Source organism: Sphingomonas hankookensis (assembly GCF_001619955.1).
Lineage (GTDB): Bacteria > Pseudomonadota > Alphaproteobacteria > Sphingomonadales > Sphingomonadaceae > Sphingomonas > Sphingomonas hankookensis_A.
This window is the reverse complement of the sequence record NZ_LQQO01000021.1, coordinates 1-53,353: the sequence shown is the minus strand read 5'-3', so window position 1 is coordinate 53,353 and position 53,353 is coordinate 1. Positions and strand designations below refer to the sequence as shown.

The following is a 53,353-nucleotide window of genomic DNA, read 5'->3' as shown; positions in this document are numbered from 1 at the left end:
TTTGACGGCGGTGATGATGTCGATGCTGGAGTAAACCGTTCCGAAGTCGCTCGACAACCAGCGCACAAACGCGAAGGTTGTCCCAGGACGGAAGCCGACGATGCGTGTGCGACGGTTGATGATCCGATCCGTCGCCATGCGGCCGAAGCGGATCCATTGCTCGTAGCGCTTCTCGATCCAGGTCAGTTCCACCTCGGTCAACGCGCTGCGTGGTTGCGGTCTGGATGCAGACCGTTGCAATGCCGGACTGCTCATGATTGCCGTCCCGACCCCGAGCGCAAAGCGGCGGTCCCAAGGCCTGGAAGCGTCGGCGCTGCGCCAGCGTTTTCCACAGGTGGCCGGGCCGTTAGCAAGAATCCGAAGGATTCTGTTCTATTAGCAAAGTTAGAGAGCAGTCGATTTGTCGCGGATTTCTGCGGGTTTCTGGCACTATCGGGTTTCCGATAGGCCGAGGATCGGGTTTCTGATGGGCCGAGTCTGGCGGTTTTCGATAGGCCGAGCGTCATGGCAACTTCTCCACAGGCAAGCCAACGCGCCGGGCCGCAGCGACGAACGAGTCGACGGGAATGGGTTTGAAAATCAGCCGCTCGCGGCCGAAGCTGTGCTCGAGGCTCAAATGGTAGCCCGGAAGCGACTGCTGCCGGACGATCTTGCGCAGCTCGAACGCGAATTGCTTGAGCGGCGAGAGCACGCCTGATTTGAGATGCAGGTGTGGAACGTCGAAGCTCCAGCCACCGCGCTGATGGCCGCCATGCTTGCGCACAATCCGGTAAAGCCAGCGCTCGACGCCGCCAGTCAGGCTGAAATAGGCCCGGTCGATGGTCAGGATCAGCCCTCTGTCCAGCACGCCTTCATAGAACCAGTCAGGCAGGATCATCTCGATGCCGGTCGCCCGGCCACGATCGTCCAGTGTTTCCCGCCATTCGTTGATCCAGGAGAAACGGTGACGGCGACGTTGGTGCTGTTGCCGGATTGAGGTCGCAACGGTGGTGGATTGCAGTCGGTCAAGTGCCGCGCGCAGCCGCTCATAATGGTCTTTGCCAGTCCCGCGCCCGATGAAATTCAGGATTTCGTGCGGTCGAGCTGCAACAAGGCGTGACGTGGGTCTTCCTGCATCGCGGGCCTCGACGAGTTGGCTAGCCGCCCAGATCAGGATGTCGGCGTCCCAGATGGTCGCCATGCCATGCTCCGGCACGGCCTCGACCGAAATCCACGTCGCGCCCATCGTGAAATCGATTGGTGTGCAGCGGCGCGATTTGGCGAGGCTGAAAAAGGGCCACGCCATGAGATCCTGTGCGTCCCGCGCGGCGATATCGCCGCCGATCGGCCGGAACAGCTCCAGTTGCGTGGCGGGCGCAAAGGGCCGCATCAGCGCCGCACCGGTCGAGCGGAGAGACAGATGCCTTTTCCGGGGTCCGACGTCGAATTCCGGCGTCCATTCTGTGCCCAGGCGTCGAGGTCTGCGATGGCATAGACGATCCGGCGCCCCAGCTTATGAAAGGCGGGCCCTGTCCCATAGCACCGATGCTTCTCCAGCGTGCGAGCGGAAAGCCCAAGGTGAACGGCAGCGTCTGGTGTTCGAACGTAGCGCGGAACGACGGGTACAAATTCTCCATCCATGACTGTCCTCCTGTGAAGTGCCGGACACACGGGGATTGACCGGCGAGCAGGAGGCGAGAGATCGGATTTTCAGGGGATTGGGTGAACGGACATACCGCGACGGTCTGGATTGTCCCGATCAGTTGCCGTTCAGCAGGCGGCGGTAGCCGCCGTCGCGGACTGCGAGCGCGTGGCGGTGCCAGCGTGCAATCCGCTTGCGCTCGCTTGAGCTATCCCATTCAGCTGCGGAGTAGTGGCGCGCGTCGTTGGCAATCAGGTCAACTGCGAGTTCGCGTGCGCTGACACCTTCAGGCAAGGCATCGAGCAACCTCAACCATTGCACCAAACGCCAGCGTTCGGATGGCCCAGGGTCGAGAGAAACTGGTCGCGGACGCAGCCGACCAAAGTGAATATGCTCATGGAAAGCTGACATGGCAGCCCGGCGCAGTTCCCAGAACGTGTCCGCAGGCAGCATATAGGTGAGCGGGTCAGTGTCGGATGCTCCTGTTGGGACGGTCAAGCGATAGCGTCGTCCGCTAGACGTCAGCACCAGATGTGATGCTTGATCAGCAATATGGCTGGCGATGACCGTCGCACCTTTGCCAGCGGAAAGCATATTGAAGCTGCCGGTCGTGGCTGGATCCGGTTGCAGCCGGATGATTGTAGCGGATGCGAAAGGGTCCCAGATGGCGGGGCTTTGCGTGGCGGTATGTTCAGGGTCGGCCGCGAAAGACCAACCCCCAGTGCTTGGCCAGACGTTTGCGCGCTATGGGCGCTGCGTCGATGGCACGAGCATATTGGGCACGATAATCGGGATTGCGGCGCAGGAATTCCTGCGCGAAGTCCGCACGGTCGTGTGCTTCAAAGGCTTTGGCGTAACTCTCCGAACGCCAGTCGGGCTTCTCTTCCATCACAGCTCTCCTGTGAGGTTTTTTGGAGTCGGACGATCATGTTACCGGCAAGCTCCGAGAAGTGCCGGAGTCAGTGGCACGCTATCAGCGCGAAATGCACAATCGATTGCGCCACAATCGTGGAAAGTCGGGAGTTTAGTTTGTGCGAGGATCCAGCAAATGACGGTATCCGCTCTGTGTCATCCATTTGGCACGAGCGAGGTGGCCGTCGTAAACCAGCTTGGCCCGCTCGGGCTCCTTTTTGGGATCGATGGCGAAGATGATCGCTACCGCCTCTTCCCAGTGCGCACCCTCTTTTTCGGCGTCCAGCAGACGCAAATAGGTCACGAGGTGGCGCTCGTCATAAGCGCTTAGCCGGTCCATCTGCGGTGGTTGATCTTCGAAGTCAGGAGCCGACATGGGTCCCTCCTAAGTGTGGAGCCATAATAGTCGCGTTAACGCCGCAACACGAGTGGTGAAGCAGGCCACATTTCCCCCTAAATCCGTAGGGCATTATGCGCTTTCCCGCATAAGCTGAGACGGATTGTGGTTGCGCAACCACTTGCGAAGAACAAGCTTCTGCTTTCTGTCGTTGAAAAATTGTAAAGTTGGAACGTCGAATCTGCGAACGGGCGCTATTGTGCGGTCACTGTTCGCGAGTCTTGTCGAAGAATCGGGCCGGATCGACGACAAGTTCCTCTGCCAGTCGTTCAACCGTGTCGAGCGTGGGCGAATTTGCTGCGCGTTCAAGCAGGCCGACATAGTTGCGGTTGAGCCCAGCACGATGCGCCAATTCCTCCTGCGAAAGCCCACTGGCGTGACGCATTCGCCTTAAATTCGTCGCAAAAATCTCCCGAAGCTTCATGCTCCGTGGGTCGGCGGAACCCTAATATACTGCCACCCAATATACTAGGGATTCGTCATCGCCCGGTGTTGCCCGGGCGATGACTTGGCCGGGTCAGCTTTCGCTGCGTCGTGCGGGGCGGTTCCAGACCAGATCGTAGCTGCCGTCTTCAGCTTCGAAGAGCTGGGCGAAGATGGGGGCTACGAAGCTCGGATCATCGAGCTTGATCGAGAGGTAGTGCCGGTCATCCTGGGTGCGCTTTTCCCATGCCGCGCCGATTTCGACGTCGCCGACAAATACGCGGTGGCTGGGAGCATTCGAGCTGGCGCCTTCTTCTGCTGCGATACGGACCGACTTGGCCTGCAGTGCGAGAGTGGCGATCTGGCCACGGAATTCTCCCGAGACCTTCTTGAAATTGCCGATCTTTGCCATGGGTATTTCCTTTCCGTTGGTCGGACCGCTCCAGTGCGGCCTCGATGCGCGGATGAAGGTCAGCCAGTGGCAGGCGCCGCAGCGTCAGCCCGCAGCGTCAGCGAAGGACGGGGTGATCGGTCTTTCTTGTCTCGCGAGGAACGGCGGAACGCCGGGGGAAGAAAGTCCGAAACACACCGTTGCGGCAAGCCTGCCAAGCGTAGCATCTTGCTGACATAGGCGCGGATCGAAGGAGGCCGTCCTAGAGCTGTCCGTCTGGAAATGAAGCCCGGTGCGCAGTTCGCGAGGTCAATCGTCGGGAGGGCCGGTCCAGAGGAAGCTCGAACCTGGTCAGTCGATGACGCTGCAGGAGGCAATCGCCCTGACCACGCCGTCCTGCTATTCGTTTCCGACGAATGCAGCGCTATCGGGGATAGCTTCCATCTGATCGGTCGGTAGCTGAGGCCATGTCGAACAGATCGCTGCCACTCATTACGTTTCGCCAGGCGGAGATGGATGTGGCGACAGCCGCGATCGTTCCGAGAATCGCCAATGCGGGATCGCTGCTCGTCGCTAGTGAAGCCAGGCCGTGGGCAGCTTGATAGCCGGCGAAGGCGGCCGGCACCGCAAAGAGCAGCGCAATTCCAAGCCGAACCGAGGGTGATCGGATATAGGCGATCAGAAATCGGCCGATAAGCAGGGTAGCGATTCCAGCGAAAAAGCCAGTCAGAATTGCCGCAGGATAACCGTGCGCGCCGCGAAGCAGGGCAAAGCTCGTACCGATGGCGACGTAGACTGGCAGCGCCAGGCTGGCGAGCCGGAACAGGAGCGAGAGCATGTAAAGGCCGGCGATGCTCCCGAGGATGAGAAGAATGGTCATAGGCGTCCCTTGTCTGGACGCGCTCGCCACCACCACCTCAGCGCAATCTGCGCGGCAAGATTAGCACAATGAATCTCGGTTCGAAACGTCCGAGTGTCCCTGAAGTCAGCGGGCGAAAGGGTCATATTCGCGCACGACCTGATCGGGGTCGCCGTCAAATTCGTCGGCAGGGATGACAAAATAGCCCTGACCGGTCTTGATCAGGACGATAACCGTCATCAGCGTCCGGGAAAGGTTCAAGCCAAGTGATTGTGCGGTTGCAAGTGGCATGATGCGGCTCCTGTCGAGGAGCGGGACCACCCCGCTCGACAGTCGCCCCAAGGGCCGGGGGCTGGCCGCAATCACCGCGGCTCGGCTGCGGCCGCACGCGCTAGCGTAGCGGACCCTTCACGGGTTGATTGAAGGAGGACAGGCTTCGAGCCCAGGGATCAGCGGCTAATGCGAGTGGTTGGTCATGCCCGGGTGCAGGCAATTCGCGTAACCGGCGCCCCAACAAGATTGGCCTGTCCCGACCACCGGTCGTGTGATTATCGATGTTATTGATTGGGCTGGCTGGGACGTGAGCACGCCTGAATTGTCCCAAGCTGGAATTGCACTGGTGACAATGTGGTGACAATCCCGGGGGAATTGACTGTTGTCACCAAGCCCTCGCGAGCTTCGCGAGGTTCAAACAATTGGTTTTCTGGGAGAAAACTGGAGCGGGCGAAGGGATTCGAACCCTCGACCCCAACCTTGGCAAGGTTGTGCTCTACCCCTGAGCTACGCCCGCTCTGGCGTTCCGAACCGGCGGACCGGCTGGGGTGAGGCGGGCTATTAGACGGGGGTTTCGGGTCGCGCAACCCCTAAATGAACTCTTTTCTGTTTTGCCTGTGATGCCCACATAGGGGCGGCTGTCACAGGATAAGGAATCGACGCTTGGCCACGCTAGGACTGACCGCCCCGGAAAAGGATGCCGTGGAAGCGTTCCGCCGCGACGTCGTCGAACCATCGATGACCAGCCTCGTCATCATCGATTTCTGGGCGGAATGGTGCGGGCCGTGCAAGGCGCTGACCCCGATCCTCGAAAAGGTGGCGGAGGCCTATGCCGACAAGGGCGTGGTGCTGGCCAAGATCGACACCGACAAGAATCAGTTCATCGCCTCGCAATTCCAGATCCGGTCGATCCCGACCGTCTATGCGATGTTCCAGGGGCAGCTGGTCGCCGACCTGACCTCTGCCCGCACCGAAAGCCAGCTCAAGCAGATGCTCGACCAGCTGCTGCGCCAGCTGCCGGTGCAGCCGGGTGCAGCGGCCGGGCCGGATATCGAACCGCTGATCGCGATGGGCGATGCGGCGCTGGGCGAGGGCGACGGGGCGCGCGCGCTGTCGATCTTCGACCAGATTGCCGAAATGGTGCCGGAGAACGCCGCCGTCGCCGCTGGCCGGGTCCGGGCGCTGATGGCGCTGGGCGAGCATGACGCGGCGCAGGCGGCGCTGGACGCGCTGTCCGACGATGCCGCGAAGCAGCCGGGCATCGAACAGGTCCGCGCCGCGCTGGCGCTCGCCCGCGATGCGCAGCCGGTCGACGATCTCGCCGCGCTGAAGGCCGAGGTGGAGGCGAACCCGGACGATCACGATGCGCGCTTCCGGCTGGCCGGCGGGCAGATGGCGGCGGGCGACCGCAACGGTGCCGCCGAATCGCTGCTGAAGATCGTCGCCGCCGACCGGGCGTGGAACGACGATGCCGCGCGGCAGCAGCTGCTCAAGCTGTTCGAGGCGGTCGGGCTGGAGGACCCGTGGGTGTCGCAGCAGCGGCGCAAGCTCTCGGCGATCCTGTTCGGATGAGCGGCCGCGTCTCCGTCTTCCCGCTGGCGGGGGCGCTGCTGTTTCCGAACATGCATTTGCCGCTGCACATCTTCGAGCCGCGCTACCGGGCAATGGTGTCGGACGCGCTGGCGCGCGACCGGCGCATCGGCATGATCCAGCCGCGCCCGGTCGGCGGCGACACGGACAGGCCGCCGCTGTTCGATATCGGCTGCATCGGGCAGATCGTCGATGTCGAGGCGCATGCCGATGGCCGTTACGACATCGTGCTGCGCGGGCTGTCGCGTTTCCGCGTGGTGCGCGAACTCGACGTGACCACCGCGTTTCGACAGGTGGAGGCGGAGGTGCTGCCGGTGATCGGCGATACCACGCTGGGGCTGGCCGAGCGTGCGTCGCTGGAAATCGAATCGCGGCGCTTCGCCGACCGGCTGGGCTATGCGGTCGACTGGGAATCGGTCGGGCGGCTGGACGACGAAAGCCTGGTCAACGGCATCGCGCAGATCGCACCGTTCGACGTGGCGGCGAAACAGGCGTTGCTCGAAGTCGACGAACTGTCGGCGCGGGCGGAACTGATCGTGCAACTCATGCAATTCTTCGGTCGGCATGGCGATGACGAAGAGGCGACGCTGCAATGACGCAAACGCAGGAAAAGGCGATCGACCCGTGGCTGTTGTCGATCCTGGTCTGTCCGGTGACGCGCACGCCGCTGACGCATGATGCGCAGGCGGGCGAACTGGTCTCCGATGCCGCCGGCCTCGCCTTTCCGATTCGCGACGGCGTGCCGGTGCTGCTGGTCGAAGCGGCACGGCCGCTGTGAGCCGCGACCTGACGGGCAAGTGGAGCGGTATCTTCAACTATCCGCACACCAACCCGCCGACGGCGTTCGAGGCCGATATCGCCGATCTGGGCGGGTCGATCGTCGGCACGATCCATGAACCCGACCTGCATTCGGTGCCCCCCGGCGCGCTGATCGCTGCGGCGATCGACGGGCACCGCGACGGGGCCAGCGTGCGCTTTAGCAAATTCTACGACGATCGCGGGACGGAGGGCTATGGCGACATGGTCGTCTATGCCGGCGTGCTGAGCGACGATGGCTGCGAGATCAGCGGGCGGTGGGACATACCCGGCGTCTGGTCGGGCAGCTTCCTGATGATCCGCCCCGCGACCGAGCCGGTGGCGGTGGAGGAGACGGCCGAGGCGACCCGCGACGGGTCGGCTTGAGGGCAGGGCATGGCGCTGCTGCATCGCTTGCTGGGGCGCGCGGCGCGGATCGTCTGGCGAGTCACCCGGCCCCGGACGATCGGGGTGCGTGCGGTGCTGCTCGATCCCGCCGGTGCCCGGGTCGCACTGGTGCGGCATACTTATATCGACGGCTGGTATCTGCCCGGCGGCGGCGTGAAGAAGGGGGAGGGCGTCACCCAAGCGCTGCACCGCGAACTGGCGGAGGAGGTGGCGGTCACCGGTGCGACGGTCGAGCGGGTGCTGGGCGTCTATCACAACCGGCGTGAGGGCAAGGACGATCATGTCGTCGTCTATGTCGCGCGGGCGGGGAGCGACGCGCTGCACGGCGCGGATGCGCTGGAAGTCGCCGAAGTCGGGTGGTTCGCGCTCGACGCGCTGCCCGAAAGCACGACGCCGGCGACGCGGCGGCGGATTGGGGAGTTTCGGGACGGTGCGACCGGCAGCGGTGCATGGTAGCGGGGGACCGCTACCCCCGGATCGCGAGGACCAGCGCGGCGAGCAGCGCCAGCACGGTCGGGTAGAAGGTCAACGCGAAGCCGAAGGCGCGGGCGGCGGCTCCCCTACGATACCCGGCCCAGAAGCCTGCGCGCCCGACCGAAAAGCACAAGGCCAGCACCGCGATCGGCACGGCCGACCGATCGGTGGCGAGCGTCAATGCGGCATAGGCGATCGCCGCCAACACCGACTGTTCCAGCGTGTTCTGCGCGATGGCGCGACCATGGGCCACCGCGGGATCGGCATCGCCGCCGTCTATCGACAGGGTTGAAAGGAACCGGATGCGCGCGACGTTGCCGATCGCCGCGACACTCCACAGTCCGACAACGGCGAGGGTGACCGCCAATATTCGCAAGCGGTCCGCCAGGACATGGCCCGGATCGAACCGGAACGCCGCCAGCAGCGCGACGATGCCGACCCCCGCTGCACCCGCCATCCCGCGCGCGACCCCGCGCTGGACGGCGGACAGGGTCACGCGGGGATGCCCTGCAACAGCTTGGGCAGCTTGCCCGTCTCGCCGCGCGCTTCGGCCATGAACGCGGCTTTCAGCGGCGGGATCGAATCGACCGCCGACAGGCCGAAGCGCCGCACCGCACTCGCCGTCTTGCCGGGAATGCCGAACAGGCGGGTCAGCCCGTCGGTCGCCAGCGCCACCGCGAAGGTGTCCAGCCCGCGCCACCGTTGGTAGCGCTCCAGCAGATAGGGATCGCCGAGGTCCAGCCCGGTGCGCTTGCCCTCGACCAGCACCTCGGTCAGCGCCGCCACGTCGCGCAGGCCGAGGTTCAGCCCCTGTCCGGCAATCGGATGGATGCCATGCGCGGCGTCACCGACCAGCACCAGCCGGTCGGCGGTGATCCTGGCGGCATGGTGGAAGCCCAGGGGATAGCTCGACCGTGCCGACAGGTTCGACAGCTGGCCCAGGAACCCGCCCATCTTCTTCGATGCTTCGGCAAGGAAGGCGCGGTCGGACAGCTTCAGCATTGCCGGCCGATCCTTCGCATCGACCGTCCACACGATCGCCGAGCGATGGCCGTGCGCATCATCCTTCAGCGGCAGGATCGCGAACGGGCCGGCGGGGTAGAAGATCTCGTACGCGATATTCTCGTGCGGCACTTCGTGACCCAGCGTCGTGATGATCGCGGCATGGTCGTAGCTCCAGCGCGCGACGCGGATGCCCGCCGCCTCGCGCGTCGGCGAATTGCGGCCTTCGGCGGCGATCAGCAGCGGCGCGGTGAGCGTATCGCCGCCGGCGGTCGTCACCGTCACGCCATGCGCTTCGCGTCGGACGTCGATCGCGCGATCCTTGTACCGCAGGTCGACATGGGGCGACGCGACGGCGGCGTCGTAGATCGCCTGCCGCAACCGCTTGTTTTCGTACATCACGCCGACCGGATCGTCGGCGGCGTCGGGGATGAAATCGAGCTTGCCCGGTGCCAGCCCGTCGGTCGCGCGAATCGCCGCGATCGGGCAGCCTTCGTCGCCCAGCCCCGGCGCGATGCCGATCGCTTCGAACATGCGGTGCGTCGCGCTGGCGATGGCGGAGGCACGCCCGTCGAAGCCCGGCGCCAGCGTCACCGCCGGATCGGCCGGATCGAGGATGATCGAGGTCAGCCCGTGGACGCCCAGCGCCACGCCCAGCGTGCTGCCGACCAGCCCGCCGCCCAGGATGATGACGTCCGCCTGTGCCATGAAACCCGTCCCATCCGTAAAGTCGTTTCGTCCGAGTGGACTTAGGGTCTGGCGCGGCGCACCGCAACGCCGCCTTGACGGCGTGGCCCCGCGCGGCGCACATCGGGGCAGTATCGAACAAGGGTGGAACGAATGGCGACCAACGCGCAGCCGATGTTGTGGCGCGACGCGATGAAGGCGGGTGCGAAGCGCAGCGGGGCGATGATCGGCGCGACGTTGCTGTTCGTCGCCATGATCGTGATCGCCGTCGCGCTTGCCAGCTATTCGCCGGCCGACCCCTCGTTCAGCACGGCGGCGGGCGGGCCGGTCGCGAACAAGCTGGGGTCGGGCGGCGCGATGCTGGCCGACCTGCTGCTCACCCTGTTCGGTGTGGCCGTAGCGATGCTGCTGCCGCTGGGGCTGATCGTCAGCGTCCGGCTGTGGCGCGATGTGCCGGTGGGACCATGGCCGCGCATGGTGCGCGACTGCCTGATCGGCGTGCTCGCCATGGGCACCATGCTGGCGTTCGTGTCGGGCGAGGCGATCCTGTCGCTGCCCGCCGGCTATGGCGGGGTGATCGGATGGAGCATCGCGCAGGCGGTGCAGGGCCTGATCCACCTGATCGGCGTGCCGGTGGCGGAGCTGTGGACGATCCGCGTCGTGGCGCTGGCCACCGGGCTGTTCGGCGTGTGGCGCTGGGCCAAGGGGCTGACGATCGACATTCCCGACGGCACCTTCCGCATGCCGAAGTTCGAACGCCGCGCCCGCGTCGGCGCGGACGAGGGCGACGTGCTGGTCGAGGACGACGACCTACCGTTCGACCCGGCGCCCCGCGCGCCGCTGCTCGCCGATGACGAGGAGGACGACGACGTTCCCGCCCGGCCGCAGCCGCGCCGCGTCGCACAGGCAGACGACCGCGCCCCGCCGGTCATCGCCGAGCGTGCGGCCTCGCCCGCACTCGCCAGCGCGCCGAAGCCCGCCAGCAGCGAGGGCCGCGACAATTTCGCGCTGCCGTCGATCGATCTGCTCGCCCCCCCGCCCGAATCGACCGGCCCCGCGATCGACAAGGCGGCGCTGGAGCGCAATTCGCGCCTGCTCGAAAGCGTGCTCGACGACTTCAACGTGAAGGGGCAGGTGGTGAAGGTCGCGCCCGGCCCGGTCGTCACCATGTACGAACTGGAGCCGGAACCGGGCATCCGCGCCAGCCGCGTGATCCAGCTGGCCGACGATATCGCGCGCAACATGTCGGCGATCTCCGCCCGCGTCGCGACGATTCCCGGCCGCACGGTGATCGGCATCGAACTGCCCAACCAGCGGCGCGAAATGGTGTCGTTGCGCGAACTGATCGCCAGCCAGGCGTTCGCCGACCAGAATGCGCAGCTCCCCATCGTGCTGGGCAAGAATATCGCCGGCGATCCGGTCGTCGCCGATTTGGCCCCCATGCCGCATCTGCTGGTCGCCGGTACTACGGGATCGGGCAAGTCGGTCGGGCTGAACTGCATGATCCTGTCGCTGCTCTACCGGCTGACCCCGGACCAGTGCCGCATGATCATGATCGACCCGAAGATGCTGGAACTCAGCATGTATCGCGGCATCCCGCACCTCCTCGCCGATGTCGTCACCGACCCGCCCAAGGCGGTCCGCGCGCTGAAATGGGCGGTCGAGCAGATGGAGGACCGCTATCGCATGATGGCGTCGATCAACGTCCGCAGCCTCGCCAGCTTCAACGACAAGGTCCGCGCCTCGCTGGCCAAGGGGCAGAAGCTCGGCCGGAAGGTGCAGACCGGCTATGACGCCGACACCGGCACGCCGATCTATGAGGAAGAGACGCTCGACCTGACGCCGCTGCCGCAGATCGTGGTGATCGTCGACGAGTTGGCCGACCTGATGATGACCGCGGGCAAGGAAGTCGAGTTCCTGATCCAGCGCCTGGCACAAAAGGCACGCGCGGCGGGCATCCACCTGATCATGGCGACGCAGCGGCCCTCGGTCGACGTCATCACCGGCGTCATCAAGGCCAATTTGCCGACGCGCATCAGCTTCCACGTCACTTCCAAGATCGATTCGCGCACCATCCTGGGCGAACAGGGCGCCGAACAGCTGCTGGGCCGGGGCGACATGCTCTACATGCCGGGCGGCAAGGCGCTGGCCCGCGTCCACGGGCCGTTCGTCAGCGATGACGAGGTGCAGGCGGTGTCCGACTTCTGGCGCTCGCAGGGCGCGCCCGATTATATCGACGCAGTGGTCAACGAGCCGGAGGGCGATGCCGGCTTCAGCCTCAACGGTGCGCCGACCGGCGACGATTCGCCGGAGGAACAGACCTTCCGCCAGGCATGTCAGCTGGTGGCGGAGAGCCAGAAGGCGTCAACCAGCTGGCTCCAGCGCCAGCTGCGCGTCGGGTACAACTCGGCGGCGCGGCTGATCGAGCGGATGGAGAAGGAAGGGCTGGTCTCGCGGCCGGACCATGTCGGCCGGCGCGAGGTACTGATGGACCCGGACGGGCGGCCGACGGGGTAATTCGGGGCATCCCCTTCTCCCTTCCGTTTGCTTCGAGCGCAGGTTCGAGCCTGTCGAGAACCGTAGTCGAGAAGGCGTTGCCTCAAGCGGGGCGTTCTCGACTACGGTTCTCGACTTCGCTCGAAGCTGCTCGAACCGAACCGGGGTGGGGCGGGGGGCGGAGTGAAACGCCTCTACCCCAAGTCCATCCATTCGTCCTGAGTAGCCGCTGAGCTTGTCGAAGCGGCGTATCGAAGGAGAGCGACAAGTGCTTCGATACGGGTCTTCGACTTCGCTCAGCCCCTACTCAGCACGAACGGAAAGGGGAACGTATCGCGCCTTCATCCTTTGGCAGCCGAACGCCCCAACTGCACGGACACCCCATGACCGACCTCCCCCTCAACGACGGCCGCACCATCCCCGCGCTCGGCTTCGGCACCTACAAGGTCCCCGCAGAAGACTCTTCCCGCCTGTCGCGTGAAGCGATCGATGCCGGCTATCGCTTGATCGACACCGCCGCCTTCTACGGCAACGAAGCCGGCGTCGGCGAAGCGACCGCGAGCAGCGACGTCTTCGTCACCACCAAATTGTGGCGCGACGCCATGGGCTATGACAACGCCCTGAAAGCGTTCGACGCGAGCGCCGCGAAGCTGCCGCGGATCGACCTGTTCCTGATCCACTGGCCGATGCCGTCCGAGAACCGCTATGTCGACACGTGGAAGGCGCTGGTGCGGTTGCGAGAAGAGGGACGCGTGGCGTCGATCGGCGTATCGAACTTTTCGCCCGACCATCTCGACCGGATCGTCGATGCGACCGGCGTGGTACCCGCGCTCAATCAGATCGAACTGCATCCGACCTTCCAGCAACGCGCCGCGCGAGCCGCGCACGAACGGCTGGGCATCGTCACGCAAAGCTGGTCGCCGTTGGGGCAGGGCACGCTGCTGGCCGACCCGACCATCACCGCGATTGCACAGGAGGCGGGCGCGACCCCGGCGCAGGTTATCCTCGCGTGGCATATCCAGGCCGGGCTGGGCGTGATCCCGAAGGCATCGTCGCGGGCGCGGATCGAGGAGAATTTAGCGGCGCAGGCGGTGCGGTTGACGCCGGAGCAGGTGGCGAAGCTGGACGCGATGGATCGCGAAGACGGGCGGTTGGGGCCGAACCCCGACACGCTCTAAGCTCCTCCCCGGCACGGGGAGGGGGACCATCCGCAGGATGGTGGAGGGGGGTGTCCGCATTACGGGACCGTTGCGTTGCGAGGCGCACCCCCCTTCCACCCCTCGCTGACGCGAGCGGTCCCCCTCCCCGCGGGCGGGGAGGATTGCTAGAGGAAGCCATGCTCCCCATCCACGCCGTCCTGCCCCGCATCCTCGAGACGCTGCGCGACCGCACCTCCGCCGTCCTCGTCGCCCCGCCGGGTGCGGGCAAGACCACCGCTGTCGCCCCGGCGCTGCTGACCGAACCATGGGCGACCGGCGGAATCCTGCTCCTCTCCCCCCGCCGCATCGCCGCCCGCGCTGCGGCCGAGCGGATGGCCGCAACCGGCGGCGAACCCGTTGGCCAGACCTTCGGCTACGCCACCCGCATGGACAGCAAGCGGTCGGCGGCGACCCGCGTCACGGTGATGACCGAGGGCATCTTCGTCGCCCGTATCCAGGCCGATCCCGAACTGGCCGGCGTATCGGCAGTGCTGTTCGACGAAGTGCACGAACGCAGCCTCGACAGCGATTTCGGCCTCGCCCTTGCGCTCGACGCGCAGGCGGCGCTGCGGCCCGACCTACGCATCCTCGCCATGTCGGCGACGTTGGACGGCGAACGCTTCGCTGCGCTGATGGATGATGCACCGGTGATCGAGAGCGAGGGGCGTTCCTACGCGCTCGACCTGCGCCATATCGGTCGCAATGCCGAGGCCCGGATCGAGGACTCGGTCGCCGCTGCGATCCGCCGCGCGCTCACCGAAGCGGAAGGCGGCATCCTCGCCTTCCTGCCCGGCGTTGCCGAGATCGAACGCACCGCCGAACGCATCGCCGTGCCTGAGGGCGCGGTGCTGCACCGGCTGCACGGGACGCTGCTGCCGGCCGAACAGCGCGCCGCCATCGCCCCCGATCCGCAAGGCCGGCGCAAGATCGTGCTGGCGACCAGCATTGCCGAAACCTCGCTGACATTGGACGGCATCCGCATCGTCGTCGATTCCGGCCTCGCCCGCCGTCCGCGCTACGACCGGTCGGCGGGCATGACGCGGCTGACCACGGAGCGGGCGAGCCAAGCCGCGGTCACCCAGCGCGCGGGGCGTGCCGCAAGGCAGGGGCCGGGCGTGGCCTATCGCCTGTGGGAGGCTGCCGCCACCGCCGGCCTGCCGCGCTTCGACCCGGCCGAGATATTGGAGGCCGACCTGTCGGCGCTGGTGCTCGAATGCGGCAAATGGGGCGTCACCGATCCGACGACGTTGCGCTGGCTCGACCCCCCGCCGGCGGCGGCGGTCGAGGAGGCGCGCACGCGTCTTGCCACGCTGGACGCGATCGACCGCGATGGCCGCCCGACGCCGCACGGCCTTGCCATCGCCGCGCTGCCGCTCAGCCCGCGCCTCGCCCATATGCTGATCCGAGCGGGGGAGGGTGGCTTTGCGGGCGCGGCGGCGGAGGTCGCGGTGCTGCTGGGGGAGCGGGGGCTCGGCAGCAACGACACCGATCTTGACCAGCGCCGCCGTCGCTGGCGGACCGAGCGCGGGCAGCGGGCCGAAGCGTCGCGCCGTCTGGCCGAGCGCTGGCGCAAGCTGGTGAAGGGCCGCGACGATCCTCCCGCCGATGCCCTGGCGCGCAGCGTCGCGCTAGCCTTTCCCGACCGGATCGCCAGACGGCGCGACGTGTCGGGCGAACGCTGGGCCTCGGTCGGCGGGCGCGGCTTCACGCTGGACGCGGCCGCGCTCGGATCGGCCGAATGGCTGGCGGTCGCGGAGACTCAGGGGCAGGCGGCCGGCGCACGCATCCTGTCGGCGGTGGCGATCGAACAGGCGACCGTCGAGCAACTGTTCGGCGATCGGATCGAGACGCGGCGCAGCGTCACCTTCGACCCCGCGACGCGCGGCGTGGTGGCGCTCCGCGAACGCCGGCTGGGTGCGATCCGGCTGTCGTCGGGTCCCGATGCCGCAGCGTCGCCGGACGAGATCGTCGCGGCACTGACCGAAGGTGCGCGGCGCGACCTTTCACTCTTGCCATGGGAGGGGGCGGATGCTCTTCGCCGCCGTTCGGCCTATGTCGCGGCGATGCTGGGCCAGCCCGATCCGCTCGGCGACGACGCGCTGACGGCTACGATCGACGACTGGCTGCCACCGTTGCTGGCCGGCAAGCGCCGGCTCGACGCGGTGACCGGGCTGCACGACGCGCTGGAGCAACAGGCGGGCTGGGACTGGATGCAACAGGTCCGCCGCCTTGCGCCCGCCCGCTTCGAAAGTCCCGCCGGATCGAGCCACGCGATCGACTATGCCGCCGAAGGGGGGCCGCGCGTCGAACTGCGCGTGCAAGCACTGTTCGGATTGGCGACGCATCCGATGGTCGCGGGCCAGCCGCTGACGCTCAGCCTGACCTCCCCCGCGGGGCGGCCGATCCAGACGACGAAGGATTTGCCGGGCTTCTGGGCGGGATCATGGCGCGACGTGTCGAAGGAAATGCGCGGCCGCTATCCGCGCCATCCCTGGCCCGACGATCCGGCGGCGGCGTCGGCGACGCTGAGGACGAAGAAGGCGGATGCGCGGCGGGGGTGACGTCACCCGCACCACCCCGTTCGGTTCGAGCAGCTTCGAGCCTGTCGAGAAGCAACAGTCGAGAACTGGGTCGTTTGGGGTAACCCCTTCTCGACTTCGATTCTCGACAGGCTCGAACCTGCGCTCGAAGCAGACGGGGAAAGGGTAGGAGCCGCTACCCCTCGCCATGCCCCTTGGCCAGATATTCCTCCGATCGCATCTCCTCCAACCGGCTGATCGTCCGGTCGAATTCGAACCGCCCGTCGCCGGTCGGGTACAGGTCACCCGGTTGTGCGTCCGCCGCCGCCAGCAGCTTCACCCGATATTCGTACAGCGCGTCGATCAGCGTCACGAACCGCGCCGCTTCGTTGCGGTTCTCGGGGCCCAGGACCGGAATGCCGACCAGAATGACGGTGTGAAAGGTCCGCGCCACCTCCAGATAGTCGGGCGCGCCGCGCGCCTCGCCGCACAGCCGCTTGAAGCTGAAGACCGCGACGCCCTTCAGCGCCTTGGGCACATGCAGCGTACGCCCGCCGATATCGAGGTCGCACGACGGGACATGCGCCGCATCCTCGACCGGATAATCGGTCAGGCGGAAGAACGCCGCCGACAGCGCCTCGGTCGCCGCCGGGCCGTTCGGCACCAGCCAGGTATCGACCGCGCCCAGCCGGTCGCGGCGATAATCGGTCGGGCCGTTCAGCGGCAGCACGTCGAGGTTCGATTCGAGCAGATGGATGAACGGCAGGAAGCTGTCGCGCTGCAACCCGTCCTTGTAGAGATCGACCGGCGGCCGGTTCGACGTCGCCACCATCGTCACGCCATGCGTCATCATCTCGGTAAACAGCCGCGAGAGCACCATCGCGTCGGCGGTGTTGTTGATGACCATCTCGTCGAACGCGAGCAGCTTCAGGTCCTTGGCCAGCGCCTCGGCGACCGGCGGCACCGGGTTGCCCGCTTCCTTGGCGCGCTCGGTGGCGAGGCGGGCATGGACCTCGATCATGAAGGCATGGAAATGGACGCGGCGCTTGGGCCCGGTGGCGACGCAGTCGTAGAACAGGTCCATCAGCATCGACTTGCCGCGCCCGACCCCGCCCCACAGGTAGACGCCGCGCGGGGGAGCGACATCTTTGCCGGTCAGGCGCGCGAACAGGCCGCGCTTGGGCGGCGAGTCGAGTTCGGTGGCGAGGCGCGACAGCCGCTCGGCGGCGGCGCGCTGTTCGGGATCGGGGCGGAGTTCGCCGGCGGCGACGAGGTGGTCGTAGCGGGTGAGGACGGTCATGGCAGGATCATTCCCGGTGAATGACCCCTCCGTTTATCCTGAGTAGCCATTGAGCTTGTCGAAAGGGCGTATCGAAGGATCGTCGCCAACGGTAGCGGTCCTTCGATACGCGTCTTCGACAGGCTCAGCCGCTACTCAGGACGAACGGGTGGTGCGTGCAACACCGCCCGAACGAATCAAATGATCCGCTCGACTTCCATCTTCTTGATCTCGGCGATCGCCTTGGCGGGGTTCAGCCCCTTCGGGCACACGTTCGCGCAGTTCATGATCGTGTGGCAACGATACAGGCGGAACGGATCCTCCAGCTCGTCCAGACGCTCGCCGGTCATCTCGTCGCGGCTGTCGGCCAGCCAGCGATAGGCTTGCAGCAGGATCGCGGGCCCCAGGAACTTGTCGCTGTTCCACCAATAGCTCGGGCAGGAGGTCGAGCAGCAGGCGCACAGGATGCACTCGTACAGCCCGTCCAGCTTGTTGCGGTCTTCCGGCGACTGGAGCCGTTCCTTGCCGGCGGGTTCCGGGGTCACGGTCTGCAGCCACGGCTTGATCGATGCGTACTGCGCATAGAAATGCGTGAAGTCCGGCACGAGGTCCTTGATGACGTCCATGTGCGGCAGCGGGGTGATGCGGATATCGCCCTTGATATCCTCGATCGCGGTGGTGCAGGCGAGGCCGTTGCGACCGTCGATGTTCATCGAACACGACCCGCAAATCCCCTCCCGGCACGACCGGCGGAAGGTAAGCGAGGGGTCCTGCTCCGACTTCATCTTGATGAGCGCGTCGAGCACCATCGGACCGCATTCGTCCAGATCGATCTCGAAATCGTCGTAGCGCGGATTCTGTCCCGAATCGGGGTCGTAGCGATAGACCTTGAATTTCTTGATCCGGCCCGAGGTCGCCGACTTGTGGGTCGTGCCCTTCTTGACGACGCTGTTCTTGGGCAAACGGAATTCGGCCATGATACTCGCTCGGTTCGGTCAGGGGGTGGCAATTCCACCCGGTCTGCGGGTCAGATACATGACAGGTGGGGATGCCGCAAACGCGAACAAGGGAAAATTGCCCATAGGGGTAGGCTTCTTACGATCCTCCCCGCTTGCGGGGAGGGGGACCAGCGAAGCTGGTGGAGGGGGCGGGCCGCATACGAAACCGTTGCGTTGCGAGGCGAACCCCCTCCACCACCGCCTTCGGCGGCGGTCCCCCTCCCCATGCAATGGGGAGGAGCCTTGCTCAGACGGCCGGCAATCCTTCCAGCAACTTGTCCAGCGTCGCGGGGTAATCGCGGACCCGTACCCCGGTCGCATTGTAGATCGCGTTCAACACCGCCGCGCCCGCACCGCCGATGCCCAGCTCGCCGATCCCCTTGGCATGAAGCGGATTTGCATGGGGATCGCGTTCGTCGAGGAAGGCGATGTCCATGGGCGGAATGTCGGCATGCGCCGGCACATGATATTCGGCTAGGTCGTGGTTGACGATACGCCCGTCGCGATCGTCATGGACCAGTTCCTCGGTCAGCGCGGTGCCGATACCGAACACGATGCCGCCGATGCACTGCGACCGCGCGGTCTGCTGGTTCAGGATGCGCCCGGCCTCGAACGTCGAATGCCAGCGCGTGACCCGCACCTCGCCGGTGACGGCGTGGACCTTCACCTCGCAGAAATGCGCGCCATAGCTGGCCTGCGTCGTTTCCTTCTCCTGTTTGCCCGGTTCGATCGATCCGGTGGCGGTCAGCCCCTCGCCGACCAGATCGCCGATCGGCACCCGGCGGTTGCCGGCGATCGCGTGACCGTCCTTGAGCGTCAGGTCGTCGGCGTCGACGTCCATCGCCTTGGCCAGCTTTTCGCGCAATGCCTGCGCCGCCAGATAGACCGACGACCCGCTGCTGCCGGCACCCCATGATCCGCCCGATCCGGCACCCGGCGGCGACTTGGTATCGCCCAGATGCACTTCGACCCGCTCGACCGGAAGGCCGAGCATCTCGCCCGCAATCTGGGCGAGGATGGTGTAGGTGCCGGTGCCGATATCGGTCATGTCGGTTTCGACCAGCGCCCGCCCGTCGGGACCGATCGACACCTGCGCTTCGCTGGGTTGCAGCATGTTGGTGCGGGTGGTCGATGCCATGCCCTGCCCGATGAGCCAGTCGCCATCGCGTTTCGCACCGGGCGTCTGGTTGCGCTGATCCCAGCCGAACGCCTCCGCCCCGGCGTCGAGGCAGCGGGTCAGCGAGCGGGTGGAAAAGGGCACGTCCTTCTGCGGATCGCGACTGGGATCGTTGCGGCGACGCAACTCGACCGGATCGATCCCGATCTTCTCCGCCAGCTCGTCCATCGCGTTTTCCAGCGCGAGCAGCCCGACCGCTTCGCCCGGCGCGCGCATCGATCCCGACAGCGTGCGATTCAGCTCGACCAGATCGTGGCGGATGATCCGGTTTTCGCCGCCATAGAGGAACTGGGTCGCCTGTCCGGCCGGCTCGAAATAACCCTCGCCCGGCAGGTTCGAACACAGTGTCTCATGCCCGATCCCGGTCAGCCGCCCCTCGGCATCGGCGGCAAGGCGGAAGCGCTGCTGCGTGTTCGACCGGCGCACGGTGGCGTCGAACACCTGTTGCCGGGTCATCACCGTCTTGACCGGCCGGCCGACCGCCTTCGCTGCGATCGCGGTGGCTACCGTATCGGGCGAAATGCCGAGCTTCGACCCGAAACCGCCGCCGATATAGCGCGCGACGATCCGCACCTTCGATTGCCGTTCGCCCAGCGACTTGGCGAGCTGCTGCTTGTCCGACGACGGCATCTGCAGCGACCCGTAGAGCGTCAGCCCGTCCTCGTCCCACAGCGCGATCGATGCATGCGGCTCCATCGCGGCCGAATTCTGCGACGGGGTGCGCCACACATCGTCCACCGTGAACGCCGCCTCGGCCATCGCCCGGTCGAGATTGCCCTGTTCGTGATAGGGCGGCATCGATCCCGGCGGCGGCTTGATCGCGTCGTCGACATGGTCGTCGAAGGTGAACACTCCCTCGGTCGGTTCATGGCGGATCGACACCAGCTGCGCCGCGTCGCGCGCCACCTCGAAGCTCTCCGCGACGACGATCGCGACCGGCTCGCCGAAATAGGCGACGTCCTTGACGCCCTGCGTCGGCGCCTCGGTCTCGCCGCCCTGCTGCGCGTTGCGGATGAAGGTCTTCAGGTCGACGACGACGTCTATGACGCCCGGCAGCGCCTTGGCGCCTTCCGCATCGATCGACGTGATCGTACCGGCGGCAAAGGGCGCGCGGACGAGGAAGCCGTAAGCGAGGTTCGGAAACTCATATTCCGCGGAATAGGTCGCCTTGCCCGCCACCTTCAGCGGACCGTCGATCCGTTCGATCCCCTTGCCGATGATCCCCTGCACGCCACTGTCGAGCAGGCTGGTGTCGACGGGCTTGTCCATGCGCAATGCGTTCTGGGTCATGCGGTCAGCTCCCGCAGCGTCGCGATCAGCGTGCGCCGGGTCAGAGGAATCTTGAAGTCGTTGCAGCCGTAGCCTTTCGCGTCGCGCAGCAGCACGTCGGCGGCCTCCGCGAACAGTGCGTCCGACGGCGCCTGCCCGACCAGCACCCGCTCGACCGCTTCGTCGCGCCACGGCATCGGCCCCAGGCCGCCGAAGGCGAGTTGGGCCGAAGTGATCTTGCCGTTCCCGACCGCCACGATCCCGGCGACCGACACGAGGGCGAAGGCATAAGACGCCCGGTCACGCACCTTGCGATAGGTCTGCCTGCCCTCGGGAGCCGGCGGCAGTTCGATATGGGTGATCAACTCGCCCTGCCGCAGCACATTCTCGACATCGGGCGTGTCGCCGGGCAGGCGGTAGAAATCGCCGATCGCGATCCTTCGCTTTTCGCCATCGCCGCCCAGCGTCACGATCGTCGCGTCGAGCGCGCGCATCGCGACGCCCATGTCGCTGGGATGGGTCGCGATGCAATGCTCGCTGGTACCCAGCACCGCGAGGATGCGGTTGAAGCCTTCCTTCGCGTCGCAACCCGATCCCGGCACCCGCTTGTTACAGCGCGCCGCCGTCTCGTAGAAATAATAGCAGCGGGTCCGTTGCAGCAGGTTGCCGCCGGTCGATGCCTTGTTGCGCAACTGCCCCGACGCGCCGGCCAGCAGCGCGCGGCTGAGCACTTCATAGCGTTCGCGAATGATCGGATCGGCCGCCAGGTCGGAATTGGGCACCAGCGCGCCGATGCGGATGCCGCCGCCATCCATCTCCTCGATCCGGTCGAGCGGCAACCGGCTGATATCGACCAGCCGTGCGGGCGTCTCGATCTGCAATTTCATCAGGTCGAGCAGGTTGGTCCCGCCCGCGATGAATTTCGTGTCGCTGATCCCGCCTTCGCGGACCGCGGCTTCGGCGCTGTCCGCCTTGGCATAGTTGAACAACTTCATGCCGCCGTCTCCACCTCGGCATCGGCAACCTCGCGGATCGCATCAACGATGTTGGGATAGGCCGAACAACGGCACAGATTGCCGCTCATCCGCTCGCGGATTTCGTCGTCGGTGAAATCGGGATCGTCGAGGTCCGCGCTGACATGGCTCGGCCAACCCTTCTTTACCTCGTCCAGCATGCCGACCGCCGAACAGATCTGCCCCGGCGTGCAGTATCCGCACTGGAACCCGTCATGCTTGACGAACGCGGCCTGCAGCGGATGCAGGTCCTCGGGCGTGCCCAGCCCCTCGATCGTCACGATGTCGTCATCCTGATGCATCACGGCGAGCGTGAGGCAGGCATTGATGCGGCGGCCGTTCACCAGCACGGTGCACGCCCCGCATTGGCCATGATCGCAGCCCTTCTTGCTGCCGGTGAGCGAGAGATGTTCGCGCAGCAGGTCGAGCAAGGAGGTGCGGATGTCCGCCTCCGCCTGATACGGCTGTCCGTTGATGGTGAATTGCATGAGGGCGCGCTCCGTTGGTCGTCAGGGCTAACGTTCGCCAACCAAAGGGTTTCCTGTTGCGAGAGGGTCGCAGATGTTGGGGTTGGTGATGGCGGGAATTCTGGGGGCGACGATGGTGACGGCAGAGGCTCCGCTCGACAGGACGCCGATCGTGATCGCCCATCGCGGCGCCAGCGGATCGCGCCCCGAACATACGCTCGCCGCCTATGAACTGGCGATCGAACAGGGGGCGGACTTCATCGAACCCGACCTCGTGCTGACGAAGGACAATGTGTTCGTCGCCCGGCACGAGAACGAGATTTCGGAAACTACCGACGTCGCCGAGCATCCTGAATTCGCCACTCGCCGCACGACCAAGACTATCGACGGCGTGGCGATGACCGGCTGGTTCACCGAGGATTTCACCCTCGCCGAACTGCGCACGCTGCGCGCGAAGGAACGCCTGCCGCTGCTGCGTCCCGACAACAAGGCTTATGACGGCCGGCAACCGGTGCCGACCCTCGCCGAGGTCATTGCGCTGGCCAAGCGTGCCACCGCCGCGACCGGCCGTACCATCGGCATCTACCCAGAAACCAAGCACCCGACCTATTTCGCCTTGATCGGCCATCCGATGGAGGCGCGGCTGGTCGCCGAACTGCGCGCCGCCGGCTGGGACAGCGCCACGGCGCCGGTGTTCATCCAGTCGTTCGAGGTGAACAACCTCAAGGCGCTGAAGAAACTGACCAAAATCCGCCTGATCCAGCTGATGAACGACACCGGCGGCCCGGCCGATCATCCGGTCGACGATTATGCGACGATGGCGACCCCGGCGGGGTTGAAGGCGGTGGCGACCTATGCCTGGGGCATCGGCCCGAACAAGGTCATGATCGCGGGCGGCAAGCCGCTGGTCCGCGACGCCCATGCGGCGGGCCTGCGCGTCCATCCCTGGACGTACCGCGCCGAGAATATCTTCTTGCCCGAAGCGTATCGCGTGCCGGGCGATCCCGCGACGCACGGCCGGATCGGGCAGGAGATCGCCGATGCGGTCGCGGCGGGCGTCGATGGTTTCTTCACCGATTACCCGCTAATCGGGGCGCAGATACGCGACAAACCCTATTGAGGATTCGGAACCGATGCGACTGGCGTGGATGGTGTTGGCGGTAGCGCCGCTGACCGGTGGGTGCGTCAGCACGGTATGGGACGTCGCGACCGCTCCGGTCCGCGCCGGCGCGCAGGTGATCGACTGGACCACCACCAGCCAGTCGGAAGCCGACCGCAATTACGGCCGCAAGATGCGCAAGAAGGAAGCCCGCGAGGGCCGCGAAATGCGCAAGGAAGAAGCGCGGCGTCGGCGGGAGGAACGACGCCGCAACGACGATTGAGCGGTCACCGAGAATCGGCGCTCGTCCCAAACGTCACCCCAGCGCAGGCTGGGGTCTCTCGCGGATCCTGTCCCGCCCGATAACCGGGAGACCCCAGCCTGCGCTGGGGTGACGTCCGTGGCGGGGTATGACGAACAGCAAATCCTACCGATTCCCCGCCAGCGCCATCGCCACCGCGCGCAGCACGATCAGCCGGGTCTGCACGCCATAATGGCTGCTCACCACCTCGACCGCGCGGCATCCCGGTTCACCCGGCGCATGACAGCCAAGGCCATTAACCAGCCCGTCGCTGGCGCTCCAGATCGCGGTGGCGGGAACCGGCAGCGGCCGGCGCACTTCGTCGGCCAGCGCCAACACGGCGGGGTCGTCGACCGATTCGCCGCTGATCCATTCGTACAGCCGCCACACCCGCGTCGATCGCGCCGGCCCGGCATAGGGGCTGGCGACCGTCACCACCTGTTCGATCAGATCGGGCCGGCGATGCGCGACCAGCCGCGCCATGATCCCCCCCATGCTGACCCCGACCATCGCCACCGGCCGACCGGCCACCTGTGCCAGAGCATCGACCCGGTCGATCAGCGCGCTCGCATCCGTCCCGATACTGCGCTGCCCGAAATTGCGACCCAATCCCCAGCCGGATGGCGCGTGGCCCAAGTCGCGCAGATAGCGCGCCATGATCGTCATCGACCGGTCACTGTTGAACAGGCCGGGCAGCAGCATCACCGGCTCTCCGGAGGCACGCGGCACCCCCGCCAACGCCTGCCGCCACCGGAACGGCACGCCGGCCAGTGCCAGCGCGGCGCGCGGCGTCTCGATCAGGAACTGGCCGAGCGGGGGCGGGGGCAGGGTTTCTACAGCCACGCCGTCACCGTCACCGGAAACGGCGTCCACCGCCCCATCGGCACGCCCGCCGCGCGCAGCATCCGCCCGGTCCACGAATTGCACGTCTCGACCGCACTATAGCGCCCCCGCGCGACGTAGAAGGCATCGGACGGGCCATAGCCATGCACCGGGTCGGTCCGCGCGGCAAAGCTCGCGCGGATCGCGGCCACCAGCCGGCGATATTGGTCGGGCGTCAGCATCACCGGATAAACGCCCGGCTCGCCTACCGGCTCCGGCAGGTGCCCGACATGCATCACGACCGCATCGCTGCCGATCGCGGCGGCGGCGATGGTCGCGGGCCGGACATCGGCCCAGCTCGGCGTGCCGAGATAAAAGGCGCGGTCGCCCCAGCCGATCGACAGCCACCCATGGCCGGTATAGCGCGGATCGGCCAGATCGCCTGCCCGTACCAGATCGTCGAACCCCATGCCCGCGGCATGCTTGGGCAGGACGATGCCGGTATGGATGCCGTTATCCTCGACATAGATGCGGATGCCCTGCGCCGGCGGTGCCTGTCCGCCCGCCGGGATCGCCCCGCCGACCAGCCCGGCGAACAGGTACAGCAGCAGGGTCAGCACGACCGCGCCCACCATACCAGCCATTCGGCGCAGCCATTTCCGTCGCATCGTTTCCCATGCTACTATTTGCGGATGGCAAGCGAAACCCATGTACTCGACCGCCCGCCCGCCGGGGCCAATGCCGACTGGACGATCCCGCAGCGCTGGGACGCCTATAGCGCCGAAGACCATGCGACGTGGGACACGCTCTATGCGCGGCAGATGAAGTTGCTGCCCGGTCGTGCGTCGGACGCGTTCCTGCGCGGGCTCGATGCGCTCAAGCTGTCCGAATCGGGCATCCCCGATTTCGAGGAACTGTCCGACCGGCTGGAGGCGCTGACCGGCTGGCGGGTGGTCGCGGTGCCCGGGCTGGTGCCCGACGACGTCTTCTTCACCCACATGGCCAATCGCCGCTTCGTCGCCGGCAACTTCATCCGCCGCCCCGACCAGCTCGATTACCTGCAGGAACCCGACGTCTTCCACGACGTGTTCGGCCATGTGCCGATGCTCGCCGACCCGGTCTTCGCCGACTATCTGGCCGCCTATGGCCGCGGCGGCCTGCGCGCGCTCGAACTCGGCTCGCTCAAGCAGTTGGCGCGGCTCTACTGGTACACGGTCGAATTCGGGCTGGTGCAGGAGCCGGAGGGCCTGCGCATCTATGGCGCCGGCATCGTGTCGAGCGCGTCGGAGACCCGCTTCTCGCTCGACGATCCCAGCCCCAACCGGATCATGCTCGACCTCGCCCGCGTGATGCGCACCGATTACCGGATCGACGATTTCCAGCAGACCTATTTCGTCATCCCCAGCTTCGACGAACTGCTGCGCCTGACCGTCGAGACCGACTTCGCGCCGGTCTACGAAGCGATCCGCGAGGAGCAGGAGATTGCGGTGGATGAGGTGCTACCGAAGGATGACGTCGTCACCGAAGGCACGCAGCACTACGCCCGGTCGAAGGCCTGAAAGCTCCTCCCCGCTGCGCGGGGAGGATCTCACAAATCCAACGCCCACCCGTCGCGGCCCTTGGGATCGATCGGCGCGGTCGGCACGAACCGCTCGGCCCCGGCGGTCAGCCGCAGCACGCTCCAGTCGCCCCGCCGGTCGACGTCCTCCAGCGAACAGCCGCACGCCGCATAGGCCGCGACCACATCCGCGCGCTGCGTCTCCAGCAACCCGGCCAGCACGATCGTCGCGTGGGCGGCGGCGATCGCCGCCACTTCCGGCGCCATCGACATCAGCGGCCCGGCAAGGATGTTGGCGATCAACAGGTCGTACGGCGCCGCCGCGGTGATATCGTCGGACAGCGCGCCATCGGCCACCACCAGTTCGACCCGATCGACCGCGTTCAGCGTCGCATTCACCGCGGTCACGTCGATCGCGACGGGATCGATATCGGTCGCGATCACCCGCGCCGTCGGCCACAGCTCGCGCGCGGCAAAGGCGAGCAGGCCGGTCCCGGTGCCCAGGTCGATGACGTTCCGGAAATCCCGGTCCGCCATCCGGTCGAGCATCGCCAGGCACCCGCTGGTCGTCTCGTGGTGCCCGGTCCCGAACGCCCGTCCGGCATCGATCAAAAACGCCCGCGCGCCCGCCGGCACCGCATCGGCATAGGCGGCGGTATGGACGAAGAAGCGCCCGACATGCAGCGGCTCCAGCCCCGCCTGGCTCATCGTCACCCAATCCTCGTCGCCCAGCGCCTCGACCTGCGGTGGCGTGCCCGCCGCACTCGGCACCAGCGCGGCGATCGCGGCGATGGCGGCATCGTCCGGCTCGGCCTCGAAATAGGCGTCCAGCCGCCACGTCTCGGTATCGTCCTCGACCGTCTCGGTGGTCATCAGCACCGGCGCGGGATCGATGCCGAAATCCTCGGCTGCATCGATCGTCTCCGCCTCGGCGCGGGTGCAGGGGAGGGTGAGTTTCCAGCTCATCGTGCGGGAGCCGTCAGGGTCGGGGATGCCATGGCCGCGCGGTGTAGGCGCGGGCGCGGGGACATTCAATGCGCGGCCCGATCAAGGCAACATCCCCCGGACTTGATCCGGGGTCCCGCTCCTGTTGGTGCTGTCCGTAGGAGGCGGAACCCCGGACCAGGTCCGGGGGCAGGGGGTGCCGCGCTTACGCGGCGACCTTGCTGATGAACTCGACGGTGCTCGCCTTGAGCGAGCCCAGCTCGCCGTCCAGCAAGAAGAAGCCGTCGCCGACCCGGTCGATTTCCGACGCCACCGTTTCGGTATCCTCGCGGATCGCGGCGATGGTCGACGACATCGAATCGGCGGCCAGCGCGGTTTCGTCGACCGCGGCGGTGATCGCGGTCACGGTCTGCGCCTGCACCTCCATCGCGCTGCGGATGCGGTTGGCGCTTTCCTGCACTTCGGTCACGGTCGAGCGGATCGATGCGTTGGTCTCGACCGTCGAGCGCGTGGCCGCCTGGATCGCGGCGATCTTGGCGGCGATGTCGTCGGTCGCGCGGGCGGTCTGGCTGGCGAGGCTCTTCACCTCCTGCGCCACCACCGCAAAGCCGCGGCCGGCATCACCCGCGCGGGCGGCCTCGATCGTGGCGTTGAGCGCCAGCAGGTTGGTCTGCCCGGCAATGTCGCGGATCAGCCCCAGGATCGATTCGATCGACTTGGCATGGTCCGACAGCGCTTCCGACATGCCGACGGCGGTGCCGGCCTGTTCCGACGCGCGGGTGGCGATCTCGGCGGCGGCCTCGACCTCCATCCGCGCATCCTCGATCGCGCGGATCAGCCCGGCGGAGGTGGCGGCGGCTTCGCGCATCGCGACCGCCGACTGTTCGGCGGCGGCGGCGACTTCGGACGCCTTGCCCAGCATGCCGCGGACATTGGCCGAAGACCGGCTGGCATGGATGCGCAGCGTGTCGCTCTCGCGGCTCGCCCGCTCGACCGTCGCGCCGATATTGTCGCGGAACTCATGCGCCAGCTGGTCGCGCGATTCCTGCAGATCGTATTGGAGATAGGCGTTGAACAGCGACACGAACACTTCGGATTCCAGCGACCGCAGCCGGAACAGCAGCTCGGCGGCATAGCGGAACGCGGCTTCGTCCTCGATCCCGCGACGCAGCACGTCCAGCAGCGTGCGCGCGCCGGCATCGCCCATCGACAGGATCGCGGTCAGCGTGACGTCGGCGGCGAATGCGCTGGCGACGGTCCGCTCGCACGATTCTACCCAGGCCAGGCCGGTCAGGTTGGTGAAGCGGTTGCGCAGATAGGCGACGCCCAGCTCGATCATCCGGTCGTAGTTGCGGTGCATGCTGTTCGCCCCGCCGACCTTTTGCGACTGCTGGAAATGCGCGGCGGCGACTTCTCGGGCATGCGGTTCGATGATGGTCCACAGCTCGCGCGCGGCGGCCACGTCTTCGGCGGAAATGTTGAACAGGTGCAGGCGCTCTTGCAGATCGATCGTCCGGCTCACGCTTTCCGGTGCCGGCAGCTTCCTGGTCCCCACGATTCGCTTCCCCTGTTCGCTGGCGCCCGCAACTGGCACGGCGGACCCCTGTAGCTGCCGGGGGTAACGTGCAGGCGTTAACAGTCGGTTGACCACGGGTCGGGCGTCGTTCGCGCAATGCCGGGGCCGGCCCTTTCGTGCATGCAGACTTGCATCGGCGGGGCGGGTGCGTAGATAGGCCACAATCGCTGGAAATCCGCATCCGCCCGACGTGGCTGCGCGCGCTGCTTTGAGGAATGTCCGACTTGGCCATGGTCCGCCCGAAAAACCGCCCCGTTTCGCCCCATCTCCAGGTCTGGCGCTGGGGGCCGAACATGCTGGTGTCGATCCTGCACCGCGCGACCGGCGTCGCCATGGGCACGGTTGGCCTCGCGCTGTTCGTGTGGTGGCTGGCCGCGCTGTCGGGTGGCGAGGACAGCTATGCCCGCTTCCTGTCGTGGTTCACCGGTCCGTTCGCGCCCATCGGCTATCTGGTCGGCATCGGTCTCAGCTTCGCGCTGTTCCAGCATATCGGCAACGGCGTGCGTCATTTCTTCATGGATATCGGCGCGAATTTCGAACTGAAGGGCAACCGGCAGAGCGCGGTCGCGACGATCGTGTTCGCCGCCTGCGCGACTGCCGCGCTGTGGGCCTGGCTGCTGGTGGGGAAGCACTGATGGGTAACGGAACCAGCATCGGCCGCGTGCGCGGCCTGGGATCGGCCAAGGCCGGCGCGCATCATTTCTGGCATCAGCGGCTGACGGCGGTCTCGAACCTCGTCCTCATGCTGTGGTTCGTGCTCTCGCTCGCGCTGCTGCCCGCCTATGATTACGACACCGTCTATGCGTGGGTGTCGTCGGCATGGGGCGCGGTGCCGCTGATCCTGCTCGCCACCTCGGTCTTCTACCATGCCAAGATGGGCCTGCAGACCGTGATCGAGGATTATCAGCATGACGAAACGCGCGTCGTCGCGCTGATCGCGCTGAACCTCGTCTATGGCGCGGGATGGCTGCTCGCCGCCTTCTCGATCCTCCGCATCGCTTTCACCGGGACGCCCGCATAATGGCCACCGACGCTTACAAGATCATCGACCACACCTATGACGCGATCGTCGTGGGCGCGGGCGGTTCCGGCCTTCGCGCCACCATGGGCATCGCCGAAGCCGGCCTGAAGACCGCCTGCATCACCAAGGTGTTTCCGACGCGGTCGCACACCGTCGCCGCGCAGGGCGGCATCGCCGCCAGCCTCGGCAACAACTCGCCCGACCACTGGTCGTGGCACATGTACGACACGGTCAAGGGCTCCGACTGGCTCGGCGACCAGGACGCGATCGAGTATATGGTCCGCGAGGCGCCCGCTGCGGTCATCGAGCTGGAACATGCCGGCGTGCCGTTCAGCCGCAACGAGGACGGGACGATCTACCAGCGTCCGTTCGGCGGCCATATGCAGAATATGGGCGAAGGCCCCCCGGTGCAGCGCACCTGCGCCGCCGCCGACCGTACCGGCCACGCCATGCTCCACGCGCTGTACCAGCAGTCGCTGAAGTATGACGCCGACTTCTTCATCGAATATTTCGCGCTCGACCTGATCATGGAGGACACGCCCGAGGGCAAGGTCTGCCGCGGCGTGATCGCGCTGTGCATGGAAGACGGGTCGATCCACCGCTTCCGCGCGCATTCGGTGGTGCTGGCGACCGGCGGCTATGGCCGCTGCTATTTCTCGGCGACTTCCGCGCATAGCTGCACCGGCGACGGCGGCGGCATGGTGCTGCGCGCCGGCCTGCCACTGCAGGACATGGAATTCGTCCAGTTCCACCCGACCGGCATCTATGGCGCGGGCGTCCTTATCACCGAGGGCGCGCGTGGCGAGGGCGGCTATCTGACCAACAAGGATGGCGAGCGGTTCATGGAACGCTACGCCCCCTCGGCCAAGGACCTTGCCTCGCGCGACGTCGTCAGCCGGTCGATGGCGATGGAGATGCGCGAAGGGCGCGGCGTCGGCAAGGACGGCGACCATATCTTCCTGCACCTCGACCATATCGATCCCAAGGTGCTGGCCGAACGCCTGCCGGGCATCACCGAAACCGGCAAGATCTTCGCCGGTGTCGACCTGACCCGCCAGCCGCTGCCGGTGACGCCGACGGTCCATTACAATATGGGCGGCATCCCGTGTAACTATCACGGCGAAGTCGTGACCATCAAGGACGGCAACCCCGACGCGGTCGTGCCCGGCCTGTTCGCGGTCGGCGAAGCGGCCTGCGTGTCGGTGCACGGCGCCAACCGCCTCGGCTCCAACTCGCTGATCGATCTGGTCGTGTTCGGCCGTGCGACGGGTCTGCGGCTCAAGGAAACCCTGAAGCCCAACACCCCGCACAAGCCGCTGCCGGAAGGATCGGCCGACCTGGCGCTCGCTCGCCTCGACAAGTTCCGCAACGCGAGCGGCAGCAAGCCGACCGCGCAGATCCGCCTCGACATGCAGAAGACGATGCAGAAGCACTGCGCCGTGTTCCGCGACGACGCGCTGCTGAACGAAGGCGTGACGATGATGGAGGATATCTATCGCTCGTTCGCCGACGTGCACGTCACCGACAAGTCGCTGATCTGGAACACCGATCTGGTCGAGACGCTCGAGCTTGACAATCTGCTGGCGCAGGCGATGGTGACGATCAAGTCGGCGCAGAACCGCAAGGAAAGCCGCGGCGCGCACGTGAACGAGGATTTCCCCGACCGCGACGACGCCAACTGGATGAAGCACACCATCGCGACCTTCGACGGCTGGGGCGGCACGCTCGGCACCACCGCGATCGATTATCGCCCGGTGCACGACTATACGCTGACCGACGAGATCGAATATATCAAGCCGAAGAAGCGGGTGTACTGAGCCTGTTTTCAAACGGTTGAGGGAAGGGCGATCGGTGCGGACCGGTCGCCCTTTTTGATTCACGCGAAGGCGCGAAGAAGAGTTGGAGTTTCGCGAAGGCACAAAGGACGCAGAAGATAGGGGTTCGCGCGGAGGCGCGGAGATGCGGAGGGTTCCGCAAGCGGAGCGGTCGCGACCCGACGCCAACCTGCCCACCCCCGTCACCCCGGGCTTGACCCGGGGTCCCGCTTCTTCTTCTGTTCGACGGGGTTAAGCAGCGGGACCCCGGATCAAGTCCGGGGTGACGATGGGGAGAGGTAACGCTCCTCGCGCCAGCGAGCCTCTCTCCATCTCTCCCCACGAACCCGAATGCCGCAACGACACGGCCCGCCCGCCAGACACGAAACCCCTCCGCGTCTCCGCGCCTCCGCGCCTCCGCGCGAGCCTCTGAACTTTCTTCTCCCGCCAACGACCCATCCCCGGAACATAACCCCGCTCCCCCCGGTTCCGCCGCCGACCACGCCAGAGGGAACGCCCGTCATGTCCGACACCAACGTCAACGATTATCCGCTGCTCGCCCGCCCGCACATCCATCTGACCGGCCCGGTCGACCATGCGATGTACGCCAATTTCCGCGAGCAACTGTTGAACGCCCCCGCAGAAGGCCCGCTCGTCGTCTCCATCTCGACGCTCGGCGGCGATCCCGAAGTCGCCCGCGCGATGGGCGACGATATCCGCCTGCTCCGCGACTATACCGGCCGCGAGGCGCTGTTCCTCGGCAAGGTCGCGGTCTATTCCGCCGGATCGACCTTCATGTCGGCCTTCCAGGTCAACAAGCGTTTCCTGACCAAGGGCACCCGGTTGATGCTGCACGAGCGGCAGATGACCAGCACCATCGAACTGTCCGGCCCGCTGAAGATGCTGGTCGCGACGCTGAAGGCCAAGCTGCACGAGATCGAAACCTCGGTCGAGATCGAGGAAGAGGGCTTCCGCGCGATCGTCGCCGGGTCGCAGGTCCCGTTCGAGGAACTGGTCGAGAAGGCCCCGGCCAACTGGTATATCGGTGCCGAGGAAGCGAAGGAACGCGGCCTGGTGCTGGATGTGATCTGACATCTTTCCGTACCCCCGCGCAGGCGGGGGTCCAGAGCCAGGCAACGCAACGGTAGCGTTCGACGCCCTGGACCCCCGCCTGCGCGGGGGTACGACAAGGGGCAGCACCACGCCACTGGCCACGCGCCCGAAATTCCCCCATCATCGGAACATCATGGCCGACAACGACACCATCCTGACCGCCGCCCGTGACTGGGCAGGCGCGCCGCTTGCCTTGGCCACCGTCACCTCGACCTGGGGCTCCGCGCCCCGCCCGCGCGGCAGCCACATGTTGGTCCATCAGGACGGCCGTTTCGAAGGATCGGTATCGGGCGGCTGCGTCGAAAGCGACATCCTCGCCACCGCCGCCGACGTCATCGCCGGCGCGCCCTTCGCCATCAAACGCTATGGCGTGGCCGACGCCGCCGCGTGGGAAGTCGGCCTGCCCTGCGGCGGCGAGATCGAGGTCATGGTCCAGCGCGTCGACCCGGAGGGCTTCGACCCCGTGCTGTTCGACGCGATCGACGCGGCGGGCGCGGAAGGACGCGCCATCACCCTGTCGACCGATCGCACCACCGGTCGCACCAGCATCGGCGAGACGGAGGGCGCGTTCCTCAACCGCTACGACCCGCCGCGCCGCCTGCTGATCGTCGGCGCGGTACAGATCGCGCAGGCGCTGTCGGGCATGGCGCGCGAACTGGGCATCGCCACCACCGTCATCGACCCGCGCGCCCGCTTCCTGACCGAAGAGCGCTTCCCCGGCGTCACCCTCGACGATCGCTGGCCGGACGAGGCATTGCAGGCGTTGAAGCCCGATGCCGCCACTGCCGTCGTGACCCTCAGCCACGATACGAAGATCGACGACCCCGCGCTGATCGAGGCGCTGAAATCCCCCGCCGCCTATATCGGCGCGCTGGGATCGCGGCGCAGCCACGCCGCGCGGCTCGAACGCATCTCCGCTGCCGGGGCGCAGGGGCTTGAGCGGATCGACGGTCCGGTCGGGCTCGACATCGGGGCGATCGGCCCGTCCGAAATCGCGCTGTCGATCGCGGCGGCCATGGTAAGGAGCTTCCATGCGCGCTGAAGATACCGTCCTGATCCTGCTGGCGGCCGGGCGCTCGCAGCGCTTCGGCGATGCCGACAAGCTGGCGCAGGAATTCCTGCACAAGCCGGTCGCCTATCATGTCGTGACCGCGCTGGAGGCGATCCCGTTCCTCGACCGCGTCGCGGTGATCGACGGGACGAAGCTCGACTTCGCGTCGCGCGGCTATGACGTTATCGTCAACGATGACCCCGCGGCGGGCATGTCGCGCTCCGTCCAGCTCGGCCTGCGCGCGGCGCGGGCCAAGGGCGCGAAGGGCGTGGTGATCGCGCTCGCCGACATGCCGCGCATCACCGCCGCCCATGTCTATCGCCTGCTCGACACCGCCCGCGACGATGCGGACGCGGTAGTCGCGTCGAGCGACGGGACGAGGCCGTGCCCGCCGGCCGTGTTCGGCGCGGGCCGCTTCGACTTCCTCGAATCGCTCGAAGGCGATGCCGGCGCCCGCGACCTCGTCCGCGCCGGTCGCCATGTCGTAACGACGCCGGCCGAACTGATCGACATCGACACCCCCGAAGACCTCGACCGCCTGCGCGCCATCGCCGAGGCCCCGGATCAGCACGACGCGATCACCCTGCCGCAGCCTGAGCCGTGGTGGCATCCGCGCCCGGAATGATTTTCCTACAGCGGGTGCTTTAGGTAGGCTCGCGGGAATGGGTTCACACGGAGGCGGGGAGAAGAAGGAAGGATTTGATCGCGCAGAGGCGCGGAGGGCGCAGAGAGGTGGCGCTCGCCGCGACCGCGGCTCTCTATGGGGGGAGCCGAAAGAGAAGGGCTTTGCCAGACAGACTGACGCCGCCCGCTCCACAACCCCTCTTCACCCTCTGCGCCTCTGCGCGAAAAACAGCCCTTTTTTCTACTCCGCGCCGCCGCGCCTTCGCGTGAAAACGATCTTTCTCACCGTCAGCCCCCAAACGTCGCCCCAGCGAAGGCTGGGGCCTCAAGCGGCTCCTGCCGCCCCCGGTAACGGAAAAATGCCAGCCGCCGCCGGCATGACGCCCAGTTCAAACGGGAGGAATCGCTACCACCACAACAACGCGACGAGTGTGAACTTAGTGAACTTTGGCCTCACGCCATCGCCGCCGCCGCACCCTTCAAATCCTCGACGAACCGTGCAAACTCTTCTTCTGCCTGGATTTTATCGGGCAGCCGCAGCAAATAGCTCGGATGGACCGTGATCCAGCCGATCCCGCCATCGGCCAAGGTCAGCACCCGCCCGCGCTCGCGCGAGATCGTCACCGTCTTGCCGGTCAGCGACCGCGCCGCCGTCGCGCCCAGCGCCACCGTCATGCGCGGGCGGAGAATGCCGCGCTCCTGTTCGATCCACCAGCGACAGGCATCGATCTCGCCCACGCCGGGCTTGGCATGGATGCGCCGCTTGCCCCGCGGCTCGAACTTGAAATGCTTGACCGCGTTGGTGACATAGACTCGCGACCGATCGATCCCGGCTTGGGCCATCGCCCGGTCGAACATCTGTCCCGCCGGGCCTACGAAGGGGCGCCCCGCCAGATCCTCCTGGTCGCCCGGCTGCTCGCCGACGACCATCATATCGGCATCCACCGGCCCCTCGCCGAATACCGTCTGCGTCGCCGGCTTCCATAGCGGGCAGCGCTGGCAGCCCATCGCCTCGTCACGCAGCGCCGCCCACGCCGCCTCGCTATTGCCACCGGGAGCCGCTCGTGCCGTCTCGATCATCGCCGCCTCGCGTGCCTGTGCCCCCGCGATCAGCGCCGGGACCAGCGCGGTTTCGGGCATGTTCTTCCAATATTTGCGCGGCATCTCCTTCAGCATCGCGCCCTTTTTCAGCCGGGCGGGATTGAAGATCGACGCGTAATAGGTCTTCCACGCCTCCTCGACCGGGTCGCCGTCGGGGGCGTCGGCCTTGCTGGCACCGGGCCCTTCGGACAGCGTCTCGCCGTCCCAGTGCAGCGACACCTCGGGCGTCAGGATCGACCAGCGCATCGCCGCGAACCGGTCGACGAAGAACCGGCCATTGTGGCGGACGATATGATGCTCCGGCTCGAACCACGCGACGAAGCGGGTGCCGCCCTCTTCCTCGACCTCGCGAAAGCGCAGAAAGGCGCGCATCTTGTGAATGTCGCGCCGGACCGCCTTGGCCATCTCCTCCAGCCGCCGCATCGCCGGATCGGCCTTGTCGTCGATCAGGCGGGGTTGATCGATCAGGCGGGTGAGCATCGCATAGAGCAGCGCGAATCGCTCCGGGTCGGCGTGCATCGCCACCGTCCGCGCCAGATCGATGAACGCTCGGGGCACGCGGGGGGCGGGGGCGTCGCCGACGACGATCGCCTCGTCGCCGAACAGGTCGGTGGGCAGGTCACCGACCTGCCACACCACCTCCGCCGGGGACACGCGCTGCGCGGCGAGCGACCGGGCGGCATCGCGCCACCCGTCGAAATCATCCGCCGCCGCCAGCGCCGCGACCCGCATTAGAGCCTGAAGGCCTGGTTTTGCCCCATCGGGACGGAGCCGATGCGGATCGGTGGATAGGAGTGAGGAAGGAGCGGGGCCTTGCCCCCATGACTGACGAGCGACGCCACCACAGGCCTGCATCGGCCCGCCGCTTCGCGGTTGCCCTGCGCCGCCCGCCGGACGTCGTCGCACCGCTTGCCCGGGCAAGGTGCCCACGCTGCACGGTACTCCTTGCCGACGAACGGCGCAGGGCAATCACGACGGGTCAAAACCAGGCCTTCAGGCTCTAGTCGCGGTCGTCGCCCGCTTCCGACGTCTCGGCAATCTCCAGTTCCTTGGGCTTGCGGTCCTCGAACACCTTGGCGATGCGCGCTTCCTCGGCATCGCTCAGTTCCTCGGCGGCGGCGGGGAACATCTCTTCCTCCTCCTCGTCGATGTGATGCTCGTAGCGGTGGCGCATCTCGGCGAAGCGCTCGTTCCATTCGTTGCTGCCGGCGTCCAGCTTGGCGATCTCGCCCAGATAGTCGTCGATTTCCTTATGCTCCGACACCGAATGGCGTGCCTCGTCGCGGAGATCGGGATTGGCGAGCATCGTCGCGTACAGCGCCTCCTCCTCCGCGGCGGCATGGGCCGACACCTCGACGCGAAATTCCTCGAACAGTTCGGCACGCTCGTCGCCCGTGGCCGCGTCGATGCGCTTCAACAGGTCGCGGTGCCGGTCGTGATCGGCCTTCAGGTCGGCATAGATGCGGGCGTCGGCCATGGGAAATTCCTTTGCTGGTTCGCACCGACCAACGGCGGCGATCCGCGGAGGTTTCTCTTGCGAGGGATTTTCACCGCCACCCGTCATTCCGGCGAAGGCCAGAATCCATGGACACGGAACGGCGCGCTTCTATCGATATCGGTCGTGACCATGGATCCTGGCCTCCGCCGGGATGACGGCGGTTCAGCTGAACAACTCCATCTGGTCCGCCTTTTTGGGCGCCACCACCGGCCGCAGTTCCGCGCGGTCCGCCAGCAGGACCGGCCGCCAGTCATCGGCGATCAGGAACGGCCGGAGCTTGGCGATCGACACGGTCAGCCGCGCGACATCGGCCAGCGCCAGCCGCCGCCAACGCCGTGCGGTCAGGATCGCGTTGACCGCCTTCACCCCCAGCCCCGGCACGCGCAGCAGCATCTCGCGCGGCGCGCGGTTCACGTCGACCGGAAAGCGATCGCGGAACTTCAATGCCCAGGCGAGCTTGGGATCGATGTCGAGCGGCAGCATCCCCGTCGCATCGTCCGCCGCCGCGCGCACCTCGTCGGCACGATAGTCGTAGAAGCGCATCAGCCAGTCGGACTGGTACAGGCGGTGCTCGCGCATCAGCGGCGGGCGTTGCAGCGGCAGGACGGCGGACGCCTCGGGGATCGGGCTGAACGCCGAATAATAGACGCGGCGCAGACCGTAGCGGTCGTACAGCGTCGACGCCTTGCCGACGATATCGCGGTCGGTCGCCGCATCGGCGCCGACGATCATCTGCGTCGACTGCCCCGCCGGCGCATATTTCGGCGCCGACTTGTACCGCTTTCGCGCGTCGCGACCGTCCGCGATGTCGTGCGCGACCTTGCCCATTGCCCCTTCGATCTGCGTCGCCGACTTTTCCGGCGCCAGCCGCTTCAGCCCGCCGGTGGTCGGCAGCTCGACATTGATCGACACGCGGTCGGCATAGACCCCGGCCAGATGCACCAGTTCGGGATCGGCATCGGGAATGGTCTTCAGGTGGATATAGCCGCGAAAATCATGGTCCTCGCGCAACGACCGCGCGACCTCGACGATCTGCTCCATCGTATAGTTGGACGACCCGATGATCCCCGACGACAGGAACAGCCCCTCGATATAGTTCCGCCGATAGAAGCTGAGCGTCAGCGCCACGACCTCCTGCGCGGTAAAGCGCGCACGACGGACGTTCGACGACTTGCGATTGATGCAGTAATGGCAGTCGAAGATGCAGCTGTTGGTCAGCAGGATCTTGAGCAACGAGATGCAGCGACCATCGGGCGCATAGGCGTGGCAAATGCCCATCCCCTCGGTCGACCCGATTCCCTTCCCGTCGCGCGAATGGCGCTTGGCCGTGCCCGACGACGCGCAGGACGCATCATATTTCGCGGCATCGGCAAGGATCGCCAGTTTCGCACGGGTGTCGAGCTGCGCCATATGTTCGATATATGTTCCAAGACGTTGAACGCCAAGGGGTAATCAGCCGAGCGCCGCGTCCAATGCACGGCGCAACGCGGTCACTTCGCCATTAAGCGCGATCAACCGTTCCGGCGTCATCCCGCTGCGCGCGACGACGGTTGGCGCTAAGCAGCCGCTCTCCGCCCAGCGCGCGCGCCCCGCTTCGGTCAACCGTACCAGTACCTGGCGTTCATCTTCCGGATTGCGCAGTCGGTCGACCAGCCCCGCCGCCTCCATCCGCTTGGCGAGCGGCGTGATCGTGCTCGGCTCCAGCGACAGCCGTTCGGCGATGGCGCCGATGGTCAGTCCGTCCTCCGAATCGCTCAACGTCAGCAGGACGAGGAACTGCGGGTAGGTGATGCCCATCCGGTCGAGCATCGGCTTGTAGGTCCGGTTGATCGCGATCGTCGCGGCGTAGAGCGAGAAGCAGAGCTGTTCGTCGAGGGGCAGGGGCTTGTCCATGCCGGGCATATAGCATGAATGATTGTCGCGATAAATAATACTGGACAGCCCAGCCGGGTAACGCTATTTACTTATCGCGATAAACAAATGGAGCATCCGCCATGTCGATCGACGTCAAGTACAGCACCACCGCCACCGCCACCGGGGGTCGCGAAGGCCATGCGCGCAGCGAGGACGGCCGGTTCGACGTCAAGCTGTCGACCCCGCGCGAACTGGGCGGTGCCGGCGGCGACGGCAGCAATCCGGAACAGCTGTTCGCGGCGGGCTATGCCGCGTGCTTCATCGGCGCGATGAAGGTCGCCGGGCAGCAGCTGGGGATCAAGGTCCCGAACGACGTGACCGTCACCGCGACCGTCGGCATCGGCCCGCGTTCGCTCGGCGGGTTCGGCATCACCGCCGACCTGAAAGTGGCGGTGCCCGGCGTCGATCCGCAGCAGGCGCAAGCGTTGATCGACACCGCGCACGGCATCTGCCCCTATTCGAATGCGACTCGCGGTAATGTCGATGTCGGCCTGACGCTCGCCTGATCGTTCGACAGCGGTGATCGGCTTCGCCTATGCCTTGCGCAAGTGAGGATGCGGGAGACGAGGCTTGCTGACGATCGAGACGATGCGGTGGTTCGCTCCCTCGGACGCCGCATCGCCGAACCATGACGGGGCGGGAACGGCCGAGGCAGTTCCTGCCCCGCATGTCGTTTTGGAGGGGCATATCGCGTGACCACCATCGCCGATGTCGCGGCGCGGGCGGGCGTGTCGATCCGTACCGTGTCGCGCGTGCTCAACCGGTCGCCGTTGGTCAACGCCGCCACCCGCGAGCAGGTGGAGGCGGTGGTCGCCGAACTGCAGTTCCGCCCCAGCGCCCGTGCACGCGGGCTGGCGACCGGGCGGTCGTTCCTGCTGGGGCTGGTGCATAACGATCGCAACGCGCTGGTGCTCGACCCCTTACAGCGCGGGATCGTCGGTGCGGCGGCGGCGCGGGCTTATGAGCTGGTGGTGCATCCGGTCGCGCCGGGCGATGGCGATCCGGTCGCCGACGTGCTCGATTTCGCCGGACGGTCGCGGGTCGATGGCGTGGTGGTCGTGCCGCCCATCTCCGGCATCGCCGGGATGGCAGAAGCGTTGAGCGAAGCGGGTGTGCCGGCAGTGGCGCTCTCTTCGGTCGCGCTGTCTGGCTATGGCGCGGTGCTGGTGTCGGACGAGCGCGGCGCGGCGCGTGCCGTGGCCGATCATCTGGCGGCACTTGGCCATCGCCGGATCGCGCTGCTGTCGGGACCGGCCAGCGCGGCGTCGGCCCGCGAACGGCGTGCCGGGTTTATTGCCGGGCTGGACGACCACGGCCTGACCCTCCGCCATGAGGCAGAGGGCGATTACGGCTTCGACAGCGGCGTGGCGGCGGCGACGCGGTTGTTGCAGGCGACCCCGCGCCCGACCGCGATCTTTGCCGGCAACGACGTAATGGCGGCCGCCGTGCTGAAGGTCGCGGCATCGCTGGCAATCGACGTGCCGGGCGACCTCTCCGTCATCGGCTTCGACGGCAGCATCCTCGCGCAAATGCTGACCCCGGCCCTGACCACGGTCCATCGCCCGATCGCCGATATGGCGGGCGCGATCACGACGCGGCTGATCGACCGGATCGAAGGGGCGGCGGACGACTCGCCGCTGACCGCCGCCCTGTCGCTGTCGGTCGGCGGATCGTGCGGTCCGGTCAGGCGCGGATGAGGTCGAGGAAGCGGATCGCCGCCCGATAATCGCTCGCGCGCGCCGCACGGGTTTCGGCGGCGAGGGCGTCCTCACCCCATTGCTCGGCCTGCCAGTCCTCGTCGACATGCGCCGCCGCCCAGGCGGTGTCGGCATCGATCGCGCGCTCGACGACCGCCAGCCCCAGCAGCAGCGATCCGGTCAGCGAGACGATCGGCGACAGCGGCGCCAGCTGCCATGGCGACAGGGCAACCACCGCCTCGCGCAGCCGCGCCAGCGTCCGCGGCGGTTGTTCGACCGGCATCACGCCATCGGTGACGGAGAAGTCGACGCCGAACCGCTCCCGCGCCCAGTCGAGGACCGGATCCCATATCGCCGCCTGCCGATCCGCCAGTGGTCCGGGCTCGGCGCGATAGCAGAGCAGGTCGCTGCCGCCATACACCGCGATCCCGCCCGCAAAGGTAGCCGCATCGGGTGCGATCCGTTCGATCGCGGCGTTGGCGAGGCCGGTCAGCGGCATCGCCCGCGGATCGATTGTCTCCTCCACCGCGCGCCATTCGTCGGCGATCGCCTCGCCCAGCGCTGGGAAGGGCACGACCAGCGGCAACCGCCCCGGCGTGCGCACCGGCCGCCCGTCCAGCGCGATGCCGCCGTCCGCCGTGACCGCGACGTCCTGCCAGAAGCGCTTCACTTGCTGCGCCACTTCGCGGTCAGCCCGCGGGGTACGACCGCCATCGCGTACAGCGCCGACAGCACGATCGCCGCGCCCAGCACGCGCATGCCGGTGTCCGGAGCCCGCGCCAGCACGATCAGCCCGAACACCGCACCCATCGCGGTGGCGATCCGGATCGCGACCAGCACGAGCCAGCGATTGCGGGCGACGGGATCATCGGTCATGGCAGGTCCAGCAGCTGAGGGAGCAGGGTGGCATCGTCGCACATTCGCTGTGCGCCGGCAGCCATCAAGGTGTCGCGGTCATGATAGCCCCAGGTGACGCCGACCGCCCGTGCGCCCGCCGCGACCGCCATCGCCATGTCGAACCCGGTATCGCCGATCATCACCGTCGTCTCGGGCAGCGCATCGGCCTCGGCCATCGCGGCATAGAGCATCGCGGGATGCGGCTTGGACGGATGTCGGTCGGCAGTCTGCAACGTCGTGAAATGTCGGGTAAGGCCATGATGGTCGAGCAGCAGCGCGAGGCCCCGGTCCGACTTGCCGGTCGCAACCCCCAGCGTCCATCCGCTATCGAGCAGTGCAGTCAGTGCGTTGGCGATACCGGGGAACAGCGGCTCCTCGGCCAGCCTCCCGTCGAGCCGCATCGCGCGGAAATGCCGCTTATACCCTTCCGCCACCGCATCGTGCAGCTCCGCATCGCTGTCGGGCACCAGCATCGCCACCGCCTGCGGCAGGCTCAACCCCACGATTCGCCGTACTTCTCGCGGGTCGGGGTCGGCTAGCCCCGCATCGGCAAAGGCCAGCGCCATAGCGAGGCAGATATTCGCCTGCCCATCGGCCAGCGTCCCGTCGCAATCGAACACGGCGAGGCGGGTCATGCCGTCCGCATCCATGCCGCCAGCGGATGGTCGCCCAGCCGCTCCGCCACCCGCGCGCGGACTTCCGCCGGCTTGTTCTGGTTCAGCTTGGCGGTGCCGCGCGACGTCGTCGGGACCAGCTCGAACCCGGCGATGGCGTCCATCATCGCCTCCGCCTTTTTTGGATCGATCTGGTCGACGGCCCATTGCGGTTCATCTTCGTAGATCGCGGCCAGCGCATCGATCTGTTCACGCAGGCCGGTACGGTCCAGCGCGCGGACCACGCCCTCGACTTCGACCGACAGGTAGTTCCAGGTGGGTACCTCATCCGGCCCCGCCGCGTACCAGCGCGGCGAGATATAGGCGTGCGGCCCCTGCACCACGAACAGCACCGTCGCCCCGTCGAGATGCGCGGTCACCGCATTGGAGCGCGCGACATGGAAGCGTAGCGCGCCGTCCGCGCCCGGCACCACCGGCACCTGCGCCACGCGGGGGCCGTCAGGCGTCATGACGAACAGCATGCCGAAACCTTCCCCGGCGACGAACGCCCGAGCGGCATCCTCGCCCATGCGGAAGGCGGCATTGGGGTGCATCAGTCGCGCTGTCCCCGCGACCGCCGCTCGCCACGCCGTTCCTTGCGATAATTCTTGGCGTGCGCCTTCGCCTTGGCCTTCAGATCGGCCTTGGTCACCGGCGGCGGCGTATCGTCGATCATCGCATTGCCGAGCGACAGGTCGAAGCCCAGCAGGTCGATGCTTTCCGCGAAATGCGGTGGCAGTTCGGCGGTCACGTCCACCTGCCCGCCATCGGGATGGTCGATGCGGATGCGGCGGGCGTGCAAGTGCATCTTGCGGCTGACCCCGCCGGTCAGGAACGCCGCCTGCCCGCCATATTTGCCATCGCCGACGATCGGATGGCCGATCGCCGACATGTGTACGCGCAGCTGGTGGGTACGCCCGGTGAACGGTTGCAGCTCGACCCACGCCGCGCGGTTGCCGACGCGTTCGATCACGCGGTAGCGCGAGCGGGCGAGCTGTCCCTCCGCTTCGTCGACATGCATCTTTTCGCCGCCGGTGCCCGGCTGCTTCGCAATCGGCAGGTCGATGATGCCGTCGGCGATGTCGGGGATGCCGACGACCAGCGCCCAATAGACCTTCTTGGCGGTCCGCCCCGAAAACGACTTGGCGAAGAACGCCGCCGCGCGCGCGGTGCGGGCGATCAGCAGCGCGCCCGACGTGTCCTTGTCGAGCCGGTGGACCAGTTTCGGCCGGCTTTCGCCATCGAACTGCAGCGCGTCGAGCAGCCCGTCGACATGGTCGTGGGTCTTGGTCCCGCCCTGCGTCGCCAGGCCCGGCGGCTTGTTCAGCACCAGCGCCTGCTTGTCGCGGTAAATGACAAGGCTCTGCGCGAACTCGGTCTGTTCGGCCGACAGCGGCGGGCGCTCCGCCTTGGGGCGCGGCTGGGCGACGATCGCCGATTCGGGCGGCGGTACGCGCAGCACCTGTCCGGCCGACAGGCGGGCGCCCGGCTGGGCACGGCCGCCATCGATGCGCAGCTGCCCGGTCCGCGCCCAGCGTGACACGGTGTTGAAGCTGGTATCGGGCAGATGCCGCTTGAACCAGCGGTCCAGCCGGATGCCGTCGTCATCTGCCCCGACCGTGAATTGCCGGACGTCGTTCTCGCTCATGCCGCTCCCCGCGTCAGTTGCAGCCCGGCGAACAGCGCCAGCGCGGCACCCACCACCGATAGCAGTGCATAGCCGATCGCCCCGGCCGCTTCACCCCGTTCGATCATGGTCACCATGTCGAGCGAGAAGGCCGAAAAGGTGGTGAACCCGCCCAGCACGCCAACGCCCAGCGCCAGCCGGACCTGTTCGTTGCCGCCGCTGCGCGCCAGGACGCCGACCAGCAGCCCCATCGCCAACCCGCCGATCAGATTCACCCCGAGCGTCCCCCAGGGATAGTCCGGGCCGAAGGTCGTGAGCGCCCAGCGTCCGAAAAAATGTCGCAGCCCGGCACCGATCGCGCCGCCGGCCATGACGATGAATAGATTTCCCATGATCGGCCGTCGCCTAGCCGATTGCGGCGCGCGAGGAAACCGTCGTGCTGCGCATCGGCCAGCCGGCTGCCTGCAACGGCTCGATCTGGCCGCGCGCCACCGGTGCCTCGATCCCGCCGGTCAAGAGCAGGCGGACGTTGCGTCCGTCGCGCTGGGCGCCCGTGACATGGCTGCGCGAGACCCACCAGCTGCGATGCACCTGCGCGCCGTCCATGCCCGCTAACTCAGCTACCGCGTCGCGCATCCGCATCAGGATCAGCGTCGATCCGGCCGGGGTATGCGCGCGGACATAATGATCCTCCATCGCCAGCGCGATCAGGTCGCGGCCAAGATGGGCGGGCAGGCGGTCGAGGAACGGCGTGGCCGCCGGCGGAGCGATGACGGGCGCGGGCAAAGGTGGTGAAGGTGCCGCAGACGCGCGCCGCATCCTCCCGAACCAGAAGATCGACGTGATCGCCGACCCCAGGATCAGGACATTGGCGTAGCTTGTCAGCCACCCTTCCGCGCTGGGCAGGTGGAGGGGATGCCATAATCCGTCGACTGCCCAGACGACCACGGTCATCGGCGCCGTAGCGACGACGCACGCGGCGACCCACAACCCCGCTTCCGGCAGGGAAAGCCGCCGCGCCAGCCGTGTCGCGATGACCGTGGCGGGCAGGTACAGCGCATAGCCTGCCAGCGCGATGCCCAGCCAATAGGCCAGCCGCAGCGCGAACGGCAGGGCGAAGCTGCCGAACGGTCCCAGCACCGCGAGCAGCACGCCGATGGCGGTCATGATCGTCAGGTCGATCAGCAATCGGCGGGCATCGGGCATGGGGCGGCTCGGCGTGGAAGTTGCCTCGCCGCGATAGCGCGCTCCCCGGTAATTGCCACCTCTGCCATTTCACGCATCGCGAACGGGCAGGGTGGACGATCCACGACGGGGAGGGGCGTTCCACGCAGATCGGCTTGCCGGCGAAGGGCGGGCGGGCACAGCCGGCGGGACACCCCATAGCAGGAACCGCCATGATGCCCGCCACCGCCAAGACCGCCGCCCGTACCAACGACCTGTCCCCGCTGTTGCGCGGCGCGATGGTGGCGGGGGGCACCATGCTCGGCCTGCTGAGCCTGCTGGCGCTGATCCGTGCGGCGACCGGTATCGCGCCGGCCGCACCGGCGGCACATGACGTCGCGGTCGCCGTCCATCTGGCGAGCGTATTGCCTGCCATCCCGCTCGGTCTCTACATCCTGCTGACCCGCAAGGGCGGGGCGCGCCACCGCCTGCTGGGACGGGTCTGGATGGCGCTGATGGTGTCGACCGCGCTCAGCGCGCTGTTCATCCGCCAGCTCAACCATGGCGGGTTTTCGTGGATTCACCTGTTCGTGCCGGTGACGCTGGTCGCGGCATGGGCGGCGATCGCGGCGGCCCGGGCGGGCGATATCGCCAAGCATCGCCGCCGGCTGGTCGCCATGTTCCTCGGCGCGATGGTCGTCCCCGGGCTGTTCGCCTTCGCTCCGGGGCGGGTCATGGCCATTTGGGCGTTCGGATGATACCGCTCCCCCTTGCTGATGCCGGTCGCAAGCGTTACATATTGCTGCGATGCACAACGACGTCGTTCCCGAGTCCACGACCGATACCGCAACGGAAGAGCTGCGCGCCTCGCTCAGCGACATCATCCGCTTTGCGCTGATGCAGAAGATCTGCCTGTCGGTCCGCTACAACAACATGGACATGATCCTGGCGCCGCACATGCTGTGGACCAAGCATGGCGACCTGCATGTCGATGCCGTCACCGTCGAGCGCGCGGGCAGCCCGCCCAAGATCTTCAAGATCGGCACGTTCAAGCTGCTCGGCCTCGGCAATGTCGCGCTGACCTCGCGCACGTTCGAACCGCAGGCGGAATTCGACCCGAACGATCCCAAATATGCCGAAGCCCCGATAGCGTCGGTCACGGGCTGAACCGCCGCGGCAGCAGGCGACAATCGCTTGCACATCCCCGCCGCCGGGGCCATGGACCGGCCAGGCCGGGGTCGCGTCGGGCGGCCGCGCGCAACGGGCGGACTTTGAACCAGTGACCAGCATCGGTATCTTCGGATGGCAGGGCCGGATGGGGCGCGCGATCGCGCAGGAGATCGAGCGCGTCGGCGAAACGCTGGCGGGCGGGGTCGACCAGGGCGGTGATCCGGTCGAACTGGCCGGGCGAGCCGACGTGCTGGTCGATTTCTCCTCGCCCAGCGCGCTTGCCGCCAACCTCGCCGCGGCGCGCGGAGCGGGGACGCCGATCGTCATCGGCACCACCGGCCTGAACGACCGCCACCATGCGATGATCGACGAGGCCGCCGCCGAGATCGCCGTGCTCCAGACCGGCAACACCTCGCTCGGCATCGCGCTCCTGTCGCGGCTGGTGCGCGACGCCGCGCGGCGGCTGGGTCCCGACTGGGATATCGAGATCGTCGAGAGCCACCATCGGCTGAAGGTCGATGCACCGTCGGGCACCGCGCTCATGCTGGGCGACGCGGCGGCCGAAGGCATGGGCACCACCCTGTCCGACAGCGGCGTGATCGGTCGCGCCGGGCTGGTCGGTGCGCGTGCCGGCGGCACCATCGGCTTCGCCTCGCTGCGCGGTGGCACCATCGTCGGCGACCATCAGGTCGTGTTCGCGGGCGAGGGCGAGCGGATCGAGCTCGGCCACCGCGCCGACGACCGCGCGCTGTTCGCCCGCGGCGCGGTGCGCGCCGGACTGTGGCTGGCGAGCGCGCCTGCCGGCCGCTACACGATGGACGCGGTGCTGGGCGTTTGAAGAAGGCCGACATCTTCGAGTTTTTCCGGCGGCTGGCGGAGGACAATCCGCACCCCGAAACCGAACTTGAATCGGTCAACGACTATACGCTGCTGGTCGCGGTCGTGCTGTCGGCGCAGGCGACCGATGCCGGCGTGAACAAGGCGACGCGCGCGTTGTTCGCCACCGTCGACACGCCCGAAAAGATGGTCGCGCTCGGTCTCGACGGCCTGAAGCACCACATCCGCACCATCGGCCTGTTCAATACCAAGGCGAAGAACGTCATCGCCCTGTCCGAAGCGCTGATCGCCGACCATGGCGGGCAGGTGCCGAACGACCGTGCCGCGCTGGAAAAACTGCCCGGCGTCGGGCGCAAGACCGCCAATGTCGTGATGAACGTCGCGTTCGGTGCGGAAACCTTTGCGGTCGACACCCATATCTTCCGCGTCGGCAACCGCACCGGCCTGGCGCGCGGCAAGACGCCGAACGCGGTCGAATCGGTGCTGGAACGGGTCGTGCCGCAGCCCTTTCGCCTGCACGCGCATCATTGGCTGATCCTGCACGGCCGCTATATCTGCAAGGCGCGCCGCCCCGAATGCTGGCGCTGTCCGGTCGCCGACCTGTGCGCGTTCAAGCCCAAAACGCCCGCGCCGAAGCAAAAGGCGGTCGCGACCGACTGAAACGGCTGGCAATGCCGCGCGACCTTTGCTAGGCGCGTGCCTCCACGGCCAAGCACCCGTAGCTCAGCTGGATAGAGCGCTGCCCTCCGAAGGCAGAGGCCAGGGGTTCGAATCCCTTCGGGTGCGCCAACCTTCTCAATAGGTTAGCGGTAGCATGTCCGCGCAGATTGTGCGCCGGGCATAACGGGGGCACGCCTGTTGCAGCGATGGAGTCATCTATCATAGGCTGCCCCGGACAGACCAAGCCACTTAAAGGTTTCATGGAATGACGAGTACCGTTAGCCGCAAAGCGGCTTGGGAAGGCCTGAAACGCCTCTCACAGGATCATGTCACGCCTAATCATTCCGTCGCCGATATTTTCCCTTGGGGCATTCTCAAGACCGTTGGCTCGCGCGACCCGAAGGAGGACCGGGCGCACGCTATCATCGCCAGTTCGGTTGTTGAGCAGGCGCTGGTTTTCGCTTCCCTAAAGCGGTTCCCACGGGAGGACACTGACGTCCTAGATCAGTTGTTCGAAGGAAACGGAGCACCGCTTTCAAGTTTCGATGCATCTATCCGCATAGCCTACTCGTTAGGAATTATCGGAAAAGATACCAGAGACGATCTATCTTCAATCCGTCGCATTAGGAACGCCTTTGCTCACACTCGAATCAAAATAGATTTTGATCGGGAAGAGATACGCAATGCTTGTAGTCAGATAAGTTTACCACAACGATGGCCAGAAATGGGCGTTGATCCTAGCGATGCCCGGGAGGTTTACCTCCAGTCATGTTTTCAATACTCACTATTTCTATTAACGGAGGATGATGGAAGGGGCGACGCAATAAAAGGGGCTAGTAGCGTTCAGCTAATGCGCACTTGAAGCATGGTCACATATACGGCTTCAGCAAGACTCGCTTCGTCTTCATATCGCGAATCGTAAGCTCGGATGATTTTGGCTCCTTCTTCGATCATTCGTTTTGATATATTGAGCTTATTTTCGCGATCGGTCGGGTGTGTTTTAGCGTTGCTCATCACTGAATCCTGTGGTTATTGCCGGGCGGACGCAAGGAGCAACGCCCGCCCGGCTGACTGCTAGGCAAGGGGCGACCCAGCAGCCAAACTTTGACAGCAGCACGGACGCGCCAGCCGCTTCTCAACTCGGTATTCGCTAGCCCGAAGCTTGGCGTCGGCGCGATCGGCCAAGGCAGCCTGTGCGGGCGTTAGAACGTCGTTCGTGCAAGCTTCGATTGCCAGCGCGACAATTTCGGCATCGGTGAGGATGGCTCGCAAGCCAGTGCGCTTAGCCATTTGCGCCCGCCTCGGCCTTCGCCATAATTCGCGCAACCTCATCCGATAGTTCGGGCGGCACGATCGCTTCGCCGTCCGTATCGTAGCGCAACGTCGCCAGCACGATTAGCTCGTCATCGGTGAGGCAGTTCAAATCGTAGGGGAGCGGAGGCAGCGGTGCTTTCGCTTCCAACGTAGCAAGGCGGGTGCGCTGTCGAACGGTTAGGGTCATCACGGCACCGCCCGCACGATGACTTCGCCCGTAGGGGTGCCATCGGGGTTGATGACAGTACGGACGATGCGCGTGATGCGGTCGGCGCTATTGGGGCGTACCGCCTCAATCCTCGCAATCCGCGCCTTCATGGTGTTGCCGGTCACGTGCTCGAAATCCTTTCCTCTAGTGCATCCAGGCGGCTGGCCAGTTCGGCGGTTTCGATGGCCGCGCGATGTTCCTTCAAAATGCCCGCCAGCGCTTGCGCCTCGCCCGGTGTCAGGTCGCCTGCCGCAACGGCCTCCAGCATAGCTAGCAGCGCGCCGGGATGATCGGCGGCACCGGCAACCTTGGGCATATCAAAGCTGATTGTCCGCTCGCGGCGAACCGGCACCAACCTGTCCAAGCAGAGCTTCAGGGCCGTCATATCGCCCGCCTTGGCCTGTTCGATTGCCTTGCGCGTCAAAACTTCGGCCTCGCCTTCCAAGAGCGCCTCAGCGGCCTTCGTGGCAGCATTGCGCGAACCCGGCTGGCGTCCGGGGTTACCCGGCTTGAACGGGCGTCCACGGGGCTTCTGTGCGGGCGTAGGGGCATCTGCCTTCATGGCGTCACCAACGCGATATGCGGCGCAAGCAGGCTGACAACGAATGCCAGCGACAGCAGCGCGCCTAACAAGAAGCTGAGCGAGGCAGCAGCGGCGGGTTGGGGTTGGTTACACATGCCAACCGCCCACCGCGTTAATCTCGCGCTGATACGCGGCGACAGGCATTAGCCCGCCGCCTTCATCAGTTCCGCCGCGAAGTTCACCGGCGCGGGTGGCCATGCCAGCGCCTTAACGTCTGTACCGTGGGGAAGCTTCATGTCGATGATAGCCCGGTCATACACCTGTGCCGGGTTCCAGCCGCGTGCCGTCGTTTCGGCGTATGCGAGCCGCTCACGCCCTTCCGGCAAGGCACTGTTGACGGCATCCAAGGCCCGGTTGTTTGCCCGGAGGCGGGCGGCATATGCCGTCAGCTCCGCAACGATTTCCGGATAGCGTTCGCGCGCCCAAGTGGTCAGCGTGTCGCATTCGCGCTTGGCGGCGCTGTATGCCTTCGCGCAAGCGTCCTTGGCTTCTTTCTTCTCTGCCGCCTTTACCACTTCGGCAACAAGCCCGGTCAACGCTTCCAGCCGCCGCGCTTCAAGCGTCAGTGCGCCCACCTTGCTGTTTGCGGTACTAGCGTCCGTGGGGCTGGTGAACGGGTCTAGCGCTGCCACTCGGCAGGTTTCCCGATCGGCTTCGATACCCAATAGTAGCGCAGTCAGATCGGTCATGATCGCCAGCCCGTCAGCAGCCGTACCGCCGTTGCGGGCATAGCCTTGGGCCTTCTCGATTGTGTCGGTCATGGTCAATTGCCCTTGTTGTAATAGTTGTCGACCCAAGCGGCTCGCGCGCCTTCGCGGTAATCGGCTGCCCGGCTGGCAGCGGCATCATTGGTCCGCTGTTCGGTCGCCGAGGCGCGGCCTGCCATCGCACAGCGAATTGCGGCCAGTGCGTCGGCATCGGTGAACGGGCGGGCCAGTGCCCCGTGCGAGCGTTCGCGAATGTCGTGAAGGTGGCGGGCATAAGCGACAGTTCGCTGCCCCTCGGCGCTATCTGCAAATGCCCGCTCGGCATCGGCAAAGTTAAGTGCGCCTCCACTATCGGAAAGCATCATCGGAACCCTGACCGAATAGCCGTCTTTCAGAATGCCATTTTTATAGGCATCAAATTTAGAACAGAAACGACCTAAACTATCAACGTACTGCACTTTATTCCGACCTTTCGTTCACTTATGGTCAGAATAGCTTGATTGGCAATTGTTGCAAAGGGCAGGAAGTCAATACTTATTGAGCAGATTCATAGCGGAGTTGCTAATCTGCAACACTTCTAGCTTTCCGCTCGGCTGGGTTCGCACGGGTGATGCCCTCAAGATACCCCGTGCCCCCTGCGGATGCTCGACACTTTAGATTATCTCGTATCCTTAGTGACTTACAAGCGGGGAGCCAGCTATTGGCCTTTGCCCTACGGCGGCAGCGGTCGGGGTAAGAGGGTCAGTTTAAGTGCAAACCACTGAAATCACTGAAACCGATTAAACTGGCCATGGGCGGACTTTAGTTTAATCGAGTTCATTAGTTTCATTGATATATTGGCAGCCATACTTAAACTTGCGGCTCACGCAGAAACGCGAGATTTCCAGGCGCAGCAACGGCAAATTTCCCATAGGCTACCTTCGCCACTCTGCCGCCTTCGATTAGCTTGGTTAGCAATTGGCTGGTATTCGAGGACGACTTGCCAACGGCTCGCGCAATATCACCGGCAGCCATAGGTTCGTCGGCGTCGCTCAGTACGTCCAATATCGCCTGCTGTTCGGGCGTGGCGGCTGGCGCGATGATGTTGCCCGCGATGCGCCATTGGCATGTGGTCCGGTCGAACAAGACCGTTTTCTCGAATTCCTCGATATCGCGGCCCCGACCGTAAAGGCCCGAGTTCTCGTTGCCGAAGCCCTTTGTTAGAACGATCGTGCTATCTGCTGAGCCGGTTAGGCCACGTGTTCCACTCACGGAATCAAACGGATCGTCCGACTCCATTTTGCGGGTGTGGTGGACCAAGATTAAGCCAAGCCCCCGCTCAATCGCGAAATGCTGGAGCGCGGACACGTCCTTATAGTCGAGTTCATATTGCGGCTTAGAGCCACCTTTGGATGATTTAACCTTTGCGAAAACGTCTACGACAATGAGCCGCGCATCAGGGTGGCTATCGGCCCAAATTTCCATTTCCTCGACACACCCTTCGCCGACCATCGGCCACTCAGTCATGAGGTCGAGCTTCTCAGGTCCAAGCGCTTTGCCCATCATCCTCATTCGGCCAGCCAAGCGACGCTGATTGTCCTCAAGGGCTAAATACAACACCCGCCCTCGATCGCACTTGATCCCGCCAAGTGTTTCGGTGCCTTCAGCAACCGCCACCGCAATGCCGAGCGCTAGCCACGACTTTCCGACCTTCGGTGCTCCAGCAAGAATCGTTAGGCCCTCCGGTGCGATATTGGGCACAATCCACGTGACGGGCGGAAAGTCCTTCTGCATTAGGTCGCGTGCGGTGATGCCTTTCCGGGCGACCAATCCACCCTCCGGCACGGTGCGCAGCACCCCGTCATTTGCAGCCTGTAACGGCTTGCGTGCAGCATGCTTGCGGTTCCAATTTTCGACTAGCTTCGCCGTCATGGCGGGCCAGTCGCCGATAAAAGCCATCGCGCCTTGGTCGATCCCCTCGTCTGCCCGCGCTCTCGCAATTGCACGACGGGCGGCGCGCTGTGGATCGGATTGGCTAAGGCAATGGGTGCTGATCGGATTGGCTGGGTTCAAAAGAACGCCCGCAATTTGCGTGTCCGAGAATCCGCACCGCACCATCTCGCAAGCTGCATGCAAGGTGTCACCACTGCCGTCTGTGCCTTTGGGTAGCGTCACCGCTTTTGATAGGATGCTGTCGGTCAATCCGAGTTCGTCCAGCGTCGTAAGATCGAACCCCGCGATCTGTACGGCTCCAACGTCGCGCTCAGGTATTTCGGTATCGCCGCGCGGACGTAGCGGGAAAGATGCGGCAAGCTGATGCGCCTCGAATACCTCCCCGGTGTCGGCGCGCACAATTTCCGTCAGGGCGGGCTGGCGTCCGCTCTCACGTTTCTTCGCGTTGGGCAGGTTCCATGTTCCAGGCACACGAAGGATACGGTCAATATTCCATGTCCCGGCGTCCGCCCCCAACGCGTCACGCACACCCTGATTAATCGTTTCGATTGACGACAAGTTTTCGCATTCGCCATCTAGCCGCCAGTACGCGTGCAATCCGGCACCGCTACTCACTACAAACGATGGCGCGCATGGAAGCTCGTCCAAAGCCTCAAGCACCGCCGCGCGCTCGACCAACGTCCATGCACCCGTACCCTTTGGCGGGTCTAAGTCGGCATGCACGAACCGGGCACGGACGATATCGCTTTTCTTTGCCTTAGTTGCCAATGCAGGCCGGGTCAGGTTCGGATGCCAGTAAACACCAAAGCCAGCTTCGCTTTTCTCAAAGGCCCAGTCTACGGCGTCATTTCGGTTTGCGCTCGTAAAGTAGCGCCCCGCTATGTTTCCGGTGTCAGGATGGATCGCACATAGCAGGATTGGTAGCCCTACAAGCTCCAAGCCTTCTGCGATCATCGTCTTGTTCGCCTGCCCCTCTTGATTTTTAAGGGCATATCCGCTATTATTCATCCGTTCGTTACCTTAGTTTTGGTGGCTGCAATCCACCGGAACAATGATTTATGGCCGGGGCAATGCTCCGGCCTTTTTCTTTGACTTATGCTTGTGCGGGTTCGCCGATTAGCTGGCGAAGCGAGGACATGCGAACCATGTTGCGCCGTCCGATATGCACGGTATCGAGCTTGCCGTGTGTCAATCGGCGTCCAAAAAGGACCCCCTATC

General features: G+C 66.0%; 63 protein-coding genes and 2 tRNA genes (1 of these 65 cut by a window edge). 25 read left to right on the top strand and 40 right to left on the bottom strand.

Translation table 11 applies throughout. The features are described from left to right. The 11 genes from AVT10_RS10565 to AVT10_RS10530 form a co-directional block, all read right to left on the bottom strand. Window positions 1-255, bottom strand: the start of a protein-coding gene (locus AVT10_RS10565; protein WP_066114786.1) for a DUF2840 domain-containing protein. Its footprint begins 255 nt before the window's first position; 255 of the gene's 510 nt are visible here — the first part of the coding sequence; it begins with the start codon at window positions 253-255; the stop codon falls past the left edge of the window. A 247-nt stretch (window positions 256-502) separates the two neighbouring features. Beyond that, window positions 503-1,369 (bottom strand): replication initiator protein A, encoded by an 867-nt coding sequence (locus tag AVT10_RS10560; protein WP_066114784.1) that lies wholly within the window; start codon window positions 1,367-1,369, stop codon window positions 503-505. Next, window positions 1,369-1,620 carry a helix-turn-helix transcriptional regulator gene (locus AVT10_RS17805; RefSeq protein WP_081097054.1) on the bottom strand — a complete coding sequence of 84 codons (252 nt, stop codon included), beginning with the start codon at window positions 1,618-1,620 and terminating at the stop codon, window positions 1,369-1,371. Before AVT10_RS17805 ends, AVT10_RS10560 begins: the two co-directional genes overlap by 1 nt. Before the next feature lie 118 nt (window positions 1,621-1,738). Further along, complete coding sequence (locus tag AVT10_RS17800; RefSeq protein WP_073976631.1) at window positions 1,739-2,215, bottom strand: DUF2285 domain-containing protein; 477 nt, start codon at window positions 2,213-2,215, stop codon at window positions 1,739-1,741. A 97-nt stretch (window positions 2,216-2,312) separates the two neighbouring features. Continuing rightward, the gene (locus AVT10_RS17795; RefSeq protein WP_066114780.1) at window positions 2,313-2,510 is read right to left on the bottom strand and encodes a transcriptional regulator domain-containing protein; all 198 of its coding nucleotides are present in this window, start codon (window positions 2,508-2,510) and stop codon (window positions 2,313-2,315) included. A 135-nt stretch (window positions 2,511-2,645) separates the two neighbouring features. After that, a complete protein-coding gene (locus AVT10_RS10555) occupies window positions 2,646-2,909 on the bottom strand; it encodes a DNA -binding domain-containing protein (protein ID WP_066114778.1) in 264 nt (87 codons plus the stop codon). A 226-nt stretch (window positions 2,910-3,135) separates the two neighbouring features. Then, window positions 3,136-3,354 carry a helix-turn-helix domain-containing protein gene (locus tag AVT10_RS10550; RefSeq protein ID WP_066690762.1) on the bottom strand — a complete coding sequence of 73 codons (219 nt, stop codon included), beginning with the start codon at window positions 3,352-3,354 and terminating at the stop codon, window positions 3,136-3,138. Between the two features lie 93 nt (window positions 3,355-3,447). After that, window positions 3,448-3,765, bottom strand: a complete 318-nt coding sequence (locus AVT10_RS10545) for a DUF736 domain-containing protein (RefSeq protein WP_066690759.1) — start codon at window positions 3,763-3,765, stop codon at window positions 3,448-3,450. Window positions 3,766-4,168: 403 nt separating this feature from the next. Next, window positions 4,169-4,624, bottom strand: a complete 456-nt coding sequence (locus AVT10_RS10540) for a hypothetical protein (RefSeq protein WP_066117303.1) — start codon at window positions 4,622-4,624, stop codon at window positions 4,169-4,171. Between the two features lie 105 nt (window positions 4,625-4,729). Beyond that, complete coding sequence (locus tag AVT10_RS18570) at window positions 4,730-4,894, bottom strand: hypothetical protein (protein ID WP_165362082.1); 165 nt, start codon at window positions 4,892-4,894, stop codon at window positions 4,730-4,732. Window positions 4,895-5,318: 424 nt separating this feature from the next. After that, a tRNA-Gly gene (locus AVT10_RS10530) sits at window positions 5,319-5,393 on the bottom strand. A gap of 146 nt (window positions 5,394-5,539) precedes the next feature. Here AVT10_RS10530 and AVT10_RS10525 point away from each other — a divergent pair. The 5 genes from AVT10_RS10525 to AVT10_RS10505 are packed head-to-tail and all read left to right on the top strand — an operon-like array spanning window position 5,540 to window position 8,125. Continuing rightward, window positions 5,540-6,448 carry a tetratricopeptide repeat protein gene (locus tag AVT10_RS10525; protein WP_420038504.1) on the top strand — a complete coding sequence of 303 codons (909 nt, stop codon included), beginning with the start codon at window positions 5,540-5,542 and terminating at the stop codon, window positions 6,446-6,448. Beyond that, window positions 6,445-7,062 (top strand): LON peptidase substrate-binding domain-containing protein, encoded by a 618-nt coding sequence (locus AVT10_RS10520; RefSeq protein WP_066690753.1) that lies wholly within the window; start codon window positions 6,445-6,447, stop codon window positions 7,060-7,062. The genes AVT10_RS10525 and AVT10_RS10520 overlap by 4 nt, the downstream gene beginning before the upstream one ends. After that, a complete protein-coding gene (locus tag AVT10_RS10515; RefSeq protein ID WP_066690743.1) occupies window positions 7,059-7,244 on the top strand; it encodes a Trm112 family protein in 186 nt (61 codons plus the stop codon). Before AVT10_RS10520 ends, AVT10_RS10515 begins: the two co-directional genes overlap by 4 nt. Then, window positions 7,241-7,648 carry a hypothetical protein gene (locus AVT10_RS10510; protein WP_066690740.1) on the top strand — a complete coding sequence of 136 codons (408 nt, stop codon included), beginning with the start codon at window positions 7,241-7,243 and terminating at the stop codon, window positions 7,646-7,648. The genes AVT10_RS10515 and AVT10_RS10510 overlap by 4 nt, the downstream gene beginning before the upstream one ends. Window positions 7,649-7,657: 9 nt before the next feature. Beyond that, window positions 7,658-8,125: an NUDIX domain-containing protein gene (locus AVT10_RS10505; RefSeq protein ID WP_066690737.1), complete on the top strand. Its 468-nt coding sequence runs from the start codon at window positions 7,658-7,660 to the stop codon at window positions 8,123-8,125. 10 nt (window positions 8,126-8,135) lie between these two features. On the opposite strand, the gene AVT10_RS10500 is transcribed toward AVT10_RS10505, so the two are convergent. Together AVT10_RS10500 and AVT10_RS10495 are read right to left on the bottom strand one after the other, a co-directional pair. Next, complete coding sequence (locus AVT10_RS10500; protein WP_198158555.1) at window positions 8,136-8,639, bottom strand: hypothetical protein; 504 nt, start codon at window positions 8,637-8,639, stop codon at window positions 8,136-8,138. Continuing rightward, window positions 8,636-9,853, bottom strand: a complete 1,218-nt coding sequence (locus AVT10_RS10495) for a UbiH/UbiF/VisC/COQ6 family ubiquinone biosynthesis hydroxylase (protein WP_066690726.1) — start codon at window positions 9,851-9,853, stop codon at window positions 8,636-8,638. Before AVT10_RS10495 ends, AVT10_RS10500 begins: the two co-directional genes overlap by 4 nt. 132 nt (window positions 9,854-9,985) lie before the next feature. Between AVT10_RS10495 and AVT10_RS10490 the strand changes: the two genes are divergently transcribed. The 3 genes from AVT10_RS10490 (at window position 9,986) to hrpB (ending at window position 16,088) form a co-directional block, all read left to right on the top strand. Continuing rightward, on the top strand, window positions 9,986-12,349 hold the full coding sequence (locus AVT10_RS10490) for a DNA translocase FtsK (protein ID WP_066690725.1): 2,364 nt from the start codon (window positions 9,986-9,988) through the stop codon (window positions 12,347-12,349). A 362-nt stretch (window positions 12,350-12,711) separates the two neighbouring features. Next, window positions 12,712-13,506, top strand: a complete 795-nt coding sequence (locus AVT10_RS10485; RefSeq protein ID WP_066690724.1) for an aldo/keto reductase — start codon at window positions 12,712-12,714, stop codon at window positions 13,504-13,506. Between the two features lie 158 nt (window positions 13,507-13,664). Beyond that, window positions 13,665-16,088, top strand: coding sequence for an ATP-dependent helicase HrpB (gene hrpB / locus AVT10_RS10480; protein ID WP_066690723.1), 2,424 nt, complete (start codon window positions 13,665-13,667; stop codon window positions 16,086-16,088). Between the two features lie 154 nt (window positions 16,089-16,242). Here the strand turns inward: hrpB and zapE are convergent, their stop codons facing one another. The 5 genes from zapE to AVT10_RS10455 all read right to left on the bottom strand — a co-directional run bounded on the left by zapE (window position 16,243) and on the right by AVT10_RS10455 (window position 22,270). Further along, window positions 16,243-17,346, bottom strand: a complete 1,104-nt coding sequence (zapE, locus tag AVT10_RS10475) for a cell division protein ZapE (RefSeq protein ID WP_066690721.1) — start codon at window positions 17,344-17,346, stop codon at window positions 16,243-16,245. Between the two features lie 176 nt (window positions 17,347-17,522). Beyond that, complete coding sequence (locus AVT10_RS10470) at window positions 17,523-18,302, bottom strand: succinate dehydrogenase iron-sulfur subunit (RefSeq protein ID WP_066690718.1); 780 nt, start codon at window positions 18,300-18,302, stop codon at window positions 17,523-17,525. Window positions 18,303-18,570: 268 nt separating this feature from the next. Further along, window positions 18,571-20,790, bottom strand: a complete 2,220-nt coding sequence (locus AVT10_RS10465) for a xanthine dehydrogenase family protein molybdopterin-binding subunit (RefSeq protein ID WP_066690715.1) — start codon at window positions 20,788-20,790, stop codon at window positions 18,571-18,573. Beyond that, complete coding sequence (locus AVT10_RS10460) at window positions 20,787-21,764, bottom strand: FAD binding domain-containing protein (RefSeq protein ID WP_066690712.1); 978 nt, start codon at window positions 21,762-21,764, stop codon at window positions 20,787-20,789. Before AVT10_RS10460 ends, AVT10_RS10465 begins: the two co-directional genes overlap by 4 nt. Continuing rightward, window positions 21,761-22,270, bottom strand: coding sequence for a 2Fe-2S iron-sulfur cluster-binding protein (locus AVT10_RS10455; RefSeq protein ID WP_084401588.1), 510 nt, complete (start codon window positions 22,268-22,270; stop codon window positions 21,761-21,763). The genes AVT10_RS10460 and AVT10_RS10455 overlap by 4 nt, the downstream gene beginning before the upstream one ends. An 88-nt stretch (window positions 22,271-22,358) precedes the next feature. Here AVT10_RS10455 and AVT10_RS10450 point away from each other — a divergent pair, with 88 nt between their 5' ends. Together AVT10_RS10450 and AVT10_RS10445 are read left to right on the top strand one after the other, a co-directional pair. Further along, a complete protein-coding gene (locus AVT10_RS10450; RefSeq protein ID WP_066690903.1) occupies window positions 22,359-23,369 on the top strand; it encodes a glycerophosphodiester phosphodiesterase in 1,011 nt (336 codons plus the stop codon). 13 nt (window positions 23,370-23,382) lie between these two features. Beyond that, entirely contained in the window at window positions 23,383-23,631 is a 249-nt protein-coding gene (locus AVT10_RS10445; RefSeq protein ID WP_066690710.1) for a hypothetical protein, read from the top strand. 144 nt (window positions 23,632-23,775) lie between these two features. On the opposite strand, the gene AVT10_RS10440 is transcribed toward AVT10_RS10445, so the two are convergent. Both AVT10_RS10440 and AVT10_RS10435 read right to left on the bottom strand, forming a co-directional pair. Then, on the bottom strand, window positions 23,776-24,492 hold the full coding sequence (locus AVT10_RS10440; protein ID WP_232307968.1) for an esterase/lipase family protein: 717 nt from the start codon (window positions 24,490-24,492) through the stop codon (window positions 23,776-23,778). After that, window positions 24,483-25,115, bottom strand: coding sequence for a TIGR02117 family protein (locus AVT10_RS10435; RefSeq protein ID WP_232307967.1), 633 nt, complete (start codon window positions 25,113-25,115; stop codon window positions 24,483-24,485). Before AVT10_RS10435 ends, AVT10_RS10440 begins: the two co-directional genes overlap by 10 nt. Before the next feature lie 48 nt (window positions 25,116-25,163). Here AVT10_RS10435 and phhA point away from each other — a divergent pair, with 48 nt between their 5' ends. Next, window positions 25,164-26,030, top strand: coding sequence for a phenylalanine 4-monooxygenase (gene phhA, locus AVT10_RS10430; RefSeq protein WP_066690704.1), 867 nt, complete (start codon window positions 25,164-25,166; stop codon window positions 26,028-26,030). A gap of 29 nt (window positions 26,031-26,059) precedes the next feature. Here the strand turns inward: phhA and AVT10_RS10425 are convergent, their stop codons facing one another. Then, window positions 26,060-26,995 (bottom strand): 50S ribosomal protein L11 methyltransferase, encoded by a 936-nt coding sequence (locus tag AVT10_RS10425; protein ID WP_066690702.1) that lies wholly within the window; start codon window positions 26,993-26,995, stop codon window positions 26,060-26,062. A 184-nt stretch (window positions 26,996-27,179) separates the two neighbouring features. Beyond that, window positions 27,180-28,529: a methyl-accepting chemotaxis protein gene (locus tag AVT10_RS18985; protein ID WP_232307966.1), complete on the bottom strand. Its 1,350-nt coding sequence runs from the start codon at window positions 28,527-28,529 to the stop codon at window positions 27,180-27,182. Window positions 28,530-28,765: 236 nt separating this feature from the next. On the opposite strand from AVT10_RS18985, the gene sdhC reads away from it, so the two are divergent. The 6 genes from sdhC to AVT10_RS10390 all read left to right on the top strand — a co-directional run bounded on the left by sdhC (window position 28,766) and on the right by AVT10_RS10390 (window position 34,174). Next, window positions 28,766-29,185, top strand: a complete 420-nt coding sequence (sdhC, locus tag AVT10_RS10415) for a succinate dehydrogenase, cytochrome b556 subunit (RefSeq protein WP_066690700.1) — start codon at window positions 28,766-28,768, stop codon at window positions 29,183-29,185. Continuing rightward, complete coding sequence (sdhD, locus tag AVT10_RS10410) at window positions 29,185-29,571, top strand: succinate dehydrogenase, hydrophobic membrane anchor protein (RefSeq protein ID WP_066690698.1); 387 nt, start codon at window positions 29,185-29,187, stop codon at window positions 29,569-29,571. Before sdhC ends, sdhD begins: the two co-directional genes overlap by 1 nt. Continuing rightward, a complete protein-coding gene (gene sdhA, locus AVT10_RS10405; protein ID WP_066690695.1) occupies window positions 29,571-31,388 on the top strand; it encodes a succinate dehydrogenase flavoprotein subunit in 1,818 nt (605 codons plus the stop codon). Before sdhD ends, sdhA begins: the two co-directional genes overlap by 1 nt. Before the next feature lie 519 nt (window positions 31,389-31,907). Continuing rightward, window positions 31,908-32,477 carry an ATP-dependent Clp protease proteolytic subunit gene (locus AVT10_RS10400; RefSeq protein ID WP_066690692.1) on the top strand — a complete coding sequence of 190 codons (570 nt, stop codon included), beginning with the start codon at window positions 31,908-31,910 and terminating at the stop codon, window positions 32,475-32,477. A 154-nt stretch (window positions 32,478-32,631) separates the two neighbouring features. After that, on the top strand, window positions 32,632-33,540 hold the full coding sequence (locus AVT10_RS10395; RefSeq protein WP_066690689.1) for an XdhC family protein: 909 nt from the start codon (window positions 32,632-32,634) through the stop codon (window positions 33,538-33,540). Further along, a complete protein-coding gene (locus AVT10_RS10390) occupies window positions 33,530-34,174 on the top strand; it encodes a nucleotidyltransferase family protein (protein ID WP_066690686.1) in 645 nt (214 codons plus the stop codon). The genes AVT10_RS10395 and AVT10_RS10390 overlap by 11 nt, the downstream gene beginning before the upstream one ends. A 452-nt stretch (window positions 34,175-34,626) precedes the next feature. On the opposite strand, the gene AVT10_RS10385 is transcribed toward AVT10_RS10390, so the two are convergent. The 4 genes from AVT10_RS10385 to AVT10_RS10370 form a co-directional block, all read right to left on the bottom strand. Further along, a complete protein-coding gene (locus AVT10_RS10385; RefSeq protein ID WP_066690683.1) occupies window positions 34,627-36,006 on the bottom strand; it encodes a UdgX family uracil-DNA binding protein in 1,380 nt (459 codons plus the stop codon). A gap of 268 nt (window positions 36,007-36,274) precedes the next feature. After that, complete coding sequence (locus AVT10_RS10380) at window positions 36,275-36,751, bottom strand: hemerythrin domain-containing protein (RefSeq protein ID WP_066690680.1); 477 nt, start codon at window positions 36,749-36,751, stop codon at window positions 36,275-36,277. 183 nt (window positions 36,752-36,934) lie between these two features. Continuing rightward, the gene (locus AVT10_RS10375; protein WP_066690677.1) at window positions 36,935-38,182 is read right to left on the bottom strand and encodes a putative DNA modification/repair radical SAM protein; all 1,248 of its coding nucleotides are present in this window, start codon (window positions 38,180-38,182) and stop codon (window positions 36,935-36,937) included. 42 nt (window positions 38,183-38,224) lie between these two features. Continuing rightward, on the bottom strand, window positions 38,225-38,665 hold the full coding sequence (locus AVT10_RS10370; RefSeq protein WP_066690674.1) for a MarR family winged helix-turn-helix transcriptional regulator: 441 nt from the start codon (window positions 38,663-38,665) through the stop codon (window positions 38,225-38,227). 101 nt (window positions 38,666-38,766) lie between these two features. On the opposite strand from AVT10_RS10370, the gene AVT10_RS10365 reads away from it, so the two are divergent. Together AVT10_RS10365 and AVT10_RS10360 are read left to right on the top strand one after the other, a co-directional pair. Then, entirely contained in the window at window positions 38,767-39,192 is a 426-nt protein-coding gene (locus AVT10_RS10365) for an organic hydroperoxide resistance protein (RefSeq protein WP_066690672.1), read from the top strand. A gap of 186 nt (window positions 39,193-39,378) precedes the next feature. Beyond that, window positions 39,379-40,383, top strand: a complete 1,005-nt coding sequence (locus tag AVT10_RS10360; RefSeq protein ID WP_066690671.1) for a LacI family DNA-binding transcriptional regulator — start codon at window positions 39,379-39,381, stop codon at window positions 40,381-40,383. Here AVT10_RS10360 and AVT10_RS10355 read toward each other — a convergent pair. Genes AVT10_RS10355 through AVT10_RS10325 form a run of 7 tightly spaced genes read right to left on the bottom strand, consistent with a single transcriptional unit; the run spans window position 40,370 to window position 44,766 of the window. Then, entirely contained in the window at window positions 40,370-41,053 is a 684-nt protein-coding gene (locus AVT10_RS10355) for an ATP12 family chaperone protein (protein WP_066690895.1), read from the bottom strand. The genes AVT10_RS10360 and AVT10_RS10355 overlap by 14 nt on opposite strands. Continuing rightward, on the bottom strand, window positions 41,050-41,259 hold the full coding sequence (locus AVT10_RS10350) for a hypothetical protein (RefSeq protein ID WP_066690668.1): 210 nt from the start codon (window positions 41,257-41,259) through the stop codon (window positions 41,050-41,052). Before AVT10_RS10350 ends, AVT10_RS10355 begins: the two co-directional genes overlap by 4 nt. Further along, window positions 41,256-41,915: an HAD-IA family hydrolase gene (locus AVT10_RS10345; protein ID WP_066690893.1), complete on the bottom strand. Its 660-nt coding sequence runs from the start codon at window positions 41,913-41,915 to the stop codon at window positions 41,256-41,258. Before AVT10_RS10345 ends, AVT10_RS10350 begins: the two co-directional genes overlap by 4 nt. Continuing rightward, complete coding sequence (locus AVT10_RS10340; protein WP_066690666.1) at window positions 41,912-42,487, bottom strand: FMN-binding negative transcriptional regulator; 576 nt, start codon at window positions 42,485-42,487, stop codon at window positions 41,912-41,914. The genes AVT10_RS10345 and AVT10_RS10340 overlap by 4 nt, the downstream gene beginning before the upstream one ends. After that, window positions 42,487-43,581, bottom strand: coding sequence for an RluA family pseudouridine synthase (locus tag AVT10_RS10335; RefSeq protein ID WP_066690664.1), 1,095 nt, complete (start codon window positions 43,579-43,581; stop codon window positions 42,487-42,489). Before AVT10_RS10335 ends, AVT10_RS10340 begins: the two co-directional genes overlap by 1 nt. Further along, entirely contained in the window at window positions 43,578-43,952 is a 375-nt protein-coding gene (locus AVT10_RS10330) for a fluoride efflux transporter FluC (RefSeq protein ID WP_198158554.1), read from the bottom strand. The genes AVT10_RS10335 and AVT10_RS10330 overlap by 4 nt, the downstream gene beginning before the upstream one ends. 13 nt (window positions 43,953-43,965) lie before the next feature. After that, window positions 43,966-44,766, bottom strand: a complete 801-nt coding sequence (locus AVT10_RS10325) for a LytTR family DNA-binding domain-containing protein (RefSeq protein WP_066690661.1) — start codon at window positions 44,764-44,766, stop codon at window positions 43,966-43,968. 191 nt (window positions 44,767-44,957) lie between these two features. Here AVT10_RS10325 and AVT10_RS10320 point away from each other — a divergent pair, with 191 nt between their 5' ends. The 6 genes from AVT10_RS10320 (at window position 44,958) to AVT10_RS17790 (ending at window position 48,253) form a co-directional block, all read left to right on the top strand. Further along, on the top strand, window positions 44,958-45,482 hold the full coding sequence (locus AVT10_RS10320) for a DUF2306 domain-containing protein (RefSeq protein WP_066690659.1): 525 nt from the start codon (window positions 44,958-44,960) through the stop codon (window positions 45,480-45,482). A 49-nt stretch (window positions 45,483-45,531) separates the two neighbouring features. After that, the gene (locus AVT10_RS10315) at window positions 45,532-45,891 is read left to right on the top strand and encodes a hypothetical protein (RefSeq protein ID WP_066690656.1); all 360 of its coding nucleotides are present in this window, start codon (window positions 45,532-45,534) and stop codon (window positions 45,889-45,891) included. A 112-nt stretch (window positions 45,892-46,003) separates the two neighbouring features. Beyond that, window positions 46,004-46,732: a 4-hydroxy-tetrahydrodipicolinate reductase gene (gene dapB / locus AVT10_RS10310; protein WP_066690653.1), complete on the top strand. Its 729-nt coding sequence runs from the start codon at window positions 46,004-46,006 to the stop codon at window positions 46,730-46,732. Then, window positions 46,729-47,391 carry an endonuclease III gene (gene nth / locus AVT10_RS10305; protein ID WP_066690650.1) on the top strand — a complete coding sequence of 221 codons (663 nt, stop codon included), beginning with the start codon at window positions 46,729-46,731 and terminating at the stop codon, window positions 47,389-47,391. Before dapB ends, nth begins: the two co-directional genes overlap by 4 nt. A 52-nt stretch (window positions 47,392-47,443) precedes the next feature. Then, window positions 47,444-47,520: transfer RNA gene (locus tag AVT10_RS10300), tRNA-Arg, on the top strand. A 136-nt stretch (window positions 47,521-47,656) separates the two neighbouring features. Beyond that, window positions 47,657-48,253 carry an MltR family transcriptional regulator gene (locus AVT10_RS17790; protein ID WP_084401585.1) on the top strand — a complete coding sequence of 199 codons (597 nt, stop codon included), beginning with the start codon at window positions 47,657-47,659 and terminating at the stop codon, window positions 48,251-48,253. Here the strand turns inward: AVT10_RS17790 and AVT10_RS18235 are convergent. From AVT10_RS18235 to AVT10_RS17785, 7 genes are all read right to left on the bottom strand, one after another. Next, window positions 48,235-48,405 carry a hypothetical protein gene (locus AVT10_RS18235; RefSeq protein WP_157092743.1) on the bottom strand — a complete coding sequence of 57 codons (171 nt, stop codon included), beginning with the start codon at window positions 48,403-48,405 and terminating at the stop codon, window positions 48,235-48,237. The genes AVT10_RS17790 and AVT10_RS18235 overlap by 19 nt on opposite strands. 268 nt (window positions 48,406-48,673) lie before the next feature. Beyond that, window positions 48,674-48,892 (bottom strand): hypothetical protein, encoded by a 219-nt coding sequence (locus AVT10_RS10295; protein WP_157092742.1) that lies wholly within the window; start codon window positions 48,890-48,892, stop codon window positions 48,674-48,676. Beyond that, window positions 48,892-49,038, bottom strand: a complete 147-nt coding sequence (locus AVT10_RS18230; RefSeq protein ID WP_157092741.1) for a hypothetical protein — start codon at window positions 49,036-49,038, stop codon at window positions 48,892-48,894. The genes AVT10_RS10295 and AVT10_RS18230 overlap by 1 nt, the downstream gene beginning before the upstream one ends. Then, window positions 49,035-49,475, bottom strand: coding sequence for a DUF5681 domain-containing protein (locus tag AVT10_RS10290; RefSeq protein ID WP_066690645.1), 441 nt, complete (start codon window positions 49,473-49,475; stop codon window positions 49,035-49,037). The genes AVT10_RS18230 and AVT10_RS10290 overlap by 4 nt, the downstream gene beginning before the upstream one ends. 164 nt (window positions 49,476-49,639) lie before the next feature. Then, window positions 49,640-50,257, bottom strand: coding sequence for a hypothetical protein (locus AVT10_RS10285; protein ID WP_066690635.1), 618 nt, complete (start codon window positions 50,255-50,257; stop codon window positions 49,640-49,642). Window positions 50,258-50,259: 2 nt separating this feature from the next. Further along, window positions 50,260-50,661: a hypothetical protein gene (locus tag AVT10_RS18225; protein WP_157092740.1), complete on the bottom strand. Its 402-nt coding sequence runs from the start codon at window positions 50,659-50,661 to the stop codon at window positions 50,260-50,262. A 391-nt stretch (window positions 50,662-51,052) separates the two neighbouring features. Further along, on the bottom strand, window positions 51,053-53,143 hold the full coding sequence (locus tag AVT10_RS17785; RefSeq protein WP_084401583.1) for an AAA family ATPase: 2,091 nt from the start codon (window positions 53,141-53,143) through the stop codon (window positions 51,053-51,055). Window positions 53,144-53,353 lie beyond the last annotated feature (210 nt).

What these genes read in the sequence shown, in the direction of transcription:
- AVT10_RS10560 (WP_066114784.1), bottom strand. Translation starts at nt 1,369, where the DNA reads ATGCGGCCCTTTGCGCCCGCCACGCAACTGGAGCTGTTCCGGCCGATC.
- AVT10_RS17805 (WP_081097054.1), bottom strand. Translation starts at nt 1,620, where the DNA reads ATGGATGGAGAATTTGTACCCGTCGTTCCGCGCTACGTTCGAACACCA.
- AVT10_RS17800 (WP_073976631.1), bottom strand. Translation starts at nt 2,215, where the DNA reads ATGCTTTCCGCTGGCAAAGGTGCGACGGTCATCGCCAGCCATATTGCT.
- AVT10_RS17795 (WP_066114780.1), bottom strand. Translation starts at nt 2,510, where the DNA reads ATGGAAGAGAAGCCCGACTGGCGTTCGGAGAGTTACGCCAAAGCCTTT.
- AVT10_RS10555 (WP_066114778.1), bottom strand. Translation starts at nt 2,909, where the DNA reads ATGTCGGCTCCTGACTTCGAAGATCAACCACCGCAGATGGACCGGCTA.
- AVT10_RS10550 (WP_066690762.1), bottom strand. Translation starts at nt 3,354, where the DNA reads ATGAAGCTTCGGGAGATTTTTGCGACGAATTTAAGGCGAATGCGTCAC.
- AVT10_RS10545 (WP_066690759.1), bottom strand. Translation starts at nt 3,765, where the DNA reads ATGGCAAAGATCGGCAATTTCAAGAAGGTCTCGGGAGAATTCCGTGGC.
- AVT10_RS10540 (WP_066117303.1), bottom strand. Translation starts at nt 4,624, where the DNA reads ATGACCATTCTTCTCATCCTCGGGAGCATCGCCGGCCTTTACATGCTC.
- AVT10_RS18570 (WP_165362082.1), bottom strand. Translation starts at nt 4,894, where the DNA reads ATGCCACTTGCAACCGCACAATCACTTGGCTTGAACCTTTCCCGGACG.
- AVT10_RS10520 (WP_066690753.1), top strand. Translation starts at nt 6,445, where the DNA reads ATGAGCGGCCGCGTCTCCGTCTTCCCGCTGGCGGGGGCGCTGCTGTTT.
- AVT10_RS10515 (WP_066690743.1), top strand. Translation starts at nt 7,059, where the DNA reads ATGACGCAAACGCAGGAAAAGGCGATCGACCCGTGGCTGTTGTCGATC.
- AVT10_RS10505 (WP_066690737.1), top strand. Translation starts at nt 7,658, where the DNA reads ATGGCGCTGCTGCATCGCTTGCTGGGGCGCGCGGCGCGGATCGTCTGG.
- AVT10_RS10495 (WP_066690726.1), bottom strand. Translation starts at nt 9,853, where the DNA reads ATGGCACAGGCGGACGTCATCATCCTGGGCGGCGGGCTGGTCGGCAGC.
- AVT10_RS10490 (WP_066690725.1), top strand. Translation starts at nt 9,986, where the DNA reads ATGGCGACCAACGCGCAGCCGATGTTGTGGCGCGACGCGATGAAGGCG.
- AVT10_RS10485 (WP_066690724.1), top strand. Translation starts at nt 12,712, where the DNA reads ATGACCGACCTCCCCCTCAACGACGGCCGCACCATCCCCGCGCTCGGC.
- hrpB (WP_066690723.1), top strand. Translation starts at nt 13,665, where the DNA reads ATGCTCCCCATCCACGCCGTCCTGCCCCGCATCCTCGAGACGCTGCGC.
- zapE (WP_066690721.1), bottom strand. Translation starts at nt 17,346, where the DNA reads ATGACCGTCCTCACCCGCTACGACCACCTCGTCGCCGCCGGCGAACTC.
- AVT10_RS10470 (WP_066690718.1), bottom strand. Translation starts at nt 18,302, where the DNA reads ATGGCCGAATTCCGTTTGCCCAAGAACAGCGTCGTCAAGAAGGGCACG.
- AVT10_RS10465 (WP_066690715.1), bottom strand. Translation starts at nt 20,790, where the DNA reads ATGACCCAGAACGCATTGCGCATGGACAAGCCCGTCGACACCAGCCTG.
- AVT10_RS10460 (WP_066690712.1), bottom strand. Translation starts at nt 21,764, where the DNA reads ATGAAGTTGTTCAACTATGCCAAGGCGGACAGCGCCGAAGCCGCGGTC.
- AVT10_RS10455 (WP_084401588.1), bottom strand. Translation starts at nt 22,270, where the DNA reads ATGCAATTCACCATCAACGGACAGCCGTATCAGGCGGAGGCGGACATC.
- AVT10_RS10450 (WP_066690903.1), top strand. Translation starts at nt 22,359, where the DNA reads ATGGCGGGAATTCTGGGGGCGACGATGGTGACGGCAGAGGCTCCGCTC.
- AVT10_RS10445 (WP_066690710.1), top strand. Translation starts at nt 23,383, where the DNA reads ATGCGACTGGCGTGGATGGTGTTGGCGGTAGCGCCGCTGACCGGTGGG.
- AVT10_RS10435 (WP_232307967.1), bottom strand. Translation starts at nt 25,115, where the DNA reads ATGGCTGGTATGGTGGGCGCGGTCGTGCTGACCCTGCTGCTGTACCTG.
- phhA (WP_066690704.1), top strand. Translation starts at nt 25,164, where the DNA reads ATGGCAAGCGAAACCCATGTACTCGACCGCCCGCCCGCCGGGGCCAAT.
- AVT10_RS10425 (WP_066690702.1), bottom strand. Translation starts at nt 26,995, where the DNA reads ATGAGCTGGAAACTCACCCTCCCCTGCACCCGCGCCGAGGCGGAGACG.
- sdhC (WP_066690700.1), top strand. Translation starts at nt 28,766, where the DNA reads ATGTCCGACTTGGCCATGGTCCGCCCGAAAAACCGCCCCGTTTCGCCC.
- sdhD (WP_066690698.1), top strand. Translation starts at nt 29,185, where the DNA reads ATGGGTAACGGAACCAGCATCGGCCGCGTGCGCGGCCTGGGATCGGCC.
- sdhA (WP_066690695.1), top strand. Translation starts at nt 29,571, where the DNA reads ATGGCCACCGACGCTTACAAGATCATCGACCACACCTATGACGCGATC.
- AVT10_RS10400 (WP_066690692.1), top strand. Translation starts at nt 31,908, where the DNA reads ATGTCCGACACCAACGTCAACGATTATCCGCTGCTCGCCCGCCCGCAC.
- AVT10_RS10395 (WP_066690689.1), top strand. Translation starts at nt 32,632, where the DNA reads ATGGCCGACAACGACACCATCCTGACCGCCGCCCGTGACTGGGCAGGC.
- AVT10_RS10390 (WP_066690686.1), top strand. Translation starts at nt 33,530, where the DNA reads ATGCGCGCTGAAGATACCGTCCTGATCCTGCTGGCGGCCGGGCGCTCG.
- AVT10_RS10385 (WP_066690683.1), bottom strand. Translation starts at nt 36,006, where the DNA reads ATGCGGGTCGCGGCGCTGGCGGCGGCGGATGATTTCGACGGGTGGCGC.
- AVT10_RS10380 (WP_066690680.1), bottom strand. Translation starts at nt 36,751, where the DNA reads ATGGCCGACGCCCGCATCTATGCCGACCTGAAGGCCGATCACGACCGG.
- AVT10_RS10375 (WP_066690677.1), bottom strand. Translation starts at nt 38,182, where the DNA reads ATGGCGCAGCTCGACACCCGTGCGAAACTGGCGATCCTTGCCGATGCC.
- AVT10_RS10370 (WP_066690674.1), bottom strand. Translation starts at nt 38,665, where the DNA reads ATGGACAAGCCCCTGCCCCTCGACGAACAGCTCTGCTTCTCGCTCTAC.
- AVT10_RS10365 (WP_066690672.1), top strand. Translation starts at nt 38,767, where the DNA reads ATGTCGATCGACGTCAAGTACAGCACCACCGCCACCGCCACCGGGGGT.
- AVT10_RS10350 (WP_066690668.1), bottom strand. Translation starts at nt 41,259, where the DNA reads ATGACCGATGATCCCGTCGCCCGCAATCGCTGGCTCGTGCTGGTCGCG.
- AVT10_RS10345 (WP_066690893.1), bottom strand. Translation starts at nt 41,915, where the DNA reads ATGACCCGCCTCGCCGTGTTCGATTGCGACGGGACGCTGGCCGATGGG.
- AVT10_RS10340 (WP_066690666.1), bottom strand. Translation starts at nt 42,487, where the DNA reads ATGCACCCCAATGCCGCCTTCCGCATGGGCGAGGATGCCGCTCGGGCG.
- AVT10_RS10335 (WP_066690664.1), bottom strand. Translation starts at nt 43,581, where the DNA reads ATGAGCGAGAACGACGTCCGGCAATTCACGGTCGGGGCAGATGACGAC.
- AVT10_RS10330 (WP_198158554.1), bottom strand. Translation starts at nt 43,952, where the DNA reads ATGGGAAATCTATTCATCGTCATGGCCGGCGGCGCGATCGGTGCCGGG.
- AVT10_RS10325 (WP_066690661.1), bottom strand. Translation starts at nt 44,766, where the DNA reads ATGCCCGATGCCCGCCGATTGCTGATCGACCTGACGATCATGACCGCC.
- AVT10_RS10320 (WP_066690659.1), top strand. Translation starts at nt 44,958, where the DNA reads ATGATGCCCGCCACCGCCAAGACCGCCGCCCGTACCAACGACCTGTCC.
- AVT10_RS10315 (WP_066690656.1), top strand. Translation starts at nt 45,532, where the DNA reads ATGCACAACGACGTCGTTCCCGAGTCCACGACCGATACCGCAACGGAA.
- AVT10_RS17790 (WP_084401585.1), top strand. Translation starts at nt 47,657, where the DNA reads ATGACGAGTACCGTTAGCCGCAAAGCGGCTTGGGAAGGCCTGAAACGC.
- AVT10_RS18235 (WP_157092743.1), bottom strand. Translation starts at nt 48,405, where the DNA reads ATGAGCAACGCTAAAACACACCCGACCGATCGCGAAAATAAGCTCAAT.
- AVT10_RS10295 (WP_157092742.1), bottom strand. Translation starts at nt 48,892, where the DNA reads ATGACCCTAACCGTTCGACAGCGCACCCGCCTTGCTACGTTGGAAGCG.
- AVT10_RS10290 (WP_066690645.1), bottom strand. Translation starts at nt 49,475, where the DNA reads ATGAAGGCAGATGCCCCTACGCCCGCACAGAAGCCCCGTGGACGCCCG.
- AVT10_RS10285 (WP_066690635.1), bottom strand. Translation starts at nt 50,257, where the DNA reads ATGACCGACACAATCGAGAAGGCCCAAGGCTATGCCCGCAACGGCGGT.
- AVT10_RS17785 (WP_084401583.1), bottom strand. Translation starts at nt 53,143, where the DNA reads ATGAATAATAGCGGATATGCCCTTAAAAATCAAGAGGGGCAGGCGAAC.